Origin of the sequence: Nocardioides sp. GY 10127, from assembly GCF_004919085.1 — a bacterium.
In the GTDB taxonomy this organism is placed as follows: Bacteria; Actinomycetota; Actinomycetes; order Propionibacteriales; family Nocardioidaceae; genus Nocardioides.
The window spans coordinates 402,096-455,097 of sequence record NZ_STGL01000002.1; the positions used below are offsets into that span (position 1 = coordinate 402,096).

Genomic DNA, 53,002 nt, shown 5'->3' on the forward strand with positions numbered 1-53,002 from the left:
AGGGCAGCGTCACCTTCACCGAGGTGTAGGAGCCCTTGAAGGAGAGGTCGGCGACGGTGCCCTCCAGGCACACGCACGGGCGGGGCGAGGCGGGCCCGAGCACGCGGAGGCTCTCGGGCCGGACGACGACCACCCAGCCGTCGGGCGCGGCGGTGCCCGCGGCGTCCGGCACCTGCGCGACCTCGGCCGCGGGCAGCTTGAAGTGCTCGGCGACCACCGTGGCGTCGTCCTTGCTCAGCACCGGGAAGGTGTTGGCCGTGCCCACGAAGTCCGCGACCCGGGCGTTGCCGGGCTGGTGGTACATCTGCGTCGGCGGGGCCACCTGCACCAGCTCGCCGGCGTGCATGAAGCCGATGCGGTCCGACATCGTGAACGCCTCCTCCTGGTCGTGGGTGACGTAGAGGAAGGTGACGCCGGTGGCCCGCTGGATCTCCTTGAGCGCCATCTGCATCTGGTGGCGCAGCTGGAGGTCGAGGGCACCGAGCGGCTCGTCGAGCAGCAGGATCTTGGGCTCCAGGACGAGCGCGCGGGCCAGCGCCACGCGCTGCTGCATGCCGCCCGAGAGCTCGCCGGGCTTGGCGTGCGTGCTGGCCTGGAGCCCGACCATCTCGACGGCCTCGTCGACCTTGCCGCGGATCGAGCGGCGCGGGACGTCCGCCTGCTTGAGGCCGAAGGCGATGTTGTCCGCGACGCTCATGTGCGGGAAGAGGGCGTAGTTCTGGAAGACCGTGTGCACGGGCCGCTTGTGGCTGGGCACCCGCGAGATGTCGACGCCGTCGAGGACGATCCGGCCGGAGGTCGGCTGCTCGAGGCCCGAGACCAGCTTGAGGGTCGTGGTCTTGCCGCAGCCGCTGGAGCCGATGAGGGAGAAGAACTCCCCCCGGTCCAGGGTGAGGTCGAGGTCGACGAGGGTCGGCGCCGAGGCCGACGCGTACTGCTTGGTGACGCCCTCGAGGGTGAGGAGCGGCTCGGAGGTGGTCACGATCAGCCTCTCTTGTCGGTGCCGACGGCACCGAGGTTCCGGACCCCGGTGAGGGTCAGGGCAGCGAACAGCGGGACCAGCGAGAACACCATGGCCAGGAGCGCCACCGCGTTGACGTCGGCGGTCACACCGTGACGGATCATCCCCATGATCAGCGTGGGGAGGGTGGTGACGTCGGGGCCACCGAGGAACGTGGGGCTGACGACGTCGTCCATGGAGAACGTGAACGTCATCAGGAAGGCCACCAGGATGCTGGGCACCATGAGCGGCACCGTGACGCGGGCGAACACGACGTGCGGCCGCGCGCCCAGGTCGCGGGCGGCGTTCTCGTAGACGTCGCTGAGCTGGCTCATCCGGGCGTTGATGATGAGGAAGGCGTAGGCCGAGCAGTAGACGACCTGCGAGGCCACCACGAGCGCCCAGCCCAGCTCGATCTCCAGCAGGCGGGTGATGAGGAAGATGCTCATCACCACCACGACCTCGGGCATCACCATGCGCAGGAGGACGAGGGAGTCGTCCGCTCGGTCGAGCCGGCCCGAGCGCAGCCCGCGTCGCCCCACGGCCGCGGTGAAGGCCACCGCGACGGAGAGGGCCGCGACGACCACCGCGCAGACGAAGGAGTTGCGCAGGTCGGTGCGGAACTCGGCGTCCCGCAGCGTCTGGTGCAGCCAGCGGGTCGTGAACCCGCCCCACTCGAGCAGCAGCTTGTCGCCGTTGAAGGCGTTGGCAGCGATCGCGACGATCGGCACCCACAGGAACAGCAGGCCGAGGACGGCCAGGACGGTGACGGTCTTGTGGTTCGTCATGCCGCGCTCCTGGTGAGGACGCGGGTGGCGAGCCGGACCAGGGCGGCGATCCCGCGCGGGCCCCAGTTCGCCACCAGGATGACCGCGAGCAGCAGCATGGCGATCGCGGCGCCCGCGGCGTAGTTGCCCGTGCCGGTGAAGGCGTTGGTGACCAGGTTGCCGATCATCAGCGTCTTCCCGCCGCCCAGGACGGCCGGGATCGTGTACTCCCCCAGGCAGGGGATGCCGACCAGCAGCGCGGACACGGCCACGCCCGGCAGGGACAGCGGCAGCGTCACCTTGAACCAGGCCTTCGCCGGGGAGTAGCCGAGGTCGTACGCGGCCAGCACGAGGTTGCGGTCGATCTGCTCGAGCACCGAGTAGACCGGCAGGATCGACAGCGGCAGGTAGCAGTAGACGATGCCGATGAGCACGGCGGTGTTCGTGTACGTGAGGTCCAGGTCCGAGGACGTGAGCCCGGTGAGGCTGAGCATCCAGGGGACGAGGTCGCCGGGGCCGAGCAGCGTGAGCCACGCGTAGACCCGGACGACGAACGCCGTCCAGAACGGCGTGATGACCGCCAGCAGCAGCAGCTTCTGGGCGCGCCCGGAGGTGAGCGAGATGGCGTAGGCGATCGGGTAGCCGATGAGCACGCACGCGATCGTCGCGACGACCGAGAGGAAGATCGAGTTCTTGAACGCCACGAAGGTGCTGGAGCGGAAGAGCTCCGTGTAGTTCTCGAAGGTGAGGACCCAGTCCAGCTTGCCGGTGTCCCAGTTGAAGGTGGCCAGGGAGGCGACCGCGAGGAACACGATCGGCACCAGGAACAGGACGACGACGAGCAGCCAGGTCGGCACCATCGCCAGCAGGCCACCCAGCGCGGACCCGACACGGGTCGCCGGGCTGCGCCTCGCGGGCGGGGTCGTCTGGCTGGTCGGCGGGCGGGTCGCGCCGGCGTCGGGCCGGTCATCTACGAGCATCCACGTCCTCGCGGTCGGGCTCCGGGCAGGAGCGGGTCGAACACAACTCTCGTTGACAATAGCGCAACAAAAGCGCAGGTCAGGGGGCGGGAAGCAGCCGTCATGCCGCTTTTACCGGCCCGCAACATCCCCCACAGCGTCCTCGTGGACGGCGATCACGACAGGCCCAGGAACCCCTGCCCCGGCCCGGTCCCCGGCGAAGGAGGCCACGAGCGCGACGAGGTCGTCGAGCGTCCTCGCGCGGACCCCGCGGGCCCCGAACGCGGTCGCGAGTCCGACCGGGTCCGGATAGCCGAAGCGGACCCCGACCGGCTCGATCGACGCCGCGACCATCTCCTCCTCGATCTCCTGGTAGCCGCCGTTCTCGACCACCACGTAGAGCAGCGGAAGGCGCTCCTCCACGGCCACCGAGAGCTCCGGCAGGGAGAACAGGAAGGCGCCGTCACCGGCCAGCGCCACGGTGGTCCGCTCGGGGGCGGCCAGGCACGCCCCGATCGCGGCGGGCAGCGCGTAGCCCAGCGGCGCGAAGCCGTCGGGGTAGAGGAACGAGCGCGGGGTCGCGAACGGGTAGTGCACCCCGGTGCCGAGGTAGGAGACCTGCGAGCTGTCGCCGGTCAGCACCACGTCGTCCGGGAGCACCGCGGCCAGGCGGTCGTGCAGCCCGCGCAGGGGGCCGTCGTAGTTCGCCTGGACGGCGTCGGCCAGGCCGCGCTGGCGCTCCCAGCGGTCAGCGAGCGGCGTCGGCGGGTCCGCCTCCAGCACAGCCAGGAGCGCGTCGAGCGTGGCCGCCGCGTCGGCCACGACCAGCAGGTCACCGGGGCGGCCGTGCGCCAGGCGGCCCGGCTCGACGTCCACCCGGCACACGGGCGGCAGCGAGGCCGCCACCGCGGGCGGGACGTCGCGCTGGGAGAGCTCGGAGCCCAGGACGAGCAGCAGATCGGCGTCCGCCAGCCGCTCGGGCGCGTACGGCAGGACGGTGGTGGGCACCGCGTCCGCCCCCTGGTCCAGGACGCCGGCCGCGGCCCGCGAGGTGGCCACCGGGGCGCCGAGCAGGTCGGCGAGACGGTTGACCTGGGCCCGGGCGCGCACCGCTCCCCCGCCCACCACGAGCATCGGGCTCCGCGCCGAGCGCAGCCGTGCGGCCAGCTCCGCGACCAGCCCGGCGGGCGCGGCCCCCGGGGACAGGACCGGGAGCGCCGGCAGGGGCGCGGTGGCCGGCGCCGCCAGCAGGTCGATCGGGACGTCGAGGTGCACGGGGCGCGTGCGGGCGACCTGCCATCGGGCGAAGGTCTCCACCACGTCGCCGTAGAGGCGCTCCTCGGAGCGGGGGCGCAGGCTCGTGACGAGCCCCGCGAGGCTGGCGTGCTGGTCCTTGCTCTCGTGCAGCCAGCCGACCTCGTGGCCCTCGTCGGCGATCCGGGCGCCGGTCGAGATGGCCAGCACCGGCACGGAGTCGGCCCACGCGGTGGCCAGCGCCGTCGCCGCGTTGAGGATGCCGGGGCCGGTGGTCGTGACGAGCACGCCGGGCCGTCCGGTGGCGCGGGCGTAGCCGTCGGCCGCGAACCCGGCGCCCTGCTCGTGGCGCGGGTTGACGAGCCGGATCGAGGAGCGGGCCAGCCCGTCGAAGACCGGCAGGTTGTGCGAGCCGGGGATGCCGAAGACGACCTCGACGCCGAGCTGCTCCAGCAGCTCCACGAGGGCCACCCCCACCGTGCGGGTGGGCGGGAGGTCGGGCGTGCTCATCGGGGGTCCCCTTCCGGGTCGGTGCTCGGGTCGGTGCGCGGGTCGGTGCGCGGGTCGGTGCTCGGGTGGCTGGTGAGGTGGAGGTCGGTCTCGAGGTCGACGCCGGTGTCCGCGTACCCGCTCGCGTAGCCGACGTCGGGGTCCAGGGCGCGGCGGACGTAGTCGTCCCGCTTGGTGGCGGTCGCCTCGACCAGGTGGGCGAGGGCGACCAGGGGGGTCGGGGAGGAGTCGACGCGGACGTCGACGTAGGGGAACGGCTGCTCGAGGTGGACCTGGAGCGCGGCCGAGACCAGCGGCGACTGCTCGCCGCCCGCCTCCTCGCCGGCCCGGAGCGCGGCCACGAGCCGCGCGGCCAGGTCCTCGCCCTCGCCGGCGCGGTAGCGGTCGGCGACCGCCCGGCCCACGGCGGGCGAGGCCAGCACGTTGCCGATGACCGCGAAGGAGTCGAAGGCCTCGGAGTAGCACCACCGGGGGTCGACGAACCTGCCCGAGTACACGGCGGTGCGGCCCCCGGCGTCGACGACCGCGAGCTGGCGGGCGGCGGGGCGCGTGGCGCCGGCGAGCACCTCGGCCAGGGCGGCCCTCGCGTCGAGGCCGGAGGCGAGCAGGTCGAGCCCGCGCGGGCCCAGGCGGGGGTCCGTCGTGTGCTGGGTGAGGACGCCGCCCACGCCCGCGCGACCGAAGGCCACCCGGGCCCCGACGGCGAGGTCGGCGGTCGTGGCCGCCAGCCCGATCGCGCCGGTGGCGGGGTCGCGGGCCAGGATCGAGAAGGTCACGGGGCGACTCCTGCCTGGTCGTCGTGGGGTGGACGGGACGGTCCGGGCCGGCGACGAGCGTGCCACCCCTGGCTGTGCGGCTGCTGTGCGGGGGTGCCCGCGCGGTCGCCGCTCAGGAGGCGGCTCGGTGGGTGCCCACGAGCTCGCCGTCCACGAACATGAGCGGCTCCCCCTCGTGGGCGGCCACCCCGGTCACGCGCCCGACGACGATGTGGTGGTCCCCGCCCGGGAAGACGGCGTGCACCTCGCAGGCCAGGTGCCCGCGCGCCCCGGCGACGACCGGGACCCCGGCCAGCGGCCCGCCGAGCTCCTCACCAGGCTCGGTGCAGAAGACCTCCATCGACGCCAGGTCCCGACCTCGACCGGCCAGCGCGGTGGCCACCTCGCCCTGGTGGGCGCTGAGGACGCTGATCGCGAACGGTCGCCCGGGCTCGACGAGCAGCGGTGCCATCTGGCCCTCGTGCCGCACGCAGACGAGCACGAGCGGCGGGTCGAGCGAGACGGACGTGAAGGAGTTCGCCGTCATGGCGGAGACCTGACCGTCGTCCGTCAGCGCCGTGACCGCCGTGACCCCCGTCGAGAAGCGCCCGACGGCGCGACGGAAGACACGCTGGTCGAGGGCGTCGGTGGACGTCACGGAGGCGCTCACTTGCCCACGCGCGGCACCGTGGCGCCGTCGATGTAGCCCTTGCCGGAGAAGTCGCCGTTGAGCAGGCCGCGGCCCACGCTGGCGGTGAGGTGCTCGTCCCGGGTGTGCAGCGTGAACACGCGGGCGTCGCGGTAGGCCTGCTCCAGCGGGAGGGAGCGGAAGACCGCCCGCGCGCCGCAGATGTCGAACGCCTCCTGCGAGACGTGCAGCAGCACCTTCTTCGCCACGTGGAGCACCTGGAGGGACTTCAGCTCCGCCAGGTCGGGGTCCTCGCCGCGCTCCCACTCGGCGGCCGCGACGTCCAGGCCGGCGCGGAGCATCGCGAGCTGGGAGGCGGAGGAGCCCAGCCGGACCATCATCAGGTCGCTGTGCTGGAGGTGGGGACGCTTGCGCACCCACGCCAGGCAGAAGTCGAGGATGCCCTGGGCCTGGCCGACGTGGTTGGCGGCGAAGCCGAGCGAGAACGTGCGGACCTCGTCCTTGACCCAGTAGCCCGGGGCACCGAAGACGGCGTCGGCGGGGAGGTGCAGGTCGGTGACCTTCACGCCCCAGCTCACGGTCGCGCGCATGCCCATCACGTCCCACTCGTCGACGAGCTCGACCTCGGGGGCGTCGGAGGGGACGAGGACGCAGACGGTGCGCTGCTCGTAGGGCGCGTCGCCCGGCACGGCCAGCCAGATCAGCAGGTAGTCGGCGCCGGCGGCGACCGAGGCGAAGTGCTTCTCGCAGGTCAGCACCCAGCTGCCGTCGTCCTGCGGCTGCAGCTCCTGGACGTAGAGGCCGTCGGAGGTCTTCGCCGGCGAGGACTCGCTGCCCACGGAGGCGAGCACCTTGCCGTTGGCGACGATGTCCTTGACGTAGGTGTCGTGCTGGGCGGGCGTGGCCGTCGCGCAGAGGATGCCGAGCGCGTGCGAGTGCACCTGGAGCAGCTGGCTGGTGTTGCAGTCGAACGCGGCCATCGTCGCCAGGAGGCGGTAGTAGGTGCCGAAGCGGTCCCCCGCCCACAGGCCCTCGCCGCCGAGGTCCACCGGCGCGGTGAGCGCCAGCAGGTGGTTCTGCCGCAGCAGCTCGAAGTTCTCCGCCGGGAAGGACTCCTCCCGGTCGTGCTTCGCCACGGTCGCCGTGAACGGCTCCCGGAAGCTCTCCACGAGCTCCAGCAGCTCCGCCTCGCTACGCATGCAGCACACCCTCCGTCGTCTCGACTTTGTTGAGCATCCATCAACTTGCGTTGCGAAGTTAGCACCGGATTCAGGGCGCGCTCCGGCGCAGGCCGTAACGAGTGTGTTAATCCTCGACGGCCCTCGACGGCCCCCGGTGAGGACGGGGGCGGGCGGTGCGGCGGGACCTCAGCCGCGCGGGTCCTGCTGGCCCTGAAGGAAGTCGTTGGCGTGGCCGGCGATGCCCTGCAGGCCCTTGATGATGAGCTCGCGCTGCGCCTCGAAGCGGCCCTCCGGGGCGGAGACGGCGACCGTCGCGTAGACGCGGTCGGCGTAGTTGCCGACGTCGAAGATCGGGACGGCCGCGCTGGTCACGTGCTCGCCGCCGGGGTCGGTCACGACGGCGTAGCCCTGCTCGGCGATCTCGCGCAGCTGGCGCCACACCGTGCTCCAGCTGCCGACCTGGGCCCTGTCGCGGCGGGCGATCGAGTCGTAGACCGCCCGGACCTCCTGCTCGTCGGAGCGCACCAGCAGCCCGTAGCCGCTGGCGGTGCCGATGAGCGGCTCCGGGCGCCCGGTGCGGATCTGCACGTAGAGCATCCGGTCCGGCTCGAAGACGGCGAGGGCGCGCTGCTGGCTGCCGTCGCGGACGCTGATGTAGACCGTCTCCTCGATCTCCGCGGCGAGCTGGGCCAGGCGGGGGTACGTGGAGCTGATCGTCTGCGCGAGCAGCGCGCGGGAGGCCATGTGCACGACGGCCCAGCCCAGCTGGTAGCCCCGGCGCGGGCCGAGCCGCTCGACCAGCCCGTACTTGGCGAACGTCGCCAACGAGCGGGAGACCTGCGCCTTGTCCATGCCCGAGCGCTCCGCCAGGCCGGACACGGTGAGGACCCGCTGGTCCTCCTCCGGATCCGCGAAGGCGAACAGGAGCGAGAGTGCCTTGTCCAACGATGACGCGATCGCCGTGCTCACCCCACGCCCCTCCTGTCTCTCGCCGCACACGCTGCCCGGCCACACCTTGCCCGGCCACACCCTGCCCCGGCCACGTGACCGTCAGCAGTCGGACACGTTACGCCGAGCGACCGGGCTGCGGGGGCAGCGCAACGACGTCCGCCACGCGCGGGGAGCAGCAGGACGCCGGGGACGGACCCGGTAGCGTCCGGAACCCACCCACCAGGAGGCCCCGCCCGTGAGCGCCCGATGAGCACCACCGAGGACACGTTCGACTACCTGGTCGTGGGTGGTGGCACCGCCGGGGCGGTGGTGGCCCGCCGCCTGGCCGAGCTCACCGACGCCACGATCGCCCTGGTCGAGTGGGGCCCCAGCGACGAGGACGAGCCGCGCGCGCTCGACATCACGCGGCACGCCGAGATGATGGAGGGCGAGTACGACCTCGACTACCGCTGCGAGCCGCAGGAGCGCGGCAACTCGGCGATCCGGCAGTCGCGCGCCCGCATCCTCGGCGGGTGCAGCACCCACAACACCATGATCATGTGGCGGCCGCCGGCGGCCGACCTGGAGGAGTGGGAGGCGCTCGGCGCCGAGGGCTGGGGACCCGACGTGGTGCTGCCCTACTACGAACGGGTCACCAGCCGCGTCCGCAGCGGACCCATCCCGCCCGAGCACCGCAACCCCTACCTCGCCGACGCCACGCAGGCGGCCGCCGACGCGCTGGGCGTTCCCCTGGTCCCCGACTGGAACACCGGCTTCGAGCCGGTGGAGGGCGCCGGGTTCCTCGACATCGGCTACCACCCCGAGACCCGGGTCCGGTCCTCCGCCTCGGTCTCCTACCTGCACCCCCTGGCGGACCTGCCCGACCGCCTGCGGGTGCTGCTCGGTCTCCGCGCGGTGCAGGTGCTGGTCACGGGCGCCCGCGCGCACGGCGTCCGCGTGGTCGACGGGGAGGGACGCGAGCGGGTCCTCACCGCCCGGCACGAGGTGGTGCTCACCGCGGGCGCGATCGACACGCCCCGACTGCTCCAGCTCTCCGGCATCGGGCCTCGCGCGGTCCTCGAGGCGGCCGGCGTCCCCGTCCTGCTGGACCTGCCCGGCGTCGGCGAGAACCTGATGGACCACCCGGAGGGCCTCGTCGTCTGGGAGGCGGCACGCGCGCTCCCGGACGTCCGCGCGGCCGACTGGGACGCCGCAGTCCTGGCCCGGATGCCCGGCTCGCAGGAGCAGCGCCCCGACCTGCTCGTGCACGTGCCGCTGCTGACCTGGGCCGAGCACGCCACCGCGCTCGGCCACGACGTGCCGGAGCCGACGCTCTCCCTCACCCCCAACGTCGCGCGCGCCAGGAGCCGCGGCCGGGTCTGGGTCGACTCGGCCGACCCCGAGCGTCCACCCCGGATCGACTACCGCTCCTTCACCGACCCCGACGGCCACGACGAGCGCGTGCTGGTCGAGGGGGTGCGGATGGCTCGGCGGATCGCCCAGGTCGAGCCGTTCGCCTCGTGGGTGGGCCGCGAGCTCTTCCCCGGCCCGGACGTGCAGGACGACGAGGAGCTCTCCGCACTCGTCCGAGCGACCCACCACACCGTCTACCACGTGTCCGGCACCTGCCGGATGGGTGCGGTCGACGACCCCTCCGCAGTCGTCGACCCCACCCTGCGCGTGCGCGGCCTGGACGGCCTGAGGGTGGCGGACGCGTCGGTGTTCCCCGTGCTCACGGCCGTCAACCCGGTCGGCACGGTGTTCACCGTCGCCGAGCGCGCCGCCGACCTCCTGGCCGCCGACTGGCCCGGCCGCTAGGCGATCCCCTCCGCGTCCAGCACGACGTTGGCCAGGTCGCTCAGGGTGAACTGCCCCGACCGCCGGCCCGGGAGCGTCGGCGTCCACGTGGGCTCCACGTTGAGGTACGACGTGGGGTCACCGGCGAGGAGCCCCACGAGCACCTCGGCGACGATCCGCCCACCCACCGGGCCCAGCTGGGTGCCGCCCGTGAGGACGTCGGCCTCCTTCAGGCAGTAGAACCACAGCGGCGTGCGGTCGACGAGCGCGTCGACCTGGGCGCTCGTGAGCGTCGAGTCGCCGTAGAGCTGCTCACGCCCCAGCGGCTCCAGCCCCATCCTGCGGGCGACGTCCTCCCCCGCCGGCAGCCCCATGCGCTTGCCTCGGACGAGGTTGAGCGTCGCCAGCGACCGCGCCACGTCGGGCGGGAAGCCGGAGACGATGGCCTGTGCCTCCGCGGTGGACTCGGGCAGCCGGCCAAGGGGGTGCGCCAGCTGCGTGTCGATCCGGAAGGACGGCTGGGGCAACCCCGCCGGCAGGCTCGTGTCCTGGGCCCCGCGGATGCCGGGCAGGAAGAACCGCCAGTCCAGCCCCCACTCCTTCTCCAGGGGCCGGAACCCGTTGAGCGACTGGTGCGGGCCGCCCTCCCCGGAGAACGTGGGGATGCGGGAGACGCCGGGGATCGGCGGGTCCACCACCGAGGCGTCGTTGAGGGCGTAGCTGGGCCGCACGGTCGAGTGCCCGTAGCGGTAGGCGGCCACGGAGAACTCCACGGGCATGTACGGGTTCTCCCGCCACCGGTAGAACCGCAGGTCGGGCCTCGCCGTGCTGCCCGACGCGCTGGGCGAGGTCAGGTAGCTCGACTCCCCCAGCAGGCTGTCGACGACGTCGTCGCCCACCAGCCGCGGGAGGAAGTCCCGGACGACCACCCACTGGTAGTGCCACCGGACGACCTGCTGGGCGAGCCGGAACCGGTCCCCGCGGGACCAGGTCGGGTGCTCCGCGCTCACCTGGTCGACGACGGCGTTGTGGAAGCGCAGCACCAGGCACTGGAGCTGGGCGATGACGAGGTTCTCGTCGTTGCGCGGGTCCCCGATGAGCGCGCGGCCGCTGGCCACGCGGGGCAGGTCGGGGCCGGCGTACCGGGCGTCCCCCGAGACCTCCTCGCCGAGGGTGAAGTGCAGGCCGCCGGGCTCGTACAGGTACGGCTGGTCGGCGGGCCCGCGGCCGTAGACGTTGTCCAGGTCGAAGCGGGGGGTGCGGAAGTTGACCAGCGCCTCGGGGTCGTTCTGGCGGGTCAGGCTCGAGACCGGGTCGAAGGTGATGTCGTGGTCGACGAACTGGCCGAAGAACGTGTACGCCGCCGGTGCGCGGAGCTCCCCGTGGCGCACCGCGGTGTTCTCGCCCCGGTCGTCGCTGTCGATGGGCAGGTCGAGGTGGCCGCCGGTGACCGGCTGGATCATGGACTCGGCCAGGGCGACGAGGACGTCGTCGGGCACGTCGTGGCTGGGCAGCTCGCGGAACATCCGACCGAAGCGGCCGGCGAAGCTGCGTGAGGAAGGGGTCCCCTCGAGACCCCTCGGAGCGAGCCCCCCGTGCGCGGCGCGCGCGGCGGAAACAGGTGCGGGCATGGCGGCCTTCCTTCGCCCCGGACGGCCCGTCCGCCGCCCGGGGCACCGAGATGTGACTGGGATCACTGACACGGTAGGAGGTATGCCGACCTGCACCTATGTCTCCGCCGCGACCCGTGCGCCCCGGGGACGTGGCAGGTCGCAGCGCGTGCCGGAGCAGTCCTGAACAGGCGTCCTACCGGGCCGCTCCGGACCGGAGCCGACTCCGGCGGCGATGCGGGACGGGTGTCAGCCCCGTCGGTGCCACTGCCCCCGCGAGACCACCCGTTCCTCGCCGTCCACGACGACGACCGCCGAGGCGTCGTCGAGCAGGTAGGACCGGTGGCCGAGCCCGGCCGCCCAGGCCTCGGCCGTCGTGAGGGTGTTCTCCGGCAGGTGGGGATTGTCCAGGTGGGGGAAGAGTGAGAACCCCACGAGCCCGAGGGTCCGGTCGACGCCCGGGGTGGAGGCCTCCGCTCCCGGGGGCGTCCACCCCACGAAGTCGGCGCCGATGCTCGGCGTCACGACCATCGACCCTGCGCTGAGGCCGACGTAGACCAGGTCGAGCGACGGCAGGAGCGCGTCGAGGCCCGAGGCGAGCATCGCGTGGTGCAGGAAGAGCGGGTCCCCACCGGCGACGAGCAGCGCGTCGGCCTGCTCGAGCGCGGGACGCCACACCGACTCGTCCAGGAGGGGCAGCGCGGTGAGCTCCAGGACGCCGACCTCGGCCCAGCCGACCTCGGCCAGCGGCGCGCCCGACTGCCCGCGCACCACCCGCCCCGTCTCGGCGACGCCCTGCGACAGGGCGTGCAGGGCCGTGGGAACCAGGATCGCGCGCGCCTCCCCCACCGGCTTGCCCAGCAGCTCCTCGAGGGCGGAGGCGATCGCCTCGTTCGCAATGCCTCCCGAGGTCAGCAGCATCTTCATCGTCGTCTCCTGGTCGGTCCGCCGTGGCGGCCCGGCGAGGACCGCGCGGGGCCCGCGCCGCCCCGTCCACGGCACCGTAGCCGCCCGCGCCGACACCCGAGCCGACACCCGTGCCGACACCCGTGGCCCGGGCGTGCCCCCGACGTGCAAGTGTGGACCCATGCCTGCCGAGCCGCGCACCCGGACCTTCGACGACGGGTCGGACGCCGTCCCCGACCCCGTGCCCGGTGCCGTCACCCGCGTGGTGGTGGTCGGCGCAGGCATCGCCGGCCTGGCGTGCGCCAACGCACTGGCCACCGCCGGCACCGACGTGGTGCTCGTCGAGGCCCGCGACGGCGTGGGCGGACGGCTGCGCACCGTCGAGGTCGGCGGGCACACCGCGGACCTGGGCGGCGCGTGGGTGCACCACCCCGAGGAGAACCTGCTCACGGACTGGCTCGCCCTGGCCGGCGTGGACTGGGTGGTCGACCCCACCGGCACGCGCTTCACCGGCGCCGACCTCGGCGAGGCGCGGACCCTGACCCCCGCCGAGCTCGAGGGCACCGGCTACGCCGTCCTCGAGCCCGTGGCCGCGCACCTGCGCGCCGCGCTCGAGGCCGGGGAGCCGGACGTCTCGGCCGCCGCGGCCATCGACGCCTACCTGGCCGACGCGCACTCACCCGGCCCCGAGCGCGACCGCCTGCGCCAGCTCATGGCCGCCATGGTGGAGCAGGACGGCTCGGGCCCGCTCGAGGCGATCTCGGCCCGCTGGGCCCTCACCGGCGGCATGCTGGTCGGGGACGTCGTGGACAACGTCCCCGTGGGCGGCTACCGCAGCGTGCTCGCGCCGCTGGCCGCCCCGCTGCGGCAGGCCGGCAGGCTGCTGCTGGGCCGGCTCGTCACGCACGTGCGCACCACCGACGAGGGAGTCCGCGTCGAGGGCGTCACGGACGACGGCGAGGCCTGGTCGGAGACCGGCTCGCACGTGGTGGTCACCGTGCCGCTCGGCGTCCTCAAGGCCGGGTCGATCACCTTCGACCCGCCGCTCCCGGCAGCCCGGCAGGCCGTGGTCGACCGGACCGGGTTCGGGACCATGGAGAAGGTCTTCCTCTCGTTCGAGGAGCCGTTCTGGCGGGAGAAGCACACCGGCCTCCAGCACTCCGTGATCTACCCCGCCGACCGGGACGAGCCCGCCACGTGGACGTGGGACTTCGGGCTGAGCCCGACCCTGATGTTCCTCGTCGCCTCCAGCGCGGTCGAGCGCCTCCAGCGGGACCCGCGGGCGTTCGCCCTCGAGCAGCTCGAGGCCGTCTACGGCGGGCCGCTGCCCGCCGAGCCGACGGACGTGGTGAGCACCGACTGGGCGCACGACGAGCTGGCCCGGGGCGCCTACGGCCACGTCCGCCCCGGCCAGGACGACTCGGACTTCGACGTCCTGGGCGAGCCCGTCGGCCGGGTCTGCTTCGCCGGGGAGTCCACGGACGCCGAGCGGGCCGGCTACGCCGACGGCGCGATGGCGACCGGGCTGCGCGAGGCCAAGCGTCTGCTCGGCCGGGCCTCGGTGGAGCTCACGGCCGGCTGAGCCCGGCGGTCCACCGCTCCTCGACCCGGCCGAACCGCCACAGGGCGAGCGCGGCCAGCCAGGTGGCGCCGAACAGCGCCACCACGGCGTAGCCGGCGTCCGCGAGCGGCACCCCGCCCAGCCACGCCAGCGGCCCCGAGGTGATCCCGGCCGCGTCGTCGAGGGCGCCGGCGAGCTCGACGGTGCCCACCACCAGCGAGACCGCCACCGACAGCGAGGTGACGGCGAGGTTGTAGAAGACCTTGCGCACCGGGTGGGACCAGGCCCAGCCGTAGGCGGCGTTCATGAGGACGCCGTCGACGGTGTCGGCCAGGCACATGCCCGCGGCGAAGAGCACCGGCAGCACGAGGACCGCCCAGAAGGGCAGCGCGAACGCCGCCGCACCTCCGGCGAGGACGAGCAGGCCGACCTCGCTGGCGGTGTCGAAGCCGAGCCCGAACAGGACGCCGACCGGGTAGATGTGCCAGGGCCGACGCACGCCCCGCGTGAGCCCGCCGACCAGCCGGTTGATCAGGCCGCGCTGCTCGAGCCGCCGCTCGAGCTCCGCCTCGTCGAAGTGGCCGTGACGCAGGCCGGTGAACACCCGCCAGAGGCCCACCAGCGCCACGAGGTTGACGAGGCCCAGCAGCCAGAGGAACGAGCCGGAGACCAGCGAGCCGACGAGCCCGGTGACGGTGTGCAGGGTGGAGCCGTCGTCGACCACCGCGGCCCCGACGGCCCGCAGACCGAGGGTGAGCAGGAAGGCCAGCACGAACACGATCGTCGAGTGGCCCAGCGAGAACCAGAAGCCGACCGACAGCGGCTGGCGCTCCGCGTCGGGCCGGGAGGCACGGCCCGCCGCGGCGTCCTCCTGGCGGCGCCCGACGAGCACGCGGGTCGTGTTGTCGATGGCCGCCACGTGGTCGGCGTCGAAGGCGTGCCGCAGGCCGAAGGTGTAGGCCAGCAGCCCGACCCCGACCGTGTAGACGGGGTGCTCCCCGCCCAGGCTCAGGTGCGCGGGCGCCACCAGGAGGACGAGGACGCCGAAGCCGACCGCGTGGAGCAGGACCACGACCGCCGTCATGCCGGCCAGGCTGCGGCGGTCGGCCGGGCTGAGGCCCTGGGCGAACCTCCGCAGCCGACCACGGCGGGACGGGGCGGGCGACGGGGCGGGCGACGGGGCGGGCGACGGGGCGGGCTGCGTGGTGGGCGGCCGGGTGGGCACGGGGCGACTCCAGCGTCGGGGTCGACACTGGTTGCCGACGTCATCCACACGCTAGCCCGTCGCTGTTGCGACCCAATTGCAGGAGGGGTGGTGGCCGCCACGGACCGGGCTCAGGCCGGGTCGGCCGCCTGCCCCACGTAGGCGGCCAGGTGCCGTCCCGTGAGCGTCGAGGCCTCGGAGACCAGTCGCTCCGGCGTCCCCGAGAAGACCACGGTCCCGCCGTCGTGGCCGGCCCCCGGCCCGAGGTCGATGATCCAGTCCGCGTGCGCCATCACGGCCTGGTGGTGCTCGATCACGACGACCGAGCGGCCCGCGTCGACCAGCCGGTCGAGGAGGCCGAGCAGGTTCTCGACGTCCGCCAGGTGCAGGCCGGTGCTCGGCTCGTCCAGCACGTAGACCGAGCCGGCCTCCGCCATCTGCACGGCGAGCTTGACCCGCTGCCGCTCCCCGCCCGAGAGCGTCGAGAGCGGCTGGCCCAGCGTCACGTAGGGCAGCCCGACGTCCACGAGGCGGGCGAGGATCTTCTCCGCCGCCGGCACCTTCGAGTCGGGTGCCGAGAAGAAGGCGTGGGCCTCCCCCACCGGCATGGCCAGGACGTCCACGATCGTGCGGCCGCCGAGCGTGTACTGGAGGACGTCGTCGGAGAACCGGCGCCCCTCGCAGGTGTCGCAGGGCACGGAGGCGGCCGCCGCCAGGGGCAGGCCGGTGTCGATGACGCCCGCGCCGTTGCAGGTGGGGCAGGCCCCCTCGGAGTTGGCGCTGAACAGCGCCGGCTTCACGCCGTTGGCCTTGGCGAACGCCTTGCGGACGGGCTCCAGCAGGCCCGTGTAGGTCGCCGGGTTGGAGCGGCGCGACCCCTTGATCGCCGACTGGTCGACCACGACCACCCCCTCGCCGTCGGCCGAGGATCGCTGCACCAGCGAGTCGTGCACCAGGGAGGACTTGCCGGAGCCGGCCACCCCGGTGACGACGCAGAGCACGCCGAGCGGCACGTCCACGTCGACGTCGCGCAGGTTGTGGCGGGAGGCGCCGCGCACCTCGATCCAGCCGGAGGGCTCCCGGACGGACGCCTTCAGGCTCGCACGGTCGTCCAGGTGCCGCCCGGTGAGCGTGCCGCTGCCGCGCAGCCCCTCGACCGTCCCCTCGAAGACGACCTCGCCGCCGTCGGTGCCGGCCCCCGGGCCGAGGTCGACGACGTGGTCGGCGATCGCCACCACCTCGGGCTTGTGCTCGACGACCAGGACGGTGTTGCCCTGGTCGCGCAGCCGCAGGAGCAGGTCGTTCATCCGGGCGATGTCGTGGGGGTGCAGCCCGATGCTGGGCTCGTCGAAGACGTAGGTGACGTCGGTGAGGGCGCTGCCGAGGTGCCGGATCATCTTGGTGCGCTGCGCCTCGCCGCCGGACAGCGAGCCCGACGGTCGCTCGAGGCTGAGGTAGCCGAGGCCGATCGCCACGAACGAGTCGAGCAGGTGCGAGAGGGACGCCAGGAGAGGGGCCGCGCCGGGGGCCTGGAGCCCGCGGACCCAGGTGGCCAGCTCGCTGATCTGCATCGCGCACGCGTCGGCGATCGAGACACCGTCGATCCGGGACGAGCGTGCGGCCTCCGTCAGGCGGGTCCCCTCGCACTCCGGGCAGGTCGCGAACACCACGGCGCGGTCGACGAACGCACGGACGTGCGGCTGCATCGTCTCCCGGTCCTTGGACAGGAAGGACTTCCTGATGCCCGGCAGGAGCCCGTAGTAGGTCAGGTTGATCCCGTCGACCTTCAGCTTGGTGGCCTCGCGGTGGAGCAGGTCGTCCAGCTGGCGCTTCGTGAAGTCCTTGATCGGCGTGTCGCAGTCGAAGTACCCGCAGCCGCGCAGGATGCGCCCCTGCCATCCCTCCATCGAGTAGCCCGGGATGGTGAGCGCACCTTCGTTGATCGACTTGTCGGCGTCGTAGAGCGCGGTCAGGTCGATGTCGGAGACCGCACCGCGGCCCTCGCAGCGGGGGCACTGCCCGCCGGTGACCGAGAACGCGCGGCGCTCCTTGACCTCGCGCCCCGCCCTCGTGGTCGTCACCGCTCCCGCGCCCGAGACGGACGCGACGTTGAACGAGTAGGCCTGCGGCGGGCCCACCTGCGGGTCGCCCAGGCGGGAGAAGAGGATGCGCAGCAGCGCGTTGGCGTCCGTCGCCGTCCCCACCGTCGAACGGGGGTCGGCGCCGAGCCGCTCCTGGTCGACGATGATCGCCGTGGTCAGGCCCTCGAGGACGTCCACGTCGGGCCGCGCCATCGAGGGCATGAACCCCTGCACGAACGCCGAGTAGGTCTCGTTGATCATCCGCTGCGACTCCGCGGCGATCGTGGCGAAGACCAGGGACGACTTGCCCGATCCCGACACGCCCGTGAAGACCGTGAGCCGCCGCTTGGGCAGCTCGAGGGCGACGTCGCGCAGGTTGTTCTCCCGCGCACCGACCACCCGGATCGTGTCGTGCGCGTCCGCCGGGTGGGCGGCGCGTTCCTCCGAGGTCGTCACGGCACCTCCTGGTCGGGCGGACGTCGTGGGCTCTTTCTACCCCACGCGCCCCCCACACCCCCGCCACGACCGGGCCACGCCACGACGGCGCTCCGGTCACGCTCCGGCCGATGCTCGGCTGCGGCTCCGAGCGAGGACTGGACCAGCGGTCCGGATCACACGTGAGGGGCGATTGACACTCTGTGGACAAAAGACCCTGGCGCGGCCTCGCTGCCCTCGTCCCCAGGGGCCTACTATCGGTAGGTCGGCGCGGCGATCTCCGGGGGGAGGCTCGCCGCCTGCCGAGTGCGGGAGTGATGTCCCTCAGTGGTCACTTCTCGCACGGGAGCCCCGCCCATCCCACTCGGGCGGGGCTCCCACTCCCCCCGCACCGCGCCGCACCCCTCTGCACCCCTCTGCACTGGTGCCCCGCGATCGGTCGCGCAGCGCGCGGACCGATCGCCCCGACATGGGCCGAGCCTCTCGCGAGGGGGGTACGCGAGAGGCCCGGTAGACAGGTGTTACCCGTGATCCGGGCCACACAAACAGGATCGGCGCGGGAATTCCCTGACGTCCCGCAGCCGGGCCGTCCCGGCGCTCAGGCGAGCTCGAAGCGGACGCGGCGCGCCTCGACGTCCGCCTCCACTAGACGCAACGTCACGCGCTCCCCCAGCGGCAGGGGGTGCTCGGCGGTCACGGCCGTCTGCACCGCCGGCTCGGAGATCACGACGTGCCCCCGGGTGGGTCGCTCCTCGTCCCGCTCGACGACGAACCCGCTGAAGGTCTCGCCCACCGACCGCGCCAGCACCCCCGCCTCGACGAGGTCCAGCACCGCGCGCTCGTAGGCGACCGCCCGGCGCCCGGAGGCGGCCAGCGTGCCCGGCAGCCCGGGCAGGGCCGCGTGCACCCACGCCGGGACGGGCTCGTCCGCGCAGAGGCTCAGGCAGACCTCGCCCGCGTACCGGTCGCCGAGGCGGCGCAACGGCGCGGTGACGTGGGCGTACTCGGTGGCCAGGCCGGCGTGCCTGGCCTGCGCCGGCACGTCCCCGTCGAAGGCGACGTAGCCGGCACCCCGCAGGACGCGGGTGAGGTCCATGAGCATCGCGACGTCCCGCGGGCGGGCCGGGTCGAGAGTCCGGACGAAGTCCGGGAACAGCATCTCCGCCGGCCAGTCGAGCCCGAGCGCCCGGGCACCGCGGTGGAGCCGCTGGACCTCCCCCGCGTCCCTGTCCGGCAGGGTCCGGAGCAGCCCGACTCCGGCGTAGATCATCATCGCCGCCGCGGCGAAGCCGGTGAGCAGCGAGACCTGGGCGTTCCACTCCTCCACGGGCAGGCGGGTGCGGTGCTCCAGCCGCCACCGGTCCCCCACGACGTCCACGTCCTGCTCGGGCAGCGGCAGCGAGATCCCGCCCCGGGCCGCCTCGCGGGCCATCCGCAGCGGCCCGAGGTCGGCCAGGACGGCCAGGGTGGACGGCCCCGCGCCGGCCTCGACGAGCGCCTGGGCCCGCTCGTAGGACAGCCGCTGGCGCGAGCGCACGCGCGCCCGCTCCACCACGGCGTCGACCCGCTCGCCCTCGGCGGTCATGCGGATCGTCCACAGCAGCGCCGGACGGTCCACGCCGGGCAGCAGCGACGCCGCACCCTCGCTGAGCACCGTCGGGTAGAGCGGCACGGTGGCCTCCGCGCCGTACAGCGTCTGGCCGCGCCGGTGGGCCTCGCGGTCCACGGGGTCGCCCGGCGTGACGAAGGCGGCCACGTCGGCGATGGCGTAGTGGACGAGGAAGCCGCCGTCCGGCGTCCGTGCCAGGTGCATCGCCTGGTCCAGGTCCTCGGAGCCCGCCGGGTCGATCGTGAGCAGCTCGACGTCGGTGCGGTCGTTGTCCGGCAGCCGGGGCGAGGCCGCCGCGGCCCGGGCCGCCTCCTCGACGTCCGCCGGGAAGTCGGGCGTGACCCCGAGGTCCGCCTGGACCTGCCGGACGCCGGCCGCGAGCGTCCTGGCGGACACCCCGTCGTCGTACGCGCGGACCCGGACCACGGGGTGGGAGCTCATGGAAGGCACGATAGCCACCACCATGTTGATCCTGCTGCCTCCCAGCGAGGGCAAGACCGCGCCGCGACGCGGTGCGCCGCTCGACCTCGCCACCCTGTCCCACCCGGCGCTCACCGAGACCCGCGAGCGGGTCCTGGACGCCCTCGTCGAGCTCAGCTCCGGCGACCTGGCCGCGGCGGCCCGCGTGCTCGAGGTCGGCGCCACGCAGACCGACCTCGTCGAGGCCAACCGCGGGCTGCGCGAGGCCCCGACCGCCCGGGCGGAGCGGATCTACACCGGCGTCCTCTACGACCACCTGGACGCCGGCAGCCTCACCGCGGCCGCCAAGCGACGCGCCTCGTCGCGGCTGGCGGTCGTCTCCTCCGTCTTCGGCCTCGTCCGCCCGGGCGACCGCATCCCCGCCTACCGGCTCTCGGGCCAGACGACCCTGCCCGGCCTCGGGCCCGTCGCAGCCGCCTGGCGGCCCGTCCTCGGCGAGGCCGTGGCCGCCCAGGTGGGCCGCGGCCTCGTCGTCGACCTGCGCTCGAGCGTCTACGCGGGCTTCTGGCGCCCCGGCAAGGACGCCGGCGACGTCGACCCGCGCACCCGCGTGGCGACGGTCCGCGTGCTCCACGAGCAGGGCGGCGTCCGCAAGGTCGTGAGCCACTTCAACAAGGCCACGAAGGGGCGGATCGTCCGCGCCCTGCTCGAGGACGGCGCCGACCCCGGCACGCCCGCCGCGCTCGCCGACGCGCTGCGCGACCTGGGCTGGCTGGTGGAGGTCGGCGAGCCGACCGCCACCGGCACACGCCTGGACGTCGTGGTCACCGAGCTCTGAGCCGGCCCGGCCCCGTCCACGCGCGGGGCCTCACCAGTGGGCGGCCTCGAAGGCGCCGCCGTCGCCGGGCGGGCGCGCGTTGAAGAGCCGCATCGAGCCCCGGTGGCCCGGCAGCGGGCCGTCCTCGACCCTGTCGTCGGGGTAGAACGACACGACCGTCACCGAGGCCGGGGCGAGCTCCATCCGGTGGACGACGGCGATGTCGACGCCGAGCGCGGTGGCGACCAGCGTCTTGATCGGGGTGACGTGGGAGGCCACCACCACGGTGGAGCCGGCGTGCTCCGCGACCACGCGGCGCAGGCCGTCGTGGACGCGGTCGCGGACAGAGCCGAAGGACTCCCCACCCGGCGGCGCCACCGTGGGGTCGGCGATCCAGCGGGTGAGGGCGTCCGGGTCCCGCTCGAGCACCTCCGGGAAGGTGAGGCCCTCCCACTCGCCGAACTCCATCTCGGCGAACGCGTGCTCGGTCGCGGCGACGTGCCCCAGCCGGTCGCCCAGCACCTGGGCCGTCTCGACGGTCCGGCGCACCGGGGACGTGACGAGAGCACCGACCCGCTCGGCGAGCGGCGCCAGCCAGTCCGCGGTGGCCCGCACCTGCGCGAGGCCCTCCACCGACAGCGGCGGGTTGTCGCCGCCCAGGCCGCCGGAGAACTTCTTCGCCGCCGTGTGCCGCGTGACCCCGTGGCGCACGAGCACCAGCGTCGTCGGCGGCCCGGACGGGGCCGCCCAGCCGCGCGCCGGCGCGGCGGTCGCCGACTGCATCGAGGGCTGGGCCGGGGCCGAGGGCTGGATCGGGGACGGGGCAGCGGAGGGCGCCTCCTCGGCCGCGGCCGCGTAGGTCACCCCGTCCCGCACGCCGTCGAGCGCCTCGTTGGCCAGGCGGTCGGCGTGCGCGTTCTCGGCCCGGGGCACCCAGGTGTACGTGGTGCCCGCCGGAGCCACGGCGGACGCCTCGGCGTGCAGCGGCTTCATGTCCGGGTGCTTGACGCGCCACGCACCGCGCATCTGCTCGACCACGAGCTTGGAGTCCATCCGGACCTCGACCGACGCCCCCGGGGCGACCTCGACGGCCAGCCGGAGGCCGGCCACCAGCCCGGAGTACTCCGCCACGTTGTTCGTGGCCCGGCCGATCGTCGTGCCCTCCTCGGCCAGGACGTCGCCGGTGACGGCGTCGCGCACGAGCGCCCCGTAGGCCGCCGGGCCCGGGTTGCCCCGGGAACCGCCGTCGGCCTCGACGACGACCCGCTCGGGACGCCGCTGCGTCACAGCCCCGACTCGGCCGTGCGCACGACGATCCGGTCGCACTCCTCGCAGCGCAGCACCTCGTCCGTCGTGGCCGCGCGGAACTCCGCGAGCACGCCCGGGTCCAGCGCCAGCTGGCAGCCGGTGCAACGGCGCTGGACCAGCGCCGCGGCGCCCACGCCGCCCTTGGACTCGCGCAGGCGGTCGTAGAGCTTCACCAGCGGCTCCGGCAGGCCCTCGGCCGCCGGCCCGCGGGCGGACTCCACCTCGCCGAGCTCGGTCGCCAGGCCGGCGTCCTTGGCGCGGCGCGTGCTCTCCAGCTCGTCGCGCTTCTCCTCGATCACCGCGACCTGGTCGGAGAGGTCCTGGAGCATGGCCTGGGCGGCCTCCAGGCGCTCCATCACCTCGAGCTCCTCGTCCTCCAGCGTGGCGATGCGGCGCTCGAGCGAGACGAGCTCGCCGCTCATCCGCTCGAGGTCCTTGGGGTTGCTGATGGCGCCGGAGTCCATCCGGTCGCGGTCGCGGGTGCGCCGGGTCTTCACGGCCTCGACGTCGGCGTCGACCTTCTTCTGCTCCAGCGTGAGGTCGTCGACGAGGATCTGCGCGTCGCGCACCTGGTCGACCAGGCCCGACCGCTGCTTCTCCAGCGCGGCGATGTCGGCGATCTCGGGCAGGGTGCGGCGCTGGTGCCTGAGGCGGTCGGCCCGCGAGTCGAGCTCCTGCACCTTCAGCAGCCGGGTCTGGGCGGCGGGGTCGGCTTTCAGCGTCGTCTCCTCACGCGGGACGTCGCGCGGCGACGTCGGGATCGGGTTGTTCAGGTGTGGGCGTCAGCCCCGCAGCGACCAGGGGTCGGTGCACGTCGTGCTGACGCGGAGCTCCACGGTATCGCCCCCGGGCAGCTGCGGCAGAGCCGCCGCCAACCGCTGCTCCAGCCGCGGCAGCCAGGTCCACTCCGCGGCCCAGTGCGGCACGTCGACGAGCGCGACGTCCCCGTGCTCGAGGAACTCCGAGGCGGGGTGGTGGCGCAGGTCGCTGGTGACGTAGACGTCCACGGCGTCCGCTGCGCCGCGCGCCCGCACCGTGTCGAGGAGGAAGTCGCCCGCACCGCCGCACAGGGCGACCCTGCGCACGAGCCGGTCGGGGTCGCCGCCGGCGCGCACGCCCCCGGCGGTGCTCGGGAGGGCCGCGCCGACGTGCCGGGCGAACTCCGCCAGCGTCAGGGGCTGCGGCAGCGTCCCGACCCGGCCCGTCCCGGTCCGCACGGGCGCCCCGGCGGCGGGGTCCGCGAGCTCGGTGACGTCGTAGGCGGGCTCCTCGTACGGGTGGGCGGCGATCATCGCCGCCACGACCTCGGCGCGGGCCGCGCGCGGCAGCACCACCTCGATGCGCACCTCGTCGACCACCTCGGGGACGCCGACCGTGCCGATGGTCGGGTTCGCGCCGTCCAGCGGACGGAAGCGACCCTCGCCGCGGGTCGTGAAGGATGCCTGGTCGTAGTCGCCGATCCGCCCCGCGCCGGCCGCCGCCAGGACGGCGCGCAGGGCCTCCGCGTCGCCGACGGGGACGTAGACCCCGAGCTTGTCGAGCGCCGGTCCGGCGGGCCGGGCGGCGTCCGGCACCAGCGGTGCCACGTCCTCCAGCCCGAGGGCGAGGGCCATCGCCTCCGAGACCCCGCCCTCGGCGAGGTCGGCGTTGGTGTGGGCGGTGACCAGTGCGCATCCGGCGCGCACCAGCGTCGTGAGCGTGCGGCCCTTGGGCGTGGCCGGCGTGAACCCGTGCACGCCCTTGAGGAACAGGGGGTGGTGGACGACGAGCAGGTCGGCGCCCCACTCCTCGGCCTCGGCCGCGACCACCGGCGCGGGGTCGACCGCGAGCAGCACCCGGCGCACCGGGTGCTCGTCGGCGCCCCACACCCGGCCGACCCGGTCCCAGGAGTCGGCGGTGCCCGGCGGGTACCAGGCGTCCAGCAGGGACTGGACCTCGGCCAGGGACGGTGCGTCGGCGGGCATGCCGGCCAGCCTAGTGATCGCCCCGCCTAGGCTGGTGGCGTGCCCGTCGTGAAGATCAACGCCATCTCCGTCCCGCCCGGCGCCGGCGAGGAGCTCGAGAAGCGGTTCGCCGCCCGGGCCCACACCGTCGACGGCTCGCCCGGCTTCCTCGGCTTCCAGCTGCTGCGCCCCACCGCCGGCGAGACCCGCTACTTCGTGGTGACCCACTGGGCCGACGAGGAGTCGTTCGCCGCCTGGCGCGACGGGGACGCCCGGGCCGCTCACGCCGCCCCCGAGGGCGCGGGCGAGGCACCGCGCCGGCCGGTCTCCACCGGCGCGGACCTCCTCGAGTTCGACGTGGTGCTCGACGTCCGACCCTGACCGGGGACCCGGGCCTGGCCCGGGTCGGCCCGGGTCGACTTCAGTTGACCTGGCGCGTGCGGCCCTCCCAGTAGGGCGCGCGCAGCTTGAACTTCTGCAGCTTGCCGGTGGCGGTGCGCGCCAGCTCGGGGCGGAACTCGATGCTGGTCGGCGACTTGTAGCCGGCGAGCCGGTCCTTGCACCAGGCGATGAGGTCGGCCTCGGTCACCTCCGCGCCCTCGGCGAGGACGACGAGGGCCTTGATCGTCTCGCCCCACTTCTCGCTCGGCACGCCGATGACGGCCACCTCGGCGACCTGCGGGTGGCTGAAGAGCGCGTCCTCGACCTCGATCGAGGAGACGTTCTCTCCGCCGGTGATGATCACGTCCTTCTTGCGGTCGCTGATCGTCAGGTACCCGTCGGCGCCGATGGTGCCGCCGTCACCGGTGTGGAACCAGCCGCCCTCCAGGCAGCGGGCGGACTCCTCCGGCTGCTCCCAGTAGCCCTCGAGCACCTGGTTCGCGCGGGCCAGGACCTCGCCGCCCTCGCTGTGCTCGGTGGCCTCGGAGAGGGACAGCCGGACCCCGAGGGCGGGGGCACCGGCCCGGGTGAGCAGCCCGGCGCGCTCCTCGGCGGGCAGGTGGTCCCACTCGGCCCGGCCGCGGTTGAAGGTGAGCAGCGGGCTGGTCTCGGTCAGGCCGTAGATCTGGATGAACTCCCAGCCCAGCTCCTCCTCGACGCGCACGACGGTCTTCGTGGGCGGCGGCGCGCCGGCCATGATGATCCGCACCTTGTCGCGCCCGGGGATCGGACCCTCCCAGTCCTTGGCTGCCTCGAGCACCGCGTTGGCCACGGCGGGGGCGGCGCACATGAACGTGACGCCGTGCTCCTCGACGCGGCGCAGGATCTCGGCCCCGTCCACCTTGCGGAGCACGACCTGCGGGATGCCGAGGCCGGTGGTCGCGAACGGCATGCCCCAGCCGTTGGCGTGGAACATCGGCAAGGTGTGCAGGTAGACGTCGCGGTCGGTGAGGCCGGCGTGCATGGCGAAGGTGACGGCGTTGGTCCACACGTTGCGGTGGGTGATCTGCACGCCCTTGGGCCGCGCCGTCGTCCCGGAGGTGTAGTTGATGTAGGCCGTGGCGTTCTCGTCCGGCTCCCAGGCCCGCGGCTCGGCGCCGCCGTCCTCGGGGGCCGGCGCGTAGAGGTCGTCGTCCTCGCCGAGCACGAAGGTGTGCTCCACGGGCAGGTCGCCCAGCGTGTCCTTCAGCTCGGGGTCGAGGTAGAGCACCCGGGCACCGGAGTGCTCCACGATGTAGCGCACCTCGTCGGGCCGGAGCCGGAAGTTCACCGGGACGAGCACCCGCCCGAAGCCGGCCACGCCGTAGAAGGACGTGAGCAGCCGCGCGGAGTTGTGGCTCACGACCGCCACCCGGTCCCCCACCTCGAGGCCGAGCTCGTCGAGCTTGGCCGCCTGGCGCCGGGCCAGGGCGTGCATCTGCGCGTAGGTGAGCGCGCCCTTCTCGCCGAGGGGCTCGGCCGGCTGCTCCGGCTCGTCGACGACACCGGTGCGCTCGCCGTAGACGGTGAGTGCGCGGTCGATGAAGTCGTTCACGCTGAACGGGACGATCATGGGCCCTCCTGACGCCGGGCGGCACGGCCTGACTGGCTGCCGGTGTGACGGCGGCCACTCTAGGGCGCGGCCCTGAGAGGGGTCCCTGAGGCGGAGGTCCCACGTCGCTGAGCGGACGGACCGGCACGCTCAGCGGTCAACCGGGTCGGAGGGCGGTCGGGCACGGGGAGGGCAGCGGTCTCCCAGCCGCCCGGTCCGAGGGCCCGAGGCCCGCTCAGCGCTCCAGCGCCGACCGGGCCCGCCCGGCCACCTCGGCCCGCAGCCGGCTCCACGGAGCCGGCCGGCGACCCGCGTGCGGCTCGGTGACCACGGGCTCCGTCTGGGCCCAGACCCGCCGCCACGTGGCGACGTCGGGGCCCGCCGGGTCGGGCGTCGTGCCCGCCGCGCTGCGCAGCCGCGCCTCGTACCAGGACGTGCGCTCCTCGTCGAGGAGCGCCGCGACGGCGTCCTTGATCCGGGGCGCGAAGTCGCGCACCGACTCCCCCTCGCGGGCACGCAGCGGCTCGCCGAAGCGCACCGTCACCTCCCGGCGGCGGCCCTCGTGCCGGCTCGGCCACCCGGCACCGCGGGGCATCGCGGCGAAGGTCCCCCGATGGGCCACCGGGACCACGGGCACGCCGTGGGTCTGCGCGAGGTAGGCCGCCCCCATCCGGAACCCCTGGAGCCAGCCGTCGCGGGAACGGGTCCCCTCGGGGTAGACGACGAGGGACCATCCGTCCGCGAGGACCTCGCCCGGCGTGGCGGCCATCGAGCCGCCGCGACGGTCGATCGGGAAGGTGTTGAAGACCAACGAGGAGCCGACGGCCTTCCACCACGTGTCGAAGAAGTAGTCGGCGGCCGCGGCCACGGCGGTGCGCCGCCGCCAGGAGTCGGGCAGGGACAGCAGGAGCAGGGGCGTGTCGAGGTGGCTCGCGTGGTTGGCCACGAAGATGACCGGCCCGTCGAGCCGCTCGAGCACGTCCAGGCCCTCGACCCGGGTGCGCACCTGCGCGCGGAACAGCGGCTCGAGGCCGACCCGCTGCGCGACCTCGCGGGCGGCCACCACGGAGGGACGGCGCGCCCAGCCGGTGTCGAAGACCGTGCCGGTGGGCGGCTGCACGAACGGCTCGGCCGACCGCGGCACCTGCGCCCGCCGACCCCACCGGAACCCGCGCGCGGTCCGGCGGACGTCCGCGACGCCGCCGCTGAGGAACTCCCCGACGCCCACGCCTCAGACCTTCACGTCGGCGAGGATGTGCGGGGGGTTGTGCAGGTAGGTGATCGACGGGCTCGTGCCCACCGACCCCGAGACCATCTCCAGGGCGTCCGCCAGCGACGAGGCCGCGCGGAAGCCGAGCCGCTTGGCCACCCTCCGGTCCCCGCCGACCCACACCACGTCCCCCACGTGGTCCATGGCGTGCGCCGCCCAGTACCACATGTAGAACGGGTGGACGCCGTGGTAGGCGTGGCTGGTGCGGTACAGGTGCCGGTACCAGGGGTCCTCGGCGAACTGCTTCTCGTACTTCTCGCCGATCACCTGCGGGTCCGTCGTCTCGGCCAGCACCTCCTCGTAGAAGTCCACGTAGGAGGGGTGGTGCAGCTGGTTGAAGCCCTCGTCGAGCGGGTGGTAGAGGATCACCGCTCCCCCGCGCTTGACCATCGGGTGGCCGCGGTAGGAGTTGAAGTAGTAGCCCAGCCCCATGCAGGTCGCGAGGATCGGGTTCATCGAGCTGTTGACGTTGTAGGGCCCCAGGTAAGGCACGCCCAGCACCAGGACGTCGGAGTAGCCGTCGACCTCGACGAGCTGCTGCGCGTGCACCTTCTCGATGGTCCGCTCGTGCACGGCCTCGACCTCACCCGCGTTGACGCCGGTCAGTCCGTAGGGGGCGCGCATGTCGTGGAAGATCTTGTGCCGCAGCTTCTGCGGCGCCAGCGCCAGCCCCCGGCGGGCGGCGAGCATGGACGCCTGGTCCTTGACGTTCCACTCCCACTCGCGCTTCATCAGGAAGTCGAACGGCTTGGGGAAGACGTCGTTGTTGACCGTCGTCTCGATCTGGAAGACCTTCACGTGCTCCCTGATGAGCCGACCCATGCGCCACGCGGAGTGGTGCATCTTCGAGGCCTTGTGGTCCATGAACGAGCGGCTGTGCACCATCGTCTTCGCCGTGTGGTGGTGGCGCAGCGACGTGTAGGACGACAGCCCGACGCCGACGGACTTGTGCCCGCCGTCCATCGCGACGAGGTTGAGGTTGACGTAGACCAGCAGGTCCGACTCCGCGGCGCGCTTGCTGATCTCGACGTCCTCGCCCTCCTCGGTGGTGCCGAGGTGCACGAGCGCGTCGCGGTCCTCCGCGTCGAAGTTGTAGAGCTTGCCCTGGGGGTGGAACGACCGGAAGACGCGCTCCCCGACGATGTGCTCGAGCTCGGGGCCGGTCATCCGGCGGTGCAGGGCGTTGGCGGCGATGATCTCGACGTCGTCCACCCCGGCCTCGGCGGCCAGGGTGAGGACGGCCTCGATCACCCGCTGACGGTGGTCGGGCCGCGCCATCGTCGGCAGCGGCAGCGAGATGTCGTCGAACGCGATCGTCAGCCGCATGCCCGCGAACAGCAGCTCGGGCAGCGGCTCGGAGTCCACCGGGTGCAGCAGGGCGTCCAGGATCGCGCCGTCGACGTCCTTGATCGCCGGCAGCGCCTCGGGCGGGTAGACCACCCTGGTGCCGAGGGGGAACTCCTCCATGCGGAAGCCGAGGCCCTCGTGGACGACCAGCGGCGGGGTGCGGTCGTCGACCTCCAGGACGAATCCGGGTCTGCTCACAGCTCGTTCCTCGTGCTCGTGCGGGTGGGGGGAAGCATGGTCACCGTGCCCTCGGGTCGAAGGCGACCTTGACGGTGCCGAGACGACCGGCCGAGTGGGCATGGTCGATGGCCTCGCGCCAGCGGTGCAGCGGGTAGCGCGCGACCGCCGCGGCCATGGCGGCCACCGTCTCGTCGCGCGCCAGGTCGAGGGCGACGTCGAAGGAGCCGCGCTCCTCGCCGTCCTCGCCGGTCAGGGAGGCCTCGGTGCGCGCCGAGGCGTAGGTGCCGACGAGCTCGAGCTCGCGGAACCACAGCGCCGAGAGGTCGGCCGGCGCCGGCATCCCGGAGACGACGACGCGGCCGCCGGCGCGCGTCGCGCCCAGCGCGGTCTCCAGGCTGGCCGCCGAGCCCACGGCGTCCACCGCCACGTCCACGCCGCCCAGCAGGTAGGGGCGGGACATCTCGGGGCGGAGCTGGAACGCGCCGGTGGAGCGGCGGACGCGGCGCAGCACCTCGGACGGGGCGACGACGTCGGTGGCGCCGGCCAGCCGCGCCAGCTCCTTCTGGAGCGGGTGCTTGGCCACCACGAGGATCTCCGCGGCGGGCGTGAGGCGCCGCAGCGCGAGCGTCGCCAGCAGGCCGACCGCGCCGGCACCGGAGACCAGGACGCGGTCGCCGGGGCGGACGCCGGCGCGCAGCGCCGTGTGGACCGCGCACGCCACCGGCTCGACCAGCACCGCCTGCTCGTCGGTGAGGTCGTCGGGGACGACGTGCAGCTGGCTGCGGTGGGCCGCCAGCTGCTGGCCCCAGCCACCGCCGGTGTCGCCGCAGAACCCGGTCTGGAGCCCGGGCGAGAGGTGGCCGACGGTGATCCGCGAGCAGCGGTTGGTGGCACCCACGGCGCAGGCGTCGCAGGCCTCGACGCCCCGCGCCGCGCAGGTCAGCACCGGGTCGATCACCACGCGGGTGCCGGCGAGCAGGTCCTCGCAGTCCTCGACGAGGTCGGCAACCACCTCGTGCCCCGGCGTGAACGGCAGGGAGACGACGGCGGAGAAGTAGAGCGAGGTCCGACCCGAGAGCATGCCGAGGTCGGAGCCGCAGATGCCGCCCAGCCGGGTGCGCAGGCGCGCCCAGCCGGGCTTGTCCGCCGCGCGCGGAGCCTCCGGAGAGGCGACCCGCAGCGGCGCGGCGAAGCCCGAGAGCAACCCGGGCATGCGGCTGCCCATGGCCTTGCCGGCCAGCGTCCGGGGGACGGAGCGGAACATCTCCAGCGCGACGGTCATCGCAGGCTCCCGGCGGGGTCGAGGGTGCGACGACCGGTCTCGGGGCTCGCCCAGTCCACGATCGTCCAGTGGTGGCGGCGGGCGTGACGCATGAGCGCCACGTCGGGGCTCACGGCCACGGGATGGCCGACGGCCGCCAGGAGCGGCAGGTCGGAGTGGGAGTCGGCGTAGGCGTAGGACTGCGACAGGTCGAGTCCGTGCTCGGACGCGTACCCCTGGAGGAACGCGGCCCGCGACTCCCCCACGAGCGGTGAGGACACCAGGTGCCCGGTGGCGCGGCCCCGCTCGTCGGCGACGAGGTCGACCGCCTCCACATGGTCGAAGAGCGGCGCGAGCGGGCGGGTCAGCGGACGCACCGCCCCGGTGACCAGCACCGTGCGGTGCCCGGCCCGGCGGTGCTCGCGGATGCGTCGGACCGCCTCCGGTGCCAGGCGCGACAGCACGTGGCTGGTCAGCAGCTCGTCGGCGACCGCGTCGAGCTCCGCCAGGTCCGCCCCGGCGTACTCGCGGTAGACGGCGCGCAGCAGGGCGCCCCGGTCGCGACGCTCGGCGCGCACCAGCCCGGGGACCCGGGCGGCCGTCCGGGCGAGCTCGGCGAGCCGTCCCGCACCCTCGAGCTCGGCCAGCCGCATCCAGAGGTAGGTCTCGACCACGTTGGAGGACAGCAGCGTGCCGTCCATGTCGAAGACCGCCACCACGTCGGAGCCGGACCGCTCGGGCGTCGGGCCGGCCGCGGGACCGTCGACGACGCGGCGCAGCTCGCTGCCGCCGGCGGTCCGCCCCTTCTCCCGGCGCAGCCGCAGCTCGTCGAGCCGGCGCACCGGCTTCGTGACGGACGGGAAGTGGATGTCGCCCAGGTACACCGGCCAGTCCACGACGGCGGTGTCGAAGCGGAAGACCTGCTGGTCCTCCACCGACAGCGACCGCTGGAGCGCCAGCGTGCGGCGGTCGGAGTAGCGCAGGTCGGCCTTCGCGTACTCCTGGTAGAGCGTGAGGTAGCGGCGCAGGAACTCCACCCGCGCGTTCTGCTTGTCGATCCCGGTCGCGATCGACCGGGATCGTGCGGAGCGGGGAGCCCGGTCCACGAGCCGGTCGGCCACCTTCAGCGCCCGCTCGCTGGTGGCGAGCAGTCGCTCGACGCTCGCGGCGCCCGGGAACTTCCAGGTCGGCAGGGCCACGGTGCCGCGGGGTCCGCCGGCGAAGGGGTGGGCGAGGAAGTAGTCCCGGACCTGCTCGTAGAGCACCCGGAACGTCAGCGGGTTGCGGTCGCCCGAGGACACGTGGAAGTAGCCGACCTCGGCGGGGGCCGGCGGGTGGGCCAGGACCGCGACGATCGCGGAGACCACGTGGTCGACCGGCACGATGTCGATGGTGGTGTCGGAGGCCGCCGGGAACTCGGGCAGCTCCCCGCGCCCGTAGGCCAGGATCAGGGGCTCGGCCATCTTGAAGCCCTCGATCCAGCCCGGGTAGGGCCGTTCGAGCGCCGACTCGATGATGCTCGGGCGGACGATGGACACGACCCGCCCGGCGGCGGCGTGCTCCTCCACGACCCGCTCGCCCAGCGCCTTGGTGAACGTGTAGCAGTCGGTCCAGCCCAGGCTGCGGGCCCGCTCGGTGCCGACCCGGACCAGCTCGTCCTTGACCCACTGCCGCCGGGCCTCCTCGGCCGCGCGGGAGGCCGTCAGCAGGCCCGCCCGGCCGTGGGTGCGCTCGGCGGCCTCGCGCAGCTCGGTCAGCTTCTCCGAGGTGCGCGAGCGGTGCTCCACCTCGTCCTTCTGCGCCAGGCCCCAGGCGAGCTCGGCGGCGACGTCGACGTCGTGCTCGACGCTCGCCTCGGGCACGTGACCACGGCGGCGGCCGGCCACGTACGCGGTCGACACGTGGACGTAGTGCACCGGGCTGCCCTGCGCCGTCTCGACCTCCGCGACCCGCGCCAGCAGGTCCCGGGTACCGACGACGTTGGTGGTGAAGGCCTCGTGGACCGGCGGGTCGAAGCTGACGTCGCCCGCGCAGTGCACGACCGCGTCGAGGTCCGTGGGCAGCGCCGGGACGTCCGCCAGGTCGCCCTCCAGGACGCCCACGCGGGCGGCCATGAGCGGCTCGACGCCACCGGCGGAGGCGACGACGTCGGAGAAGATCTCCTTGCCGAGGAGCTTGGCGGTGCGCTGCTCCCCGGTGATGGCGCCCTTGGGCCGGACGAGCACGGTCGCGCGGACGCCGGGGACCTCGGTGAGGAGCAGGTGCAGCAGCGCCTCGCCCACGAACCCCGTCACGCCCGTGAGCAGCACGTGCGTCCCGGCCAGCCGTGCGGCCACCCCGTCTGCCTGCGCCATCCGTCCTCCTCGCCCACTCGTCGCGGGCGACCCTCACCGCCCGCGGACGCACCGTATCCCGAGCCCCCGACGGCGCCCGGGCCGCCCACCCGTCAGGTAACGGGTGTCACACCCGGGCCGCCGGGACCCGTCCGTGCACCTCGGCTCAGCCCAGGACGCCGGCGCCCTCGAGGATCAGCAGCACGCCGAAGATCGCGAAGAGCACGGCCGCACCGATCTGGATGGCACGCTCGGGCAGCTTGCGGCCCAGGACGGCACCCACGACGATCGCGAGCGCGTCGGCGGCGACCATGCCGACGGTCGAGCCCACCCAGGTGCCGAACCAGCCCTCCTGGGTGGCGAGGGTGATCGTCGCGAGCATGGTCTTGTCCCCGAGCTCGGCCAGGAAGAACGCGACGCCGACCGCCAGGATCGCGGCGCCCTTGCTGCGGCGGGCCTTCTCGGCCTCCTCGTCGGTGAGCTCGTCGCCCTTGAGCGTCCAGACGGCGAAGGCGAGGAACGCCAGGCCCGCGACGATCGCGATGACGCCCTGGTAGGACTCGAAGGCGGAGCCGATGAAGTAACCGATCGCCACCGAGGCCAGGTGCACGATCGCGGTCGCCGCGGTGATGCCGATCAGGACGTCGCGGGCTCGGTAGCGCGCGGCGAACGTCATCGCCATGAGCTGGGACTTGTCGCCCAGCTCGGCCACGAAGATCACGGCGGTCGAGAGCAGGAATGCTTCCATCAGGGGGTCCTTTCCGGGCCCGACCCGGTTCGCTCTGCGGTTCTCACCACGGACACGCGCCTCGGCCGGGCACGTGTCGTGCCACCCGCGCGGTCGCGCAGGTGCGTGGCAGTGCCGGCCGAAGGTCTCGTCCGCCGCAGGCGGCCCCCCGTACCGGACCCGGTGCTGCTGGGTCAGTGTGTCGACACGAGGCGTTGGGGACTACTCCCCCTCGAACTGGGCCGCACGCTACCAGCCCGGCCGGGGACGACGCACCGGGACGATGCTCACACCCGGCTCACAGACTGCTCGCCCCCCGGGCGGCCGGCCCCTGGACCGCTCACTCCCGGGAGAAGGCGGAGGCCCGCGCGACCTGCTCGTCCGTCGGGGTCACGCCGGTGTACCGGGCGAACTGCCGGGCCGCCTGCAGCGCGATGACCTCGGCCCCGGTCACGACCGGCAGGCCGGCGTCCCGTGCCGCCCGGACGAGCGGCGTCTCGGAGGGGAACGCCACGACGTCCATCACGCCGCTCGCGACGTGGAGGTGCCGGTGGTCGAACGCGAGCTCCTCGGCCTGCGGCCCGTCCATCCCGAGCGGGGTGACGTTCACCAGGAGGGCGCCCTCGACCGGGTTCTCCGGGACGTCGGGCAGCCAGCGGAACCCGTAGCGCTCGGCCAGGGCGGGGCCCGCCTCGCGGTTGCGCGCGACCACCGTGACGTCCTCGTACCCGCTGCCCTGGAGGGCCGCCGCCACGGCCTTCGCCATCCCGCCCGAGCCGCGCAGCAGCACGGGGGCGGAGGTGTCGAGGCCGTGCGAGGCGACGAGGGACTGCACGGCCTCGTAGTCCGTGTTCGACGCGACGAGCCGCCCGCCGGTGTTGACCACGGTGTTGACCGCGTCGATCGCCGCGGCCGACTCCTCCACCTCGTCCACGAAGGCCATGACGTCGGTCTTGAACGGCATCGAGACCGAGACCCCGCCGATCCCGAGCGCCCGCACCCCACGGATGGCGCCCTCGAGGTCGTCGGTGCTGAACGCCTTGTAGACGAACGGCAGGTCGAGCTCGTCGTAGAGGTAGTTGTGGAATCGGGTCCCGATGTTCGAGGGCCGGCCCGAGAGGGAGATGCACAGGGTCATGTCGCGGTGGAGGATCGGCATGCCCCCACTCTGCCCGTCCCCCGGTGCACGCGGGTCAGTGACCTCAGTCGCGCCGGACCTGCCAGGTGGTCCGCACGAGGCCGTCCGCCGTCACGTGGCTGCCGAGGACGCGCAGGGGGACGTCCCGGGCCAGGCCACCGAACAGGCGCCGCCCGGAGCCGAGCAGCACCGGGGCCACGGAGACGGTGATCTCGTCGAGCAGCCCCGCGGCCAGGAAGGACTGCACGGTGCGCCCGCCGTCGACGTAGACCTCGCGGGCGCCGACCTCGTCAAGCAGGTCGCACGCCTGCACCAGTCCCCCGACGACCCGCACCCGTGCGTCCTCGTGCGGCGCCGACGACGACGTGCTGAGCACGAGCACCCGCAGGTCGGCGAACGGCCACTGGGGGAACGCGGCGACGGTCTCGTAGGTCTCGCGGCCCATGAGCAGCGTGTCGACCGACGGCAGGAAGTCGTCCCACTCCCGCGCCGGGTGCTCGCCCCGCGTGGCCGCGTGGCCGACGTCGTCGGCCAGCTCGGTGAGTCAGTCCAGCTCGCCGTCGGTCCGGGCCAGGTAGCCGTCGAGGCTGGCGCCGAGGAAGGCGCGAGCGCGCCAGGCGCGGTGCTGCGTGGTCACCGGGTACTTCTACCAGCCGCGCTGCCGGCAGCCGTGGGCGCAGAGGGGATCGAACCCCCGACCGCCTCGTTGTAAGCGAGGAGCTCTACCGCTGAGCTATACGCCCGTGTCCCGGGGTCGCAGTGCCCCGGACAAGGTCGAACCGCCGGCGTCTCGGGTCACCGGCGGTTCGACGTGGTCAGTGTACCCGCCCGGGGCCCTCGGCGGGGTGAGGACGGGCGGGAGCCCACGGTGCCCGCGATGTCCTACGCGTGTCGAAGAGGCGAGCAGTGATGCCCGCTCAGAGGACGCTCGTCAGCTGACGAAGGTGCTCGTCGAGGTCCCGCCCCTCGGGCATCGCGTTGTGCACAGACCACCTCACCAGGCCCTCCTTGTCGATGACGTAGGAGGAACGGCGGGCACACCCGCGCTCCTCGTCGAAGACGTCGTAGGCACGGGCGACCTCGCCGTGCGGCCAGAAGTCCGAGAGCAGCGGGAAGTTGAGCCCGTCGCCGTCGGCGAAGGCCCGCAGCGAGTAGACCGGGTCGCAACTGATGGCCAGGACCTCGGTGTCGAAGGTGAGGAACTCGTCGAGCCGCCGCTTCACGCCCGTGAGCTCACCGGTGCAGACGCCCGAGAACGCGTAGGGGAAGAACAGCAGCGCCACGGCCTTGCGCCCGCGGAACTCCGAGAGACGGACGTCCTGGCCGAACTGGTCGCGCAGGCAGAAGTCCGGGGCGGCCCCACCGAGGGTCAGCCCTGCGCCTGCGACGGCCGCAACCGTCTCCTCTGCCATCACGTCACTCCTCAACCACGACTACCGAGCGTCGAGCTCCCGCTTGAGCACCTTGCCGGTCGCGTTCCGGGGAAGTGCCTCCAGGAAGACGACCTCCCGGGGAACCTTGTACCTGGCCAGATTGTCCCTGACCCGTTCCTGGACCTCTTCGCCGGTAGGGGTGCCCGACCCCTCCCCCGCCGCGGTGCGGACCACGAACGCCCGCAGCCGCTGGCCGAAGTCCTCGTCCGGCACGCCGATCGCCGCCACCTCGGCCACGCCCGGCATGGTGCCGATGCAGTCCTCGACCTCCTGCGGGAAGACGTTCTCCCCGCCCGAGACGATCATCTCGTCGTCGCGTCCCTCGACGAAGAGCCGGCCCGCGTCGTCCACCCGCCCGACGTCGCCGGTGGCCATCATCGAGCCGACCACCTCCTTCGAGCCGCCGCCGGTGTACCCCTCGAAGAGCAGCCCGTTGCCGACGAAGATCCGCCCCGTGCACCCTCGCGGGACGGGTGCCAGGTCGTCGCCCAGCACCTCCACCCGCGTGTTCCACGGGGGCGTCCCGGCCGTCCCCGGCGCGGCACGCAGCTCCGCCGGCCCGGCCACCGAGGCGTAGGCGACCTCGGTGGAGCCGTACGTGGACCACAGGTGGTCGCCGAAGCGGTCCATCCACCGCACGGCCAGGTCCCCGGGCAGCGCCGACCCCGAGGAGGCCACGACGCGCACCCGGCTGAGGTCCGCGCGGGCCAGCCGCTCCTCCGGCAGGGCGAGGATGCGCTGGAGCATGACGGGGACGACGACGAAGGACTGGCAGCGCTCCCGCTCGAGCAGGGCCAGGCAGTCCTCGGGGTCGAAGCGGCGGGTCAGCACGAGGGTCGACCCGAGCAGCATCGACAGCGCCAGGTGCCCGTAGCCCCAGGTGTGGAACAGCGGCGCCGCCACGTGCGTGCGCCAGCCGGCGCGCAGCGGGAGGGCCGACAGGAGCGAGACCCCGGCGTCGATCCCGGCGGAGGCCCGCGGGGCCCCCTTGGGCGTCCCGGTGGTGCCGGACGTGAGGATGACCGTCCGCCCGTGGCGCGAGGGCGGCCGCACCGGCCCGTGGTCGTGCGCGGCCACGAGGTCGTCCAGGCCCACCGTGCCCGGCTCGTCCGAGTCGCGCCACGCCACGACCCGGCGCGGGCCCTCGGGGAGCACGGGGGTGAACTCCTCGTCGTGGACGACGACGCGCGGGGCGTCCCGCGCCAGGACGTCGCGCACCTGCGGAGCCGCGAAGGCGGTGTTGAGGTAGAGGACGTCCGCGCCCAGCATCGACACGGCGATGGAGGTCTCGACGAAGCCTCGGTGGTTGCGGCACAGGAGGCCGACGCGGTCGCCCTCGACGACGCCGAGCGAGGCCAGGCCCCGGGCGATCGCCCGGGAGCGCCCGAGCAGCTCCCCCCAGGTCAGCTCGCCCAGCTCGTCGACCAACCCGACCGCGTCCGGCGCGCGGGCCTCGAGCGTGGCGAAGCCGCCGGCGGCTCCGGTGCCCCAGTGCGCCAGGGTCGCCCCGAGCCGCGCCAGGACGCGCGGCGAGTAGGGCCGCACCACGCCGGCCCGGGTCAGGACCCGGGCGGAGGCCCCGGCGGTCGAGGCGAGGCGTGCCAGCGTGGACGACGGGGTGCGACCGAGCACGGCGGGCGGGGCGCCCACGAGGTCGGGCGACGAGGACGGGCTGGACGGCACGGACACCTCCGCAGGTCTGCGCCCGCTGCGCTGCGGGCTGAGCCCGACCTTAGGCGTCGAACGCGCTCCCGGACACCCCTCGGACGAGGTTCGGCGCACGCGTGGACACCGAATCAGGCCTCTAGCCGGGCCCGTCGGCCTGATCCGTCAGGCGGGCGTCTTGGGGGCGACCAGGCGGGTGGCCGACCAGTCCTTGGAGACGTTCGCCGTCGTCGTCTGGGCCAGGCCCGCGATGGGGGCGGCCTCCGCGATGTCGGAGGGGTCGACGGCGCCCGGGCGACCCACCTTGGGGGTGAGCAGCCAGATGGAGCCCCCGCCGACCAGGTCGGTCAGCGCGTCCACGAGGCCGTCGACGAGGTCTCCGTCGTCGGCCCGCCACCACAGCAGGACGGCGTCGACCACGTTGCCGTAGTCACCGTCCACCATGTCGGCGTCGATGGTGTCCTCGATGGCGACCCGCAGGGCGTCGTCGGTGTCGTTGTCCCAACCGAGCTCCTGCACGACCATGCCCGCGCCCAAGCCGAGGCGCGCGCCGGCGCCGGACGCGGTGTCTGTCTGGGTGGACCCGCCACCCGCGGTCGAGCTCACGTGGACCTCCGTCTGCGGTGCGTCCGGACCCTCTGTCGCGGACGCTGTGAGGCGTAGTCCATCGGAACCGGCACTCAGGCGCAACCTCTGACACGCAACTCGTGCCCTTCGACCAGCAGTTTTCGCGTTCCCCAGCGCCGGGCGGACGGGCGTGCGGGGAGCCCCGGGACCGCCGCCGAGGACCCCCGACGGCCACCGCGGCACCTCTCCCGCGCTCTCACCTCACGGGACCAGGGCCTCTCCGTCACCTGTGGTCCAGACAGGGGCGGACCTGGGCGCTCACACCCCGCCCTGGGGTTACGCGGAAAATCTCCCCACACTCCGTCCGCTCAGCGGACGCGAGCGTCGTCAGTGCGGGAACGCGGACAGGGGCGTTCCACCCCGTGGGAACCCGTGCGAACATGACGGGGTGACCGAGGCATCTTCGAACTCATCCGGCACCCGCACCGGCGGCATCCCGTCGGTCATCCACGAGGGCCTGCCGACCCAGCTGCCCGACATCGATCCCCAGGAGACCCAGGACTGGATCGACTCGTTCGACGCGATGGTGTCCGAGCGGGGGCGTGACCGCGCCCGCTACGTGATGCTGCGTCTGCTGGAGCGCGCCCGCGAGGAGCAGGTCGGCGTGCCGGCCCTGCGGAGCACGGACTACATCAACACCATCCCGCCGGAGCGCGAGCCCTGGTTCCCCGGCGACGAGGCGATCGAGCGACGCATCCGCGCGTTCATCCGCTGGAACGCCGCCATGATGGTCTCCAGCGCGAACCGCAAGGGCCTGGAGGTCGGCGGCCACATCGCCACCTACCAGTCCTCGGCCTCGCTGTACGAGGTGGGCTTCAACCACTTCTTCCGCGGCAAGGACCACCCGGGCGGTGGCGACCAGGTCTACATCCAGGGCCACGCGTCCCCGGGCATGTACTCCCGCGCCTTCCTCGAGGGCCGGCTCACCGAGGAGCAGCTCTACCGCTTCCGCCAGGAGGTGCAGCACGGCGCGGGCAAGGGCCTGTCGTCCTACCCGCACCCGCGGCTCATGCCGGAGTTCTGGGAGTTCCCCACGGTCTCCATGGGCCTCACCGGCATCAACTCGATCTACCAGGCGCGGTTCAACCGCTACCTGCACAACCGCGGCATCAAGGACACCTCCGAGCAGCGCGTGTACGCGTTCCTCGGTGACGGCGAGATGGCCGAGCCCGAGAGCCTGGGCGCGATCCGCGTCGCGGCCCGCGAGGAGCTCGACAACCTCACCTGGGTCATCAACTGCAACCTCCAGCAGCTCGACGGCCCGGTCACCGGCAACGGCAAGATCATCCAGGAGCTGGAGTCGAACTTCCGCGGCGCCGGCTGGAACGTCATCAAGGTCGTCTGGGGCCGCGAGTGGGACGACCTGCTCGCCCGCGACGTCGACGGCGCCCTCGTCAACAAGATGAACTCGACCCCCGACGGTGCGTTCCAGACGTACTCGGTGGAGTCCGGCGGCTACGTCCGCGACCACTTCTTCGGTGACGACCCGCGCCTGCGCAAGATGGTCGAGCACATGAACGACGACCAGATCCGCAAGCTCCCGCGCGGCGGCCACGACTACCGCAAGGTGTTCGCGGCGTTCGACGCGGCGGCCAAGCACTCCGGTCAGCCGACCGTCATCCTGGCGAAGACCATCAAGGGCTGGACGATCGACGCCCTCGAGGGCAAGAACGCCACGCACCAGATGAAGAAGCTGACCAAGGACGACGTCAAGAAGTTCCGTGACCGGCTCTACCTGCCGATCTCGGACGCGGAGCTCGAGCGCTCCTACGACGAGACCGGTGCCGCCCCGTTCTTCCACCCCGGCGCGAACAGCCCCGAGGTCGAGTACATGATGGAGCGCCGCCGCGCCCTGGGCGGCTCGCTGCCCAAGCGTCAGGTGAAGGCCAAGCCGCTGACCCTGCCGGGCGACAAGATCTACTCCGAGCTCAAGCAGGGCTCCGGCAAGAACAAGATCGCCACCACCATGGCCGCCGTCCGCCTGCTCAAGGACTGGATGCGCGACAAGGAGATCGGCAAGCGGATCGTCCCGATCGCGCCGGACGAGTACCGGACCTTCGGCATGGACGCCATGTTCCCGAGCGCCAAGGTCTACAGCCCGCACGGCCAGCAGTACGAGTCCGTCGACCGCAAGCTGCTGCTGAAGTACACCGAGTCCACCTCGGGCCAGCTGCTGCACGAGGGCATCTCCGAGGCCGGCGCCATGGCCTCCGCCACCGCTGCGGGCACCGCCTACGCCACCCACGGCGAGCCGATGATCCCGTTCTACATCTTCTACTCGATGTTCGGCTTCCAGCGGACCGGTGACTCGATCTGGGCGATGACCGACCAGATGGGCCGCGGCTTCCTCATCGGCGCCACCGCCGGTCGCACCACGCTGACCGGTGAGGGCCTCCAGCACGCGGACGGTCACTCCCCGCTCCTCGCCACGACCAACCCGGCCGTCGTGCACTACGACCCGGCGTTCGCCTACGAGGTCGCGCACGTGATGCAGAACGGCCTCGAGCGGATGTACGGCTCGACGCCGGAACACCCGAACGGCGAGGACGTCGTGTACTACATGACCGTCTACAACGAGCCGGTCAGCCAGCCCAAGGAGCCCGAGGACGTCGACCTCGAGGGCATCCTCAAGGGCGTCCACAAGGTCGGCTCGATGGAGGGCGACGGCCCCCGCGTCCAGCTCATGGCCTCGGGCGTCGCGTTCCCGTGGATCAAGCAGGCCGCCGAGATGCTCGCCGCGGACTGGGGCGTCTACGCCGACCTGTGGTCGGTGACCTCGTGGAACGAGCTGGCCCGCGAGGCGGTCGCCACCGAGGACCACAACCTCATGAACCCGGGTCAGCCCTCGCGCACCCCCTGGGTCACCACCCAGCTCGGCGGTGGCCTCGGCCCGTACGTGGCGGTCTCGGACTACATGACGGCGGTGCCGATGCAGATCGCCCGCTGGGTCCCCGGCGACTACTGCGTGCTCGGCGCGGACGGCTTCGGCTTCGCCGACACCCGCCCCGCCGCCCGCCGGTTCTTCAACATCGACGCCGAGTCGGTCGTCGTCCGTGCCCTCCAGGGCCTCGCGGACGCCGGCGACATCGACCCGAGCCTGGTGGAGAAGGCCTTCGCGCAGTACAAGATCGACGACGCCACCGCGACGCGCGGCGTCATGCAGGAGGGCGGTGACGCCTGATCCTCCGCCAGGAGGACGGGCGGCACCACCGCACCTGTGACGGCACCGCCGTCGGCCCCGGGAGACCGGGTGCCGGCGGCGGTGTCGTCGTCCGTGGGCCCGACTCGCGCCGCCGCGCGGCTCAGGCGCCGGTCGCCCCCGCGTCGTCGGGGACGCTCGCGATGGCCGAGCCGCGGCCCGTGCGCAGCAGGGCGCGCCAGCGGGCACGGGAGTAGACCGCCGGTGTCGTCGACGCGCAGAAGTCCAGCACCAGGTCGGCGAACCGCCCCGGCTCGTCCTTGTGCGGGAAGTGGCCGCTGCCGTCGAGGATCTCGATCCGCGCCTTCGGCGCCAGCACGGCCGCGTTCGCCGCGTGGCTCACCGGGATGACGTGGTCGTCCGTCCCCCACAGCACGCACATGGGCATGGCCTCGGTGAGGTAGGCGCGGTCGGCCATCGTGACGATCTGGCCGCGCCAGTCGACCACGGCGCGCACGACGTGGGCGATGGCGGCGCGTGCGGCCGGGTCCTTGAAGGAGTCGTAGATGGAGGCGACCTCGTCGAGGTCGCGGGTGGCCGGCAGCGGGAGCGTCGAGAGCGCCGTCATCGCGGTGGTCCCCACGTGGCGGACGCCGGGCAGGGTCAGCGCGCCCATCACGCGGTGGAACCCCGGCGTGGTCACGGCGCGGATCACGGGGGTGACCTCGGGGCCCAGGCCGCCGGAGGCGACCAGGACGAGGCGCTCGGTGCGCTCGGGGAACTGGTAGGCGAACTGCATCGCCACCCCGCCGCCGAAGCTGTGGCCCACGACGGTCGCCTTGTCGACGCCGAGCACGGTCAGCAGGTCGCGCATCCCGTTCGCGTACCCGCCGACGCTGTAGTCCGCGCGCGGCTTGTCGGAGGCACCGTGGCCCAGGAGGTCGGGGGCGATGACGGTGAAGTGCTCGGCGAACCGGTCGATGACGCCGGACCAGGTCGTGTGGTCGCAGCCGAGGCCGTGCAGCAGCAGGAGGGTCGGGCCCTTGCCGGCCTTCACGTACGCGCGGCGGTGCCCGTGGATGGTGACGAACCGGACCTCGTGCGCACCCCGCGACGGCGCCGCGTCGCGGCGGGCGAGCAAGGGGCGTCGCGGTGGCGTCAGGGTCGGCACGGCTCCTCCTTGCTCCACCCGGGCGCCGCGCGCCCGGGGCAGGTACTCCACGGTAACCCGGGACAGGGCCCCCGACGCGAGTTCGTGAGAAGTGCATCACACGCGCGTTGCGGTGACGTTGCAGCGCCTCGCGCCCGGCCCGTGCCGCCCACGCCGCCCGCGCCCGGGGCGGCGTGTCCCTGCACTACCCTGCGGGCATGGCGAGCGGCACGGCTGGAGGAAGGACGGGTCGCTCGGCCGAGGGGCAGGAGCAGACCTCGGCACCGGCGATCCCGCCGCCCTCCTCCGACACCCTCCTCCGCGCGACCGGCACCCTGAGCACGGCGGCGACCGCCCGGATGGACTCGGCCCTCCCCTGGTTCCGCGAGATGCGGGCCGAGGATCGCGCCTGGGTCGGCCAGATCGTCCAGAACGGCGTCCGCAGCTTCGTCGAGTGGTACGCGCAGGACGGCGCGGACGACCCCGCCCGCTCCGGCACGGCCCTCGCCGCGTCCGTGTTCGGCAACGCGCCCCGCGCGCTCGCCGGAGCCATCAGCCTCCAGCAGACCGTCGACCTGGTCCGCCTGTCCATCGACGCCATCGAGGCCGACATCGACTCGCTGCTGCCGCCCGACGAGGCGCAGGTCGTGCACGGCGCCGTGCTCCGCTACGCCCGCGAGGTCGCGTTCGCCGCCGCGGAGGTCTACGCCCGGGCCGCGGAGGCGCGCGGCGCCTGGGACGCCCGGCTCGAGGCCCTCGTGGTGGACGCCGTCCTGCGTTCCGAGACCGACGAGGCGATCCTCTCGCGGGCCAGCGCGCTGGGGTGGACGGCGCACGACGGCGTGGTCGTGGTGCTGGGCCAGGTCCCGGAGCGACGCACCGAGACGGACCTGTTCGCCGAGGTGCGTCGCCGCGCCCGCAGCGCCGGGATGGACGCCATGTGCGCCGTCCAGGGCGAGCGGCTCGTCGTGGTGCTCGGCGGGGCGGAGGAGCCGGGCAAGGCGGCCGCGTGCCTCGTCCCCGCGTTCGGGCCCGGGCCCGTGGTGGTGGGGCCGGTGGCGGACGGGCTGGCGGAGGCGCACCTCTCCGCCCGCTCGGCCATGTCCGGGCTGCGCGCCGCCGCGGGCTGGCCGGGCGCCCCGCGGCCGGTCCCGGCCGAGGACCTCATGCCGGAGCGGGCCCTGGCCGGCGACGGCCACGCGCGCCGCCACCTCGTCGAGGACGTCTACCTTCCGCTCGTGGAGTCCCGCGGCGCGCTCACGACGACGCTGTCGGCCTACCTGGCCGCGGGCGGGTCCGTCGAGGCGACGGCGCGGGCCCTCTTCGTGCACGCCAACACGGTCCGCTACCGGCTCCGTTCCGTGGCCGACGTCACCGGCCTGTCGCCCACCCAGCCCCGTGACGCGCTGACGCTGAGCATGGCGCTGGTGCTGGGTCGCCAGTCCGGCCGGGCGACCGAGACCCCCGACAGCTGACGCGCATCGGCGCAACGTCGGTGCAACCAGCGCCTGTTTTGTCGGGTTCCCACAAAGAGACCCCCCAGAAAATCGTGCGCGCCGGGGATGAGTCGTGGGGTCCGACAACGGCAGAGTGGTCCCGTGCTCGTCATCGTCGCTCCCGGTCAGGGAGCCCAGACCCCCGGTTTCCTCACGCCCTGGCTCGAGGACCCCGCCTTCGCGGCGCGGTTCCACTGGCTCTCGACCGTGGCGGGGCTCGACCTCGCGCACTACGGGACGGAGGCCGACGCAGAGACGATCCGCGACACCCAGATCGCGCAGCCGCTCCTCGTCGCCACGGCCCTCGTGTCGGCGCTGCACCTCTTCCCGCACCCGGGTGACGCCTTCGAGCGCATCGGCGCCGTGGCCGGCCACAGCGTCGGCGAGATCGCAGCCGCGGCCGGCGCCCGCGCCATCACCGCGGAGCAGGCCATGGTCCTCGTCCGCGAGCGGGGCAAGGCCATGGCCCAGGCGGCCGCGGTCACGCCGACCGGCATGACCGCCGTCCTCGGTGGCGACCGCGACGAGGTGCTCGCCTCGATCGCCGCCGCCGGGCTCACCCCGGCCAACGACAACGGCCCCGGCCAGGTCGTGGCGGCCGGCACCATGGAGCAGCTCGCGGCCTTCGCCGAGAACCCGCCCGCCAAGGCCCGTCTGCGTCCGCTCTCGGTCGCCGGCGCGTTCCACACCGTGCACATGGCCCCGGCCGTGAGCCACCTGGAGCATCTGGCCGCCGCCGTCACCACGCACGACGCCCGCACCCGGGTCATCTCCAACCGCGACGGCCGCGTCGTCCACGAGGGCCGCGAGGTCCTGCGCCGGATCGTCGGCCAGATCTCCTCCCCGGTCCGCTGGGACCTGTGCATGGAGACCATGTCGGACCTCGGCGTCACCGGCATCCTCGAGATGCCGCCGGCCGGCACGCTCACGGGCATCGCCAAGCGCGCGCTCAAGGGCGTCGAGACCTTCTCGTTCAACGGCCCCGACCAGATCGACGAGGCCCGCGCCTTCATCGACAAGCACGGCGAGCCCGCCGGGCTCGACCTCACGCCGACCTGGCGCGTCGTGGTCTCGCCGGCCAAGGGCACCTTCCACGTGGGCGAGGAGATCGGCGACACCGACCTCGTCGCCCCGGGCGCGAGCATCGGTCGCGTGGCCTCCAGCCGCGACGAGGTGAGCGTCAAGGCCCTGCACGGCGGCCAGGTCGTCGAGTGGCTCGTCGAGGACGGCGACCTCGTCTCGCCCGGCCAGCCCCTGCTCCGTCTCCACCCGGAGGGTTCCCTCTGATGGCGCTCCTCTCCCCCACCGGCGCGGCCTACTCCCGGATCATGGGCGTGGGTGCCTACCGCCCCTCGCGCGTGGTGCCCAACAGCGAGATCGTCGAGCGGCTCAACTCCTCCGACGAGTGGATCCAGACGCGCTCGGGCATCAAGCAGCGCCGCTGGGCGACCCCGGAGGAGACCGTCCAGCTGATGGCGGTCAGCGCGGCCCGGGAGGCCCTCGAGGCCTCCGGCGTGGACGCCCGGCAGATCGACGCCGTCGTCGTCGCGACGGTCACGCACTTCCTCCAGACCCCGAGCCTGGCCACCCTCGTCGCCCACGAGCTCGGCACGGACCAGGCCGCGGCGTTCGACATCTCGGCGGCCTGCGCCGGCTTCTGCCACGGCGTCGCCCTGGCCAACGACATGGTCCGCGGCGGGTCCGCCGGCCACGTCCTCGTCATCGGCGTCGAGCGGCTCTCCGACATCACCGACCCCGACGACCGCTCCTCCGCCTTCATCTTCGCGGACGGTGCCGGCGCGGCCGTGGTCGGCCCGAGCGACGTGCCCGGCATCGGCCCCGTGGTCTGGGGCTCGGACGGCGAGCAGTTCGAGCTCATCCGGAACCGTCAGACCTGGCTGGAGGTCCTCGAGTCCGAGGAGCGCACCGTCCCGCACCTGGTGATGCAGGGCAACCCGGTGTTCCGGTGGGCCTCGTTCACGATGGCGAAGGTCGGTCTCCAGGCCCTCGAGCGCGCCGGCATCACCGCCGACCAGCTCGACGTGTTCGTCCCGCACCAGGCGAACAACCGCATCACGGACGCCATGGCCCGGGCCATGAAGCTGCCCGAGCACGTGCAGATCGCCCGCGACATCGCCGAGCAGGGCAACACCTCGGCCGCGTCGATCCCGCTGGCGATGCACCGGATGCTCGAGGAGGGCACGGCCAAGTCCGGCGACGTCGCCCTCATCATCGCGTTCGGCGCGGGCCTGGCCTACGCGGCCCAGGTCGTCGTCGTCCCCTGACCTCCTCCGAGGTCCACGTTCCCCGGGCCCGCGCCCGGCACCAGCAGCACCCCAGCAGCACCCCAGCACCACCCGGCCGCCCGCAACGAGCGGGCAGCACCCGCACCACCACGATTCAGGTCGTGCCGACCGGCACGCCACCCGAGGAGAAAAGGAAGCCCATGGCCACCACCGAAGAGATCCGCGCCGACCTCGCCGAGATCGTCAACGAGGTCGCCGGTGTCGACGTCGACGACGTCCAGCTGGACAAGTCCTTCGTGGACGACCTCGAGGTCGACTCCCTGTCCATGGTCGAGGTCGTCGTGGCCTGCGAGGAGAAGTTCAGCGTCTCCATCCCCGACGACGAGGTGAAGAACCTCAAGACCGTGGGCGACGCCGTCGCCTACATCGAGCGCGCCCAGGCCTGAGCCTGACGCGGACGCCCGGGTGCCCACCGGCACCCGGGCGTCCGCACCGCGACGCCCGGCACCTCGCTCCGCAGGAGGCGCCGCGGCCGCTCCACCCGTCCGACCTACCCCAAGGACCTGTGCACATGTCGAAGCGAGTCGTCGTCACCGGACTCGGCACCACCAACCCCCTCGGCGGGGACGTCGCCTCCACCTGGGAGGCCATGCTGGCCGGCCGGTCCGGCATCGCCCCGCTGACCGAGGACTGGGCCGCCGACCTGCCCGTCAGGATCGCGGGTCGCGCCGCGGTCGACCCCAGCGAGGTCCTCGACCGGGTCAAGGCCCGTCGTCTCGACCGGACGTCGCAGTTCGCCCTGATCTCCGCCACCGAGGCCTGGGCGGACGCCGGCCTCGACGGCGTCGAGGTCGACCCCGAGCGTCTGGGCGTCGCCTTCGCCTCCGGCATCGGCGGCGTGACCACCCTGCTCGGCAACTACGACCAGCTGCTCGAGAAGGGCCCGCGCCGCGTCTCGCCGCTGGCCGTCCCGATGCTCATGCCGAACGCCCCGGCCGCGACCGTCTCGCTCCACCTCGGCGCCCGCGCCTTCGCGAGCACCCCGGTGTCGGCGTGCGCCTCCGGCAACGAGGCCATCGCCCTCGGCCTGGACCAGATCCGCCTCGGCCGCGCCGACGTCGTGGTCTGCGGCGGCACCGAGGCCGCGATCCACCCGCTGAACATCTCGGCCTTCGCGAACATGATGGCGCTGTCGAAGTCGGGCACGGCGAACGACACCGACCCGACCGCGGTCTCCCGCCCCTGGGACACCGGCCGCGACGGCTTCGTCCTCGGCGAGGGCGCCGGCTGCATCGTCATCGAGAGCGAGGAGCACGCCAAGGCGCGTGGGGCCCGCATCTACGCGACGGTGCTCGGCGCGGCGATCACCTCCGACGCCCACGACATCGCGCAGCCCGACCCCGAGGGTCGCGGTGGCACCCGCGCGATCCGCCGGGCACTGGCCGAGGGCGACGTCGACCCCTCGTCGGTCGTGCACGTCAACGCGCACGCGACCTCGACCCCGCAGGGCGACATCGCCGAGGGCCTCATGCTGCACGCCGTCCTGGGCTCCGAGCGGGCCCGCCAGGTCGTCGTCACCTCCACCAAGTCGATGACCGGCCACCTGCTCGGTGGCGCCGGGGCGCTCGAGGCCGTGGCGACGATCAAGGCCGTCGTCGAGCGGGTCAGCCCGCCGACGATCAACCTCGACGACCAGGACCCGGCCGTCGACCTCGACATCGCCACCAAGCCGCGCGACCTGCCGGTCGGCGACATCGTGGCCCTGAACAACTCCTTCGGCTTCGGCGGCGCCAACGTGGCTGTCGTCTTCGGGAGCAACTGATGACCACCACCGCTGAGACCACCCCCGCCCCGGCCGCGCCGGCGAAGAAGGTCAAGATCCCCCGCGACCAGGACCCGCGCAACCCGGTCAAGCGCCTCACCGCGCTGCTCGACGAGGGCAGCCTCGAGCTGATCTCCCCCGACGACGACTCGGGCATGCTCGCCGCCGTCGGCACCGTCAAGGGCGCCCCCGTGGTCGCCTTCTGCTCCGACGCCACCGTCATGGGCGGCGCCATGGGTGACGACGGCTGCAAGGTCGTCGTGGACGCCTACCACCGGGCGCTCACGGACCGCATCCCGATCATCGGGCTCTGGCACTCGGGCGGCGCCCGCCTCGCCGAGGGCGTGTTGAGCCTGCACGCCGTGGGCCGCATCTTCCAGATCATGACCCAGGCCTCCGGCGTCGTGCCGCAGATCTCGGTCGTGCTCGGCCCCGCCGCCGGTGGCGCCGCCTACGGGCCGGCGCTCACCGACATCGTCATCCTCGGCCCCGAGGGCCGCATCTTCGTCACCGGCCCGGACGTGGTGCGTTCCGTGACCGGCGAGGACGTCGACATGCTCCGCCTGGGCGGTCCCGAGCCCCACGGTCGCCGCTCCGGCGTCGTGCACCAGGTCGCCGACTCCGAGGAGGACGCGCTGGAGCGGGCCCGCACCACGGCGCACCTGCTCGGCGCCCAGGGCAGCCTCCGGGTCTCCGACGTCGAGGACGTCGACCTGGCGGGTTTCCTTCCCGAGTCCAAGAAGCGCGCCTACGACGTGCACCCGCTCGTCGAGGGCGTCCTGGACGAGGGCACGATGCTCGAGCAGCACGCCCGCTGGGCCCCGAACATCGTCACCGCGCTCGGCCGCTTCGGCGGTCGCACCGTCGGCGTCGTGGCGAACAACCCGCTGCGCCTCGGTGGCTGCCTGGACTCCCTGAGCGCCGAGAAGGCCAGCCGGTTCGTCCGGATGTGCGACGCGTTCGGCGTCCCGCTCATCGTGCTCGTGGACGTCCCGGGCTACCTCCCCGGTGTCGGCCAGGAGTGGGACGGCGTGGTGCGCCGCGGCGCCAAGCTGCTGCACGCCTTCGGCGAGTGCGTGGTCCCGCGCGTCACCCTGGTGACCCGGAAGACCTACGGCGGTGCCTACATCGCCATGAACGCCCGCTCGCTCGGCGCGACCAAGGTGTTCGCCTGGCCGGGCGCGGAGGTCGCCGTCATGGGCGCCGTGGCCGCCGTCCGCATCCTCCACCGGCGCAAGCTGGCGGAGGTCGCCCCGGAGATCCGTCCCCAGGTCGAGGCCGAGCTGGCCGCCGAGCACGAGCGGATCGCCGGTGGCGTGGACAAGGCCATCGAGATCGGCGTCGTCGACGAGGTCGTCGAGCCGACCGCCACGCGCTCCACGCTGGCCCAGGCGATCGAGGACGCCATCCAGACGCACGGCGTCCACCGCGGGGCCCACGGCAACATCCCGCTGTGACCGGCCGGTCCCGCCCTCGGGCGGGGCCGCCCCCTGCGTCGAGAGGCCGCGCTCCCCTGGGAGCGCGGCCTCTTCGCGTGCCCGGCGGGAGCACGAGTGTTGCCATGTGGCCGGGTTCGTGGCACCGTCGCATGACGCACGTCACACAGCGGACACTCGGGTCCGCCTGGAGGTACCCATGCCGACGCTCCCCCCGGCCTCGTCCGGTCGACGCGCGCGCCCACGGGCGGCCGGGTTCGCCGCCGCCGTCCTCGCCGTGACACTCCCCGTCGGCACCCTGCTCTGCGGCACGGTCGGTGCTGCAGGTGCCGCCGGCGCCCACCGGATGGCCGCCTACGGCGCGACCAGCGCGCAGGACGGGCGCCTGCACCGCGGCTGCCACGACTACACCTACGGGTACCGGGTCTCGCCTCCCGACGCGGACTCGTGGGGCCTGGAGACGTTCCTGGTCGACCCCGACGGCGACACGATCGCCTCCGGCGGGTTCCTCTCCGGCGGGGACCGCAAGAAGGGCACGGGGACGTTCCGCTTCTGCCGCGGCACCACGAGCCCGGGCCGCTTCACCATCCGCGCGAAGCTCACCTATTACACCGGGTGGGAGAAGCACGCCGGCTGGGTGGACCCGACCCACTTCCGCCTGCGGCGGCCGAAGGCCTGAGACCGCGGGTCACACGGCACCTGCAGGCGCGACGAGGCCCGCCTCCCGCGCCCCGTGGCAGTGCCACGGGAGCTCGGCGCGAGGGCGGGCCGGATCGTGCGTGCGGACGCTGCGGGCCTGCTCGGACGAGCCCGCTGCGACGGAGCGCTCAGACGGAGCGCTCAGACGACCTGGTGGAGCCAGCGAACAGGCGCGCCCTCACCCGCGTGCCGGAAGGTCTCGAGCTCGTCGTCCCAGGGCTTGCCAAGGAGCTTGTCCACCTCGAGCTCGACCGTGGTCTCCCCCATGGCCGCCTTCACGACGGCGGCACGCAGCCGGTCCTCGGGGATGAGGATGTCGCCGTGGAGGCCGGTCACGGCGTGGAAGACGCCGAGCTCGGGCGTGTAGGAGTACCGAGCACCCTCCGAGGACGGCGTGGGCTCCTCCGTGATCTCGAAGCGGAGCTTGTCCCAGCCCTTGAGGCCGGAGACGACCGCGGCCGCCGTACCGAGGTGCCCGGTCCAGGACAGCTCGGCCCGGAAAGTCCCCTGCTGCGCCGGCTGGGGCGTCCAGTCCAGGCTCACGGGCGCGCCGAGGACACCGCCCACAGCCCACTCGAGGTGGGGGCAGAGCGCCGACGGCGCGGAGTGCACGAAAAGCACACCCCTCGTGACGGCACGGGTGGCAGCAGAGTGGTTCACCGGATTCTCCTTCGTTCAGCGCGAGCTACGCCTTCCCCAGCGGTCTCGTGCCCTCGTCGCAGGATCGTCCGAATGACAGGTATGTGGTTGTGCCGCCCATTGTGACTCATGAGTCGCTCACGCACCAGTGGAAACACCGCAACGGCCCGGGCCGTGGACGCCGTGCGCTCCCGGTGCCGGCCCGTGCACGGGAACGTCAGGCGACCGCGTACCCCTGCGCGGGGTCCACGACGTGGGCCGGGTCCCGCAGCGCGCCCAGCACCAGCCCGTCCCCCACCACCGGCGGGTCGTCCAGCACCTCCACCAGGAGTGCGGTGACGTTGTCCCGCGACCCGGCACGGAGGGCCATCTCCACGATCCGGTCCGCGCCCTCGGCGCCCCCGGCCACGGCGGCCGCCAGGGCACCCTCCCCGAGCACGTCGTGCACCCCGTCGGTGGTGAGCAACAGCCTGTCCCCAGGCTCGACGTCGATCGCGAGCACGTCGGGCTCGCCGCTGTCGGCCTGCGCGGCCAGGGACCGCACGACCACGTGGCGGTACGGGTGCGTGACCGCCTGGTCGGCGCGGAGCACGCCCCGGGACAGCATGTGCTCGACCCACGTGTGATCGGTGGTCAAGCGCGAGAGGCAACCGTCGCGCCAGAGGTGCACCCGGGTGTCCCCCACGTGGCAGACCAGGACCCGCCGCTCGTCCGGCACCACGGCGGACATCGTCGTCGCCATCCCGGCCCGCGCCGGCACGTCCACCTCCCCGCGCGCCAGGAGGGCCCGCGCGTCCGCGTAGGCCCTCTCGAGGCGCGACGCACCGGTTCCGGGCCGCGGCGGCAGGAAGAAGCTCGAGGCGAAGACATACGCGGTGGACGCTGAGGCCACCTCCCCGGCCGGGGAACCGCCCACCCCGTCAGCGACGACGGCGACGTGCGGGCCCACGAACGCGGCGTCCTCGTTCTCCGGGCGGACGCATCCGGCCACGCTCGACGCACTGAGACGCTGCAAGCGGTACATGCGACCTCCCGGACCCGTCACGGGCGACCCTCACGGGTCTCGGACGTGTCCAGGATAGCCAGCAGGTCTGGGCCCGAACTGGGCATCCGCTGTGACCGGGAGCCCGCCGACGGCTTCCGCCGCCGGCCGCCAGGCCCGGCCCAGCGGAGATCAGCCCTGGCTGTCGCTCGCGCCGTTCTTCTCCAGCTCTGCCGCACGCTCGGCTGCGTCCGTGAGCTGGTCCGCGTCGATGGCGTAGGTCCGGTGGAACCAGGCCAGGGCGTCAGCGGGGCGGCCGGCCTCGACCAGCGCGTCGGCGTAGGCGTAGCGCAGCCGCACCACCCAGGCCTCCCGGCTCTTGCTCTGCAGCGGCGCGAGCTCCAGCGTCCGCAGGGCGGCGTCGATCTGTCCGAGGTCCCGGCGCGCACCGGCCTCGACGATGGTCATCTCCGCCTTGGCCGGCGCCGCGAAGTTCGCGACGGAGGGGCTCTTGGCGAGCTTCAGCGCCTGGTCGGCCTGCCCGAGAGCGCGGTGGCAGTCAGCCATGATCGGCAGGTAGTCCGTCGCACCGTTCATCCGCTTGGCGGCCCGCAGGTCCGCAAGGGCCTCGGCGTAGTGGCCGGCCGCGTAGGCAGCCTCGCCGGCGGCCTCCCGCACGACCGCGAGCCGGGGGGCCCGGAGCTTCGCGGCCACCGCGTGCCCGTAGGCCGTCTCAGGATCGGACTCGATGAGGGCCCCGGCCGCAGCCAGGTGACGGGCCACGCGGGCCGACACCTTCTCCGGAAGGCCCTTCAGCTGCGCTGCGACCGAACGGTCGAGCTCGCGGCCCGTGATCCCCTCCGGGAACTCAGGGCCGTCGTACCGCGCCTGCTCCTCGGGGGTCCGCTTCGGACGGTCCTCGTCGCCCGCACGCTCCTCCCGGAACGGGCGCCCGCCACCACGCTTGCCCCGGTCGTCGAACGACCCGGACGAGCGGCCCCCCGGCTTACCGCCACGCGAGTCGGGCTTGCCGCCACGCGAGTCGGGCTTGCCGCCACGGTAGTCCGAGGACGCCCCTCGACCACCGCCGGAGGAACGGCCCTCCGAGGAGGAACCGCGGGAGTCCCGCGACGGCCGGCCGCTCCCGCCGGAACGACCCGACGACGAGCCGTAGCCCCGTCCGCTCGGCTTGCGGTCCCCGTTGCTGGGTCGACGGTTCTCGGCCATGGTGCGACTCCTCCTCCGGTGCTACCCGGTGACGTGCGGGCAGAGCCCGCTGGTGCTGGTGCAGGTGTTCATGGTGGTGCAAAAAGCAGTAGGGGCCGCCCCATCCCGGGCGGCCCCTACTCAAAAGAATGTCCGGCGGCGTCCTACTCTCCCACAGCCTCGCGGTTGCAGTACCATCGGCGCTGAGAGGCTTAACTTCCGGGTTCGGGATGGGACCGGGTGTTTCCCTCTCGCTATGGCCGCCGTAACTCTTGCGGCTCACGCTGCCGGCCTCGACCGGAGCAGGCTCCGGGAGTTCGACCTGCGTGGCCAAGCCACTATTCATATCTCGACCGAGATCATAGCCCGGTCGGTCGTACGAAGACGAATCCTCGCACCAACCGCCGGCGACCTCGTGGTCGTCTGGTTGTTCAATCAGTGGACGCGAACACGCTCAACCACAAACCATCTCGTGTGTTTGTTTGTGTGTGCAGTGTAGGAGTGTGGTGACAAGCCCTCGGCCTATTAGTACCGGTCG

The 53,002-nt window shown here is 73.5% G+C and carries 43 protein-coding genes, 1 tRNA gene and 1 rRNA gene (1 of these 45 running past the window's edge); 12 read left to right on the forward strand and 33 right to left on the reverse strand.

Translation table 11 applies throughout. The features are described from left to right. The 8 genes from E8D37_RS19690 to E8D37_RS03555 form a co-directional block, all read right to left on the reverse strand. Positions 1-982 carry the 5' portion of an ABC transporter ATP-binding protein gene (locus E8D37_RS19690; protein WP_168929596.1) on the reverse strand. Its footprint begins 122 nt before the window's first position, so the window shows 982 of its 1,104 coding nt (coding positions 1-982); its start codon is at positions 980-982; its stop codon lies off the left edge, out of view. Between the two features lie 2 nt (positions 983-984). Continuing rightward, complete coding sequence (locus tag E8D37_RS03525; RefSeq protein ID WP_136568363.1) at positions 985-1,788, reverse strand: ABC transporter permease subunit; 804 nt, start codon at positions 1,786-1,788, stop codon at positions 985-987. Continuing rightward, a complete protein-coding gene (locus E8D37_RS03530) occupies positions 1,785-2,747 on the reverse strand; it encodes an ABC transporter permease (RefSeq protein ID WP_136568364.1) in 963 nt (320 codons plus the stop codon). Before E8D37_RS03530 ends, E8D37_RS03525 begins: the two co-directional genes overlap by 4 nt. A 111-nt stretch (positions 2,748-2,858) precedes the next feature. Then, positions 2,859-4,490, reverse strand: coding sequence for a thiamine pyrophosphate-binding protein (locus E8D37_RS03535; RefSeq protein WP_136568365.1), 1,632 nt, complete (start codon positions 4,488-4,490; stop codon positions 2,859-2,861). Beyond that, positions 4,487-5,266: a DUF1028 domain-containing protein gene (locus E8D37_RS03540; RefSeq protein ID WP_168929597.1), complete on the reverse strand. Its 780-nt coding sequence runs from the start codon at positions 5,264-5,266 to the stop codon at positions 4,487-4,489. The genes E8D37_RS03535 and E8D37_RS03540 overlap by 4 nt, the downstream gene beginning before the upstream one ends. 112 nt (positions 5,267-5,378) lie before the next feature. Next, a complete protein-coding gene (locus E8D37_RS03545; RefSeq protein ID WP_168929598.1) occupies positions 5,379-5,915 on the reverse strand; it encodes a flavin reductase family protein in 537 nt (178 codons plus the stop codon). Then, positions 5,912-7,093, reverse strand: a complete 1,182-nt coding sequence (locus E8D37_RS03550; RefSeq protein ID WP_136568368.1) for an acyl-CoA dehydrogenase family protein — start codon at positions 7,091-7,093, stop codon at positions 5,912-5,914. The genes E8D37_RS03545 and E8D37_RS03550 overlap by 4 nt, the downstream gene beginning before the upstream one ends. Positions 7,094-7,261: 168 nt before the next feature. Continuing rightward, entirely contained in the window at positions 7,262-8,044 is a 783-nt protein-coding gene (locus E8D37_RS03555) for an IclR family transcriptional regulator C-terminal domain-containing protein (RefSeq protein WP_168929599.1), read from the reverse strand. A gap of 228 nt (positions 8,045-8,272) precedes the next feature. Between E8D37_RS03555 and E8D37_RS03560 the strand changes: the two genes are divergently transcribed. Further along, positions 8,273-9,823, forward strand: coding sequence for a GMC family oxidoreductase (locus E8D37_RS03560; protein ID WP_136568370.1), 1,551 nt, complete (start codon positions 8,273-8,275; stop codon positions 9,821-9,823). On the opposite strand, the gene E8D37_RS03565 is transcribed toward E8D37_RS03560, so the two are convergent. Continuing rightward, positions 9,820-11,433, reverse strand: coding sequence for a heme peroxidase family protein (locus E8D37_RS03565; protein ID WP_206055543.1), 1,614 nt, complete (start codon positions 11,431-11,433; stop codon positions 9,820-9,822). The genes E8D37_RS03560 and E8D37_RS03565 overlap by 4 nt on opposite strands. A 228-nt stretch (positions 11,434-11,661) precedes the next feature. Then, positions 11,662-12,339: a Type 1 glutamine amidotransferase-like domain-containing protein gene (locus E8D37_RS03570; RefSeq protein WP_136568371.1), complete on the reverse strand. Its 678-nt coding sequence runs from the start codon at positions 12,337-12,339 to the stop codon at positions 11,662-11,664. A gap of 160 nt (positions 12,340-12,499) precedes the next feature. Between E8D37_RS03570 and E8D37_RS03575 the strand changes: the two genes are divergently transcribed. Continuing rightward, positions 12,500-13,900 (forward strand): NAD(P)/FAD-dependent oxidoreductase, encoded by a 1,401-nt coding sequence (locus E8D37_RS03575; RefSeq protein ID WP_168929600.1) that lies wholly within the window; start codon positions 12,500-12,502, stop codon positions 13,898-13,900. On the opposite strand, the gene E8D37_RS03580 is transcribed toward E8D37_RS03575, so the two are convergent. From E8D37_RS03580 to E8D37_RS03590, 3 genes are all read right to left on the reverse strand, one after another. Beyond that, positions 13,887-14,963 (reverse strand): HoxN/HupN/NixA family nickel/cobalt transporter, encoded by a 1,077-nt coding sequence (locus E8D37_RS03580; protein WP_136568373.1) that lies wholly within the window; start codon positions 14,961-14,963, stop codon positions 13,887-13,889. The genes E8D37_RS03575 and E8D37_RS03580 overlap by 14 nt on opposite strands. 251 nt (positions 14,964-15,214) lie before the next feature. Then, on the reverse strand, positions 15,215-17,620 hold the full coding sequence (locus tag E8D37_RS03585; protein ID WP_136568374.1) for an excinuclease ABC subunit UvrA: 2,406 nt from the start codon (positions 17,618-17,620) through the stop codon (positions 15,215-15,217). Between the two features lie 577 nt (positions 17,621-18,197). Next, the gene (locus tag E8D37_RS03590) at positions 18,198-19,649 is read right to left on the reverse strand and encodes an RNB domain-containing ribonuclease (RefSeq protein WP_136568375.1); all 1,452 of its coding nucleotides are present in this window, start codon (positions 19,647-19,649) and stop codon (positions 18,198-18,200) included. Between E8D37_RS03590 and yaaA the strand changes: the two genes are divergently transcribed. After that, complete coding sequence (gene yaaA, locus E8D37_RS03595) at positions 19,648-20,466, forward strand: peroxide stress protein YaaA (RefSeq protein WP_240770158.1); 819 nt, start codon at positions 19,648-19,650, stop codon at positions 20,464-20,466. The genes E8D37_RS03590 and yaaA overlap by 2 nt on opposite strands. Positions 20,467-20,496: 30 nt before the next feature. Here yaaA and E8D37_RS03600 read toward each other — a convergent pair whose 3' ends face one another. The 3 genes from E8D37_RS03600 to E8D37_RS03610 all read right to left on the reverse strand — a co-directional run bounded on the left by E8D37_RS03600 (position 20,497) and on the right by E8D37_RS03610 (position 23,717). After that, complete coding sequence (locus tag E8D37_RS03600; RefSeq protein ID WP_136568376.1) at positions 20,497-21,732, reverse strand: bifunctional RNase H/acid phosphatase; 1,236 nt, start codon at positions 21,730-21,732, stop codon at positions 20,497-20,499. Next, on the reverse strand, positions 21,729-22,433 hold the full coding sequence (locus tag E8D37_RS03605; protein ID WP_136568377.1) for a C4-type zinc ribbon domain-containing protein: 705 nt from the start codon (positions 22,431-22,433) through the stop codon (positions 21,729-21,731). The genes E8D37_RS03600 and E8D37_RS03605 overlap by 4 nt, the downstream gene beginning before the upstream one ends. Positions 22,434-22,535: 102 nt before the next feature. Further along, the gene (locus tag E8D37_RS03610) at positions 22,536-23,717 is read right to left on the reverse strand and encodes a Nif3-like dinuclear metal center hexameric protein (RefSeq protein ID WP_136568378.1); all 1,182 of its coding nucleotides are present in this window, start codon (positions 23,715-23,717) and stop codon (positions 22,536-22,538) included. Between the two features lie 39 nt (positions 23,718-23,756). Between E8D37_RS03610 and E8D37_RS03615 the strand changes: the two genes are divergently transcribed. After that, positions 23,757-24,077, forward strand: coding sequence for an antibiotic biosynthesis monooxygenase (locus E8D37_RS03615; RefSeq protein WP_136568379.1), 321 nt, complete (start codon positions 23,757-23,759; stop codon positions 24,075-24,077). 40 nt (positions 24,078-24,117) lie between these two features. Here the strand turns inward: E8D37_RS03615 and E8D37_RS03620 are convergent, their stop codons facing one another. The 12 genes from E8D37_RS03620 to E8D37_RS03675 all read right to left on the reverse strand — a co-directional run bounded on the left by E8D37_RS03620 (position 24,118) and on the right by E8D37_RS03675 (position 37,628). Continuing rightward, positions 24,118-25,689: an AMP-binding protein gene (locus tag E8D37_RS03620; protein ID WP_136568380.1), complete on the reverse strand. Its 1,572-nt coding sequence runs from the start codon at positions 25,687-25,689 to the stop codon at positions 24,118-24,120. A gap of 214 nt (positions 25,690-25,903) precedes the next feature. After that, on the reverse strand, positions 25,904-26,896 hold the full coding sequence (locus E8D37_RS03625) for a lysophospholipid acyltransferase family protein (RefSeq protein WP_136568381.1): 993 nt from the start codon (positions 26,894-26,896) through the stop codon (positions 25,904-25,906). 3 nt (positions 26,897-26,899) lie between these two features. Next, complete coding sequence (locus E8D37_RS03630; protein WP_206055544.1) at positions 26,900-28,483, reverse strand: lactate racemase domain-containing protein; 1,584 nt, start codon at positions 28,481-28,483, stop codon at positions 26,900-26,902. A 40-nt stretch (positions 28,484-28,523) separates the two neighbouring features. Next, a complete protein-coding gene (locus E8D37_RS03635) occupies positions 28,524-29,747 on the reverse strand; it encodes an alcohol dehydrogenase catalytic domain-containing protein (RefSeq protein ID WP_136568383.1) in 1,224 nt (407 codons plus the stop codon). Next, positions 29,744-32,080 carry an HAD-IB family hydrolase gene (locus E8D37_RS03640; protein WP_136568384.1) on the reverse strand — a complete coding sequence of 779 codons (2,337 nt, stop codon included), beginning with the start codon at positions 32,078-32,080 and terminating at the stop codon, positions 29,744-29,746. The genes E8D37_RS03635 and E8D37_RS03640 overlap by 4 nt, the downstream gene beginning before the upstream one ends. A gap of 145 nt (positions 32,081-32,225) precedes the next feature. Beyond that, positions 32,226-32,807 (reverse strand): TMEM165/GDT1 family protein, encoded by a 582-nt coding sequence (locus E8D37_RS03645; RefSeq protein ID WP_136568385.1) that lies wholly within the window; start codon positions 32,805-32,807, stop codon positions 32,226-32,228. Positions 32,808-33,126: 319 nt separating this feature from the next. Beyond that, positions 33,127-33,945, reverse strand: coding sequence for a shikimate 5-dehydrogenase (locus tag E8D37_RS03650; protein WP_136568386.1), 819 nt, complete (start codon positions 33,943-33,945; stop codon positions 33,127-33,129). Between the two features lie 43 nt (positions 33,946-33,988). Beyond that, positions 33,989-34,369 carry a dihydrofolate reductase family protein gene (locus tag E8D37_RS03655; RefSeq protein ID WP_206055545.1) on the reverse strand — a complete coding sequence of 127 codons (381 nt, stop codon included), beginning with the start codon at positions 34,367-34,369 and terminating at the stop codon, positions 33,989-33,991. Positions 34,370-34,595: 226 nt separating this feature from the next. Further along, positions 34,596-34,667: transfer RNA gene (locus E8D37_RS03660), tRNA-Val, on the reverse strand. A gap of 174 nt (positions 34,668-34,841) precedes the next feature. Continuing rightward, positions 34,842-35,336: a peroxiredoxin gene (locus tag E8D37_RS03665; RefSeq protein WP_136568387.1), complete on the reverse strand. Its 495-nt coding sequence runs from the start codon at positions 35,334-35,336 to the stop codon at positions 34,842-34,844. Positions 35,337-35,357: 21 nt separating this feature from the next. Further along, positions 35,358-37,040 carry an AMP-binding protein gene (locus E8D37_RS03670; protein ID WP_240770159.1) on the reverse strand — a complete coding sequence of 561 codons (1,683 nt, stop codon included), beginning with the start codon at positions 37,038-37,040 and terminating at the stop codon, positions 35,358-35,360. A 147-nt stretch (positions 37,041-37,187) separates the two neighbouring features. After that, a complete protein-coding gene (locus E8D37_RS03675) occupies positions 37,188-37,628 on the reverse strand; it encodes a DUF3052 domain-containing protein (RefSeq protein ID WP_136568388.1) in 441 nt (146 codons plus the stop codon). A 409-nt stretch (positions 37,629-38,037) separates the two neighbouring features. Between E8D37_RS03675 and aceE the strand changes: the two genes are divergently transcribed. Then, on the forward strand, positions 38,038-40,830 hold the full coding sequence (aceE, locus tag E8D37_RS03680) for a pyruvate dehydrogenase (acetyl-transferring), homodimeric type (RefSeq protein ID WP_168929601.1): 2,793 nt from the start codon (positions 38,038-38,040) through the stop codon (positions 40,828-40,830). Between the two features lie 121 nt (positions 40,831-40,951). Here the strand turns inward: aceE and E8D37_RS03685 are convergent, their stop codons facing one another. Beyond that, the gene (locus E8D37_RS03685) at positions 40,952-41,959 is read right to left on the reverse strand and encodes an alpha/beta fold hydrolase (RefSeq protein WP_240770160.1); all 1,008 of its coding nucleotides are present in this window, start codon (positions 41,957-41,959) and stop codon (positions 40,952-40,954) included. Positions 41,960-42,156: 197 nt separating this feature from the next. Here E8D37_RS03685 and E8D37_RS03690 point away from each other — a divergent pair, with 197 nt between their 5' ends. The 7 genes from E8D37_RS03690 (at position 42,157) to E8D37_RS03720 (ending at position 49,617) form a co-directional block, all read left to right on the forward strand. Further along, positions 42,157-43,413 (forward strand): helix-turn-helix domain-containing protein, encoded by a 1,257-nt coding sequence (locus E8D37_RS03690; protein ID WP_136568389.1) that lies wholly within the window; start codon positions 42,157-42,159, stop codon positions 43,411-43,413. A gap of 123 nt (positions 43,414-43,536) precedes the next feature. After that, a complete protein-coding gene (locus tag E8D37_RS03695; protein ID WP_136568390.1) occupies positions 43,537-44,721 on the forward strand; it encodes an acyltransferase domain-containing protein in 1,185 nt (394 codons plus the stop codon). Next, positions 44,721-45,719, forward strand: coding sequence for a beta-ketoacyl-ACP synthase III (locus E8D37_RS03700; RefSeq protein WP_136568391.1), 999 nt, complete (start codon positions 44,721-44,723; stop codon positions 45,717-45,719). The genes E8D37_RS03695 and E8D37_RS03700 overlap by 1 nt, the downstream gene beginning before the upstream one ends. Positions 45,720-45,880: 161 nt before the next feature. After that, a complete protein-coding gene (locus E8D37_RS03705; RefSeq protein ID WP_136568392.1) occupies positions 45,881-46,126 on the forward strand; it encodes an acyl carrier protein in 246 nt (81 codons plus the stop codon). A 125-nt stretch (positions 46,127-46,251) separates the two neighbouring features. Next, positions 46,252-47,502 carry a beta-ketoacyl-[acyl-carrier-protein] synthase II gene (locus tag E8D37_RS03710; RefSeq protein ID WP_136568393.1) on the forward strand — a complete coding sequence of 417 codons (1,251 nt, stop codon included), beginning with the start codon at positions 46,252-46,254 and terminating at the stop codon, positions 47,500-47,502. Continuing rightward, a complete protein-coding gene (locus E8D37_RS03715) occupies positions 47,502-48,959 on the forward strand; it encodes a carboxyl transferase domain-containing protein (RefSeq protein ID WP_136568394.1) in 1,458 nt (485 codons plus the stop codon). The genes E8D37_RS03710 and E8D37_RS03715 overlap by 1 nt, the downstream gene beginning before the upstream one ends. 178 nt (positions 48,960-49,137) lie before the next feature. Continuing rightward, complete coding sequence (locus tag E8D37_RS03720) at positions 49,138-49,617, forward strand: hypothetical protein (RefSeq protein WP_136568395.1); 480 nt, start codon at positions 49,138-49,140, stop codon at positions 49,615-49,617. Positions 49,618-49,778: 161 nt separating this feature from the next. On the opposite strand, the gene E8D37_RS03725 is transcribed toward E8D37_RS03720, so the two are convergent. The 4 genes from E8D37_RS03725 to rrf all read right to left on the reverse strand — a co-directional run bounded on the left by E8D37_RS03725 (position 49,779) and on the right by rrf (position 52,732). Beyond that, positions 49,779-50,297, reverse strand: coding sequence for a DUF3145 domain-containing protein (locus E8D37_RS03725; protein ID WP_136568396.1), 519 nt, complete (start codon positions 50,295-50,297; stop codon positions 49,779-49,781). A gap of 196 nt (positions 50,298-50,493) precedes the next feature. Continuing rightward, positions 50,494-51,291, reverse strand: coding sequence for a protein phosphatase 2C domain-containing protein (locus E8D37_RS03730; RefSeq protein ID WP_168929602.1), 798 nt, complete (start codon positions 51,289-51,291; stop codon positions 50,494-50,496). Between the two features lie 159 nt (positions 51,292-51,450). After that, positions 51,451-52,485 (reverse strand): tetratricopeptide repeat protein, encoded by a 1,035-nt coding sequence (locus E8D37_RS03735; protein ID WP_136568398.1) that lies wholly within the window; start codon positions 52,483-52,485, stop codon positions 51,451-51,453. A 130-nt stretch (positions 52,486-52,615) separates the two neighbouring features. After that, positions 52,616-52,732: ribosomal RNA gene (gene rrf, locus E8D37_RS03740) — 5S ribosomal RNA — on the reverse strand. Positions 52,733-53,002: the final 270 nt, after the last annotated feature.

Excerpts from the sequence above, each read along its gene's own strand:
- E8D37_RS03700 (WP_136568391.1), top strand. The coding sequence starts at position 44,721 with ATGGCGCTCCTCTCCCCCACCGGCGCGGCCTACTCCCGGATCATGGGC.
- E8D37_RS03735 (WP_136568398.1), bottom strand. The coding sequence starts at position 52,485 with ATGGCCGAGAACCGTCGACCCAGCAACGGGGACCGCAAGCCGAGCGGA.
- E8D37_RS03620 (WP_136568380.1), bottom strand. The coding sequence starts at position 25,689 with ATGATCGTCCCGTTCAGCGTGAACGACTTCATCGACCGCGCACTCACC.
- E8D37_RS03530 (WP_136568364.1), bottom strand. The coding sequence starts at position 2,747 with ATGCTCGTAGATGACCGGCCCGACGCCGGCGCGACCCGCCCGCCGACC.
- E8D37_RS03635 (WP_136568383.1), bottom strand. The coding sequence starts at position 29,747 with ATGACCGTCGCGCTGGAGATGTTCCGCTCCGTCCCCCGGACGCTGGCC.
- yaaA (WP_240770158.1), top strand. The coding sequence starts at position 19,648 with ATGGAAGGCACGATAGCCACCACCATGTTGATCCTGCTGCCTCCCAGC.
- E8D37_RS03645 (WP_136568385.1), bottom strand. The coding sequence starts at position 32,807 with ATGGAAGCATTCCTGCTCTCGACCGCCGTGATCTTCGTGGCCGAGCTG.
- E8D37_RS03655 (WP_206055545.1), bottom strand. The coding sequence starts at position 34,369 with ATGGGCCGCGAGACCTACGAGACCGTCGCCGCGTTCCCCCAGTGGCCG.
- E8D37_RS03705 (WP_136568392.1), top strand. The coding sequence starts at position 45,881 with ATGGCCACCACCGAAGAGATCCGCGCCGACCTCGCCGAGATCGTCAAC.
- E8D37_RS03590 (WP_136568375.1), bottom strand. The coding sequence starts at position 19,649 with ATGAGCTCCCACCCCGTGGTCCGGGTCCGCGCGTACGACGACGGGGTG.
- E8D37_RS03720 (WP_136568395.1), top strand. The coding sequence starts at position 49,138 with ATGCCGACGCTCCCCCCGGCCTCGTCCGGTCGACGCGCGCGCCCACGG.
- E8D37_RS03560 (WP_136568370.1), top strand. The coding sequence starts at position 8,273 with ATGAGCACCACCGAGGACACGTTCGACTACCTGGTCGTGGGTGGTGGC.
- E8D37_RS03575 (WP_168929600.1), top strand. The coding sequence starts at position 12,500 with ATGCCTGCCGAGCCGCGCACCCGGACCTTCGACGACGGGTCGGACGCC.
- E8D37_RS03550 (WP_136568368.1), bottom strand. The coding sequence starts at position 7,093 with ATGCGTAGCGAGGCGGAGCTGCTGGAGCTCGTGGAGAGCTTCCGGGAG.
- E8D37_RS03610 (WP_136568378.1), bottom strand. The coding sequence starts at position 23,717 with ATGCCCGCCGACGCACCGTCCCTGGCCGAGGTCCAGTCCCTGCTGGAC.
- E8D37_RS03690 (WP_136568389.1), top strand. The coding sequence starts at position 42,157 with ATGGCGAGCGGCACGGCTGGAGGAAGGACGGGTCGCTCGGCCGAGGGG.
- E8D37_RS03535 (WP_136568365.1), bottom strand. The coding sequence starts at position 4,490 with ATGAGCACGCCCGACCTCCCGCCCACCCGCACGGTGGGGGTGGCCCTC.
- E8D37_RS03650 (WP_136568386.1), bottom strand. The coding sequence starts at position 33,945 with ATGCCGATCCTCCACCGCGACATGACCCTGTGCATCTCCCTCTCGGGC.
- E8D37_RS03640 (WP_136568384.1), bottom strand. The coding sequence starts at position 32,080 with ATGGCGCAGGCAGACGGGGTGGCCGCACGGCTGGCCGGGACGCACGTG.
- E8D37_RS03665 (WP_136568387.1), bottom strand. The coding sequence starts at position 35,336 with ATGGCAGAGGAGACGGTTGCGGCCGTCGCAGGCGCAGGGCTGACCCTC.
- E8D37_RS03525 (WP_136568363.1), bottom strand. The coding sequence starts at position 1,788 with ATGACGAACCACAAGACCGTCACCGTCCTGGCCGTCCTCGGCCTGCTG.
- E8D37_RS03570 (WP_136568371.1), bottom strand. The coding sequence starts at position 12,339 with ATGAAGATGCTGCTGACCTCGGGAGGCATTGCGAACGAGGCGATCGCC.
- E8D37_RS03565 (WP_206055543.1), bottom strand. The coding sequence starts at position 11,433 with ATGCCCGCACCTGTTTCCGCCGCGCGCGCCGCGCACGGGGGGCTCGCT.
- E8D37_RS03580 (WP_136568373.1), bottom strand. The coding sequence starts at position 14,963 with ATGACGGCGGTCGTGGTCCTGCTCCACGCGGTCGGCTTCGGCGTCCTC.
- E8D37_RS03715 (WP_136568394.1), top strand. The coding sequence starts at position 47,502 with ATGACCACCACCGCTGAGACCACCCCCGCCCCGGCCGCGCCGGCGAAG.
- E8D37_RS03710 (WP_136568393.1), top strand. The coding sequence starts at position 46,252 with ATGTCGAAGCGAGTCGTCGTCACCGGACTCGGCACCACCAACCCCCTC.